Consider the following 50,825-nt stretch of genomic DNA (forward strand, 5'->3'; position numbering starts at 1 on the left):
GCTTGGGGCCGTCAAGGCGGCGCGCCGTCCGGGAGCCGCCCGGCGATAAAAAAACCGCGTCCGGCATGCCTGGGCATCCCGGACGCGGCCCTGCGCCGCGCGAACAGACGCTGGCGAGGCTGCCTACTTCTTGGCGGCGTCCTCGATCTTTTCTCCGCCGCGCTGTATATCCTTGCCCGCGCCCGCGACGGTATTGCAACCCGCCGAAAGCGCGGCGATCGAAAGCAGCATGACGAGAAAGACTTTGTTCTTCATGGAGTTCTCCTTTCTTGGCTTGGAAACCGAGCCCAGCATACCGCAAAGCCCACGTCTTGAGCATTGGCCATCCACTCGCGAAAGCGGGGCCGCCGCCGCCGGCCGAAGCGCGCCGGGCCGACGCTCGCTTGCCCTTGTCGCGCATTTCACGGCAATGCATTAGGATGCACGAATGACCAAAACATACGCATCGACGGCCGGCGCTACGGCCCCGAAAAGCTGGGGCTGGGAACAGCCTGGCTGCCGGGGTCCGGCGGCGCTGGCCCTTTTCATCGACGACCTGCATCGCATTCTGCAGGAACACGCGGCCGGCAAACTGGCTTCGTGCAGCACGCTGGCGGACGCCCAGTCCCAGGTGGACGCGCTGCTCGCGCGCTACAACGACATCGCCCGCGCGCCGGAAGTGTTCCAGGGCCAGTCCGTCGAACTGAAAGAAGGCGTGGACCGCAGCGGCGTGTCCCACACCGTGCCTATTTTTTCGCCGCGCCTGAAGCAATCGCTGGTGTCGATGCTGGGCGGCAAGCCCGGCTGACACCACCGCGCCCGCCAACCTGAACGGCTTGAGAGGGAGACCGCAAGATGAATACGGATAACGTCGTGGAATTTCTGCGCCAGCTGTCGCTGGACGTGTCGCTGGGCGCCGCCGCCCAGCAGGCCGCGAGCCAGCGCGACGCGCCGCTGGCGCTGGCACGCCTGGCCACGGCGCACGGGCTGCCTTGCAGCGCGGCCGACTGGTCCGCATTCACCCGTGGCTGCCTGGACGAATCCAACGCCAGCCTGACCGACATCGAGGCCGCGGACGCGGTGATCTGGCAGCTGGTTCAGGATCCGGGCCAGGGTTCCCGCGTGGAAGCCAGTTCGGTTACCCGGGTCATCGGCATCCTGGCCCAGGACGGCGCGCCGCCGGTGGTCGGCCAGGTGGTCAGCGACCTGGCCCCGCGCGCCGCGCCGGCGAGCCCGTCCATCCTCACCAGTTCCTGAAGCCTCAATCCCCGCGTGGCGCGCCCAGGTAGGCCGCCACGCCATCCGCCACCGCCAGCCCGCCCGCCATGCAGGCAGTCAGCAGATAGCCGCCGGTGGGCGCCTCCCAATCCAGCATTTCGCCAACGCAGAACACGCCGGGCATGGCGCGCAGCATCAGGCCCGGCGTCAGCGCATCGAAGCTCACGCCCCCCGCCGTGCTGATCGCCTCGTCGATCGGACGCGCGCGCTGCAACGGCACCGGCAGCGCCTTGATGCGCACGCCCAGCAGGGCGGGATCGCGCAGCGCCTGCTCGCCCGCGCATTCGCGCAGCAAGCCCGCCTTCACGCCGGTCAGGCCCAGCCGGCTCTGCAAATGGCTGGACAGCGAACGCGAGCCGCGCGGATGCGTCACCGCCGCCATCACTTTTTCCTGCGGCCAGTCGGGCAGCAGATCCAGCACCGCGGTCGCGCGGCCATCGGCCTGCAGGCGATCGCGCAACGCCGCCGACAGCGCATAGACCAGGCTGCCCTCGATGCCGCTGCGCGTGACCACGAACTCGCCCTGCCGCGCCTTCGCGTCATCGCCGCAGCGCATGGATACCGGCTTGACCGGCTGGCCCGCGTAGCGCTCGCGGAAATGTTCCGACCAGTCCACGTCGAAGCCGCAATTGGCCGGCCGCAACGGCGCCACGGCGACGCCGCGCGCGCGCAGGCCCGGCGCCCAGGCGCCATCCGAACCGAGGCGGGCCCAGCTGCCACCGCCCAGGGCCAGCACGACGGCATCGGCCGAGGCGCGACGCTCGCCCTCAGGCGTATCGAAACGCAGATCCGCGGCGCCGGCCGCGGCATCCTCGGGCCAGCCCAGCCAGCGGTGCCGCATGTGAAAGCGCAGGCCGGCCGCGCGCAGCCGCGCCAGCCAGGCGCGCAGCAGGGGCGCGGCCTTCATTTCCTCGGGGAACACGCGGCCGGACGTGCCGACGAAGGTGCGCACGCCCAGGCCATGCGCCCAGTCGCGCAAGGCGGCGGCATCCATCCGCGCCAGCCATGGCGCGACCTGCGCGGCGCGATCGCCATAGCGGGCCAGGAACGGCCCGGCCGGCTCGCTGTGCGTCAGATTCAATCCACCCCGGCCCGCCATCAGGAACTTCCGGCCGACCGACGGCATGGCGTCATACACATCCACGCTGTAGCCCCGGGCGGCCAGACCCTCGGCCGCCATCAGGCCGGCAGGACCGCCGCCGATCACGGCCACGCGCCCGGGCCTGGCGTCGCCCGTCACCACGCTCATCGTCCCGCCCCCGCGCGTCCGTCGCGAGCGACGAACGCCTGCGAGCAGTCATGGCGGAACAGGCACGGAAATGCGGAGCAACGTGGCGGAATCATGGCGTGGGAAAAACAAAAAAAAGCGCCGCGGGCGGCGCGGCGGCTGCGATTGTCGCATGGGGGTGGTGAACAGGGACCGGGCGCCGGATCGGACACTTATTGAGCGCCGGCGCCAAGCCCTTGTTATCACGTCACTATTTACACATGCACAGCGGCTATCCCAAGGCTTTTCCACAACCGCTGTGGGCAACTCGTCAGGCCCGCGCCGCCTGCATGGGGCCGCCCCAGGGCTCGGCGTCGAGTTCGAAACGGATCTCCTGGTAGTCGCCGTCCACCGCCACGGTGCGCAGCAGGCCCGCGCCCAGCGCCTGTCCGAGCGCCCGCCTGCACAGCGTCTCGGGATCGTCGGCCAGCGACTGGAACACGCCGTCCGGTATGCGCAGGCGCAGCAGCGCCAGGGGGTCGCCGCCATCGGCCGGCCTGCCGATATGGATATGGGCGGGATAGCCGTGCGGGCACCAGATGCCCACGTGATACTTGCCTGCATCGCCCGTGTCGGCGACATAACCGGGATGATCGTATTTTGCAGTACCCATGCACCCTCCTTGTTCGCGGCCAAGCCGCAGGCTGAGACCATGGTAGCTCAGCACCGCCCCGCCGTGCGCCCGCAAGGTATCGGGGAAACTCCGGACCACGCTTGCGCTTGACCTGGCGCAAGCGGCGAGGCAGCTGGGGACCCGCGACGCGCGTGCTAGGATGGCCCGCTACCCGCGCGCCCTGCGCGGCGCGCGCCGCCATGCCGGCGCGCGCCCATGACACGACTGGAGTTCCGCCTGATGGTGAAGATCGCCGACATCGGCAATTTCGAGACCGTGCCGCCGTTCGTGGCGGCGCTGCTGGCGGGCGACGTCGCCGCGCTGGACAGCGCCCTGGCCGAAGGCTGCGATATCGAGACCGCCATCGTGCTGGGCCCGCACACCAGGGAACCCCCGCTCATGCTGGCGCTGGCCGCCCATGCCACCGCGTCCGTGCACTGGCTGGTCGAGCGCGGCGCCGACCTGAACCGCGCGGACGCGCCCGCGTTTCCGCTGGCCGCCCGCTACGGCACGCCGGACCTGATGCGGTATCTGGCGGCCCACGGCGCCGACATCCACGCCCGGCGCAAGGTCGGCGGCGACGCCTACCAGCAGGCGCTGTACGGAAAGAAGCTCAAGCACCTGCCGGTCATCGAGGCGCTCGGGCACACCGTGGCCATGCATGGCGGGGAAGCCTTCCGCTCGGCGGTATTCAATCGCAACCGGCAGGCGGTGGATTTCTTTCTCGCGCATGGCGTGGACATCAATTTCGGCGCCCGCGACCAGGTGTTCTCCGATAGCGCGACGCCCCTGCTGGTGGCCGCCCGCAATCGCGACCTGAACCTGTGCCGCCTGCTGGTGGAGCATGGCGCGGACGTATCGCTGAGCAATCGCGACGGCGACCGCCCCTATACCGTCGCGGTCGAGCAGGACGACACGGCGTTGGCGGCGTACTTCAAATCGCTGGAACCCCCGGAATTGCACAGCCTGGCCAACCGGCTGCATGAACTCAAGCCCTACAAGCTGCCGCCGGACCTGCTCGATTTCCTGCAAGGCGCGCAGCGACGCATCGAACTGCCGGACTGCGATTTCGGTTTCGTGGAGTTCTTCGCGCTAACGGACACGGTGCCGATGCAGGCCGGCCGCAAGAAGGTGCTGCGCCTGAGCCGCTCGTCCGGCGATTATTCCGACACCCTACTGGTCTGGAATCCCAAGACCCGGCGCATCGGCTACTGGGATATCGAACACGAGGAGTACGGCGATATCGCCACGTTCCAGGATTTCCTGGCGGAGCCGGCCCTGCACATGAATCGCGTCGCCGACGGCGAGTACTCGGAATGACGGCAACGCAAGCGGCTCATCCAGGCGATGAGCCTAAGCCGAGCGCCTGCGCGCGGGCATTGCTTGATCATCGCCCGGCGGCATGAGCCTGCGCGGACCGGTTCCGCCCGGAACGACGCGAAGGACAAGCCGGCCCTGGCCGGAACGCGGATAGCAAAAAGCCCCGACGCTTGCGCATTCGGGGCTTTTTATCGCGCGGCCGTCAAATGGCGACGCTGCTGAAACTGGTTGCGGGGGCAGGATTTGAACCTACGACCTTCGGGTTATGAGCCCGACGAGCTGCCAGACTGCTCCACCCCGCGTCTGATGTGTGAATCATACATCATTTTGAAATGTTGTGCAGCGCATCGACTCCGCCCCCCGGTTTTTTGACGCGCCGCGACGCCCGTCAGCAGCGCCAGCCCACCCCGCAGCAGATGCCCCAGACGGGCCATCCAGCCCGGCGGATTCAGGCATACCAGCTGGGCGGCGCCGATGGCGGTGATGCGCAACACGCCGCCGTGCCCCACGCCCTGCGCCTCGCCCGCATTCAGGCGCAGCGGCGGGCACGGCGCGCCGTTTTCGGCCAGGCGCGGCGCATCGATGAGCAGGCTGCCGCTCAGGCAGACGATGTTGGCGCCGGCCCGCAGCAGGAATGTCCGCGAGGCGCCGCCGGCCAGATCCAGGCACGTCGTGTGCGGCCCGGGCGGGGAATTGGGGTTCATGATCATCTCCTGTCGATGCTGACAGGCTACGCCGGCCCTGCTATGCGCAACAGCCACACATCCCGGCTTTCTGTACCGATGCAGAAGCTCGATTTCCTTGCTGTTATGGTGTACTTTGGCTGCATCTGTGCCTAGCCGCCATCCACACACGGGGAGCATGATCGGCGCATGGAATCGCAACCGCTCTATCTCCGCCTGGCCAATCACTACCGGCGCGCCATCCAGAACGGCGTGCTTGCGCCGGACCAGCGCATGCCCTCGGTCCGCACCCTGGTCCGCACCCACCATGTCAGCCTGTCCACGGCGCTGCAGGCCTGCCGCCTGCTGGAAGACGACGGCCTGATCGAGGCGCGGCCGCGTTCCGGCTATTTCGTGCTCAAGCCCCGGCGCAACGGCATACCGCCGGTGGCCGAGCCGGACATCCGGCAGGCGCTGGGCGCCGCCCAGTACGTGGGCATCCACGACCGCGTCTCTGACTTCATCGCCAAATGCGAGGCCCATCCTGTCAGCGCCAACTTCGCGCTGGCGGCGGCCGTGCCCGAGGCCTACCCCATGGAAGAGCTGAAGCAGGCGATGATCCGCGCCCTGCGGCAATCGCCACAGATGCTGGTCAGTCCGGTGCCGCCGCAGGGGCATCCCGAACTGCGCGCGGTGCTGGCCCGCCGCGCGCTGGCCAACGGCATCAACGCCAGCGCCGATGATGTCATCGTCACGCATGGCTGCATCGAGGCGCTGAACCTGGCGCTGCGGGCCGTGGCGCGGCCGGGTGACACGATCGCGGTGGAATCGCCCTGCTACTTCGGCCTGCTGCAGATCCTGGAAAGCCTGGGCATGCGCGCGCTGGAAATCCCCACCAGCCCGCAACACGGCCTGTCGATCGAGGCGCTGGACCTGGCCTTCCAGACCCACGGCAACATCCGCGCCGTGGTGGTCGTGCCGAACTTCCAGAATCCGCTGGGCTGCGTGATGCCGGACGCGGAAAAAGCCCGGCTGGTGGCGCTGTGCGAACGCCAGCAGGTGCCGCTGATCGAGGATGACACCTATGGCGCGCTGACCGACGATGACGCGCCGCTGCCCGCGGCCAAGTCCTGGGACCCTACCGGCAACGTGATCTATTGCGCGTCCCTGCACAAGACGCTGGCGCCGGGCATGCGGCTGGGCTGGCTGCTGGGCGGGCGCTGGAAGGCGCGCATCGCCATGCTGAAATTCGCGCAAAGCCGTCCCAACGAACCGCTGGCGCAGATCGCCGTGGCCGACTACCTGGGATCGCGCGCCTATGACCGGCACCTGATCCGGCTGCGGCGCGAACTGAAAACGCAACGTGACCGCAGCGCCGAACTCATCGCCTCCCACTTTCCGCCTGGCACGCGCCTGAGCATGCCTCGCGGCGGCATGCTGCTGTGGGTCGAGATGCCCGGCGGCCGTTCCGGCATGCGCGTGTTCGAAGAGGCATTGCGTCAGGGCATACGCGTAGCGCCGGGAGCGATGTTCTCCAACAGCGGCCGCTACGAACACTTCCTGCGCATCAGCTGTGGCCAGCGCCACACGCCCGAGATCGACCGCGCCCTGCTCACGCTGGCGCGCATCGTCGAAGCGGGGCGGGCGTGACGCGCGCCCCTGGGAGGCCCTCGCCATGAGCCCGGCGCTGCACGAGTTCATCGCCAACTACGGCCTGTGGGCGGTCCTGGGCGGCACGCTGCTCGAAGGCGAGAGCGTAGTGGTGTTCGCCGGATTCCTGGCGCACCAGCACCTGCTGCGCCTGCCGGGCGTGATGCTGTGCGCCTTCGCCGGCTCGCTGATCGCCGACCAGGCGCTGTTCTACCTGGGCCGGCGCTGGCGCGATCACAGGCTGGTGCTGCGGCTGCGCGCCAAGCCGGCCTTCACCAAGGCGCTGGCGGCGGTGGACCGGCATCCCGACGGCTTCATCCTCAGCCTGCGCTTCCTGTACGGGCTGCGCACGGTGGGGCCGATCGCGCTGGGCGTGTCGAACGTGCCGGCGCCGCGCTTCCTGGTGCTCAACGTGGTGGCGGCGGCCATCTGGGCCGTGTGCTTCAGCCTGCTGGGCTATCTGTTCGGACAGACCATCGAGTCGCTGCTGGGGCGGCTGCATGGCGTCGAAACCAAGCTCGCGGCCGCGCTGGCCGTGGCGGCGGTGGTGTGGCTGGTCCATCGCTGGCTGGCGAAACGCCGCCGCTGATGAAGCGGAAGGCGCCGTGCCTTGACCGTCCAGGGCGACTCAGGCGCGCCCCCTCACACCAGCAACCTGCCGCCGACCCGCAGCACATGGCGGCGGCGGGCCTTGCGATACCAGCCGCCGATCAACGGCAGCAGCGCCAGGCGGCGCAGGATGGGATGGCGCTGGTCGAAGTCATGCCAGGCCTTGAAGTCATGCCCCAGGCGCTCCCAGCTCTGGCGCGCCTCGGGAGAGAGTTTGCCGGGGTCGAACGCCGCCAGCTTTGCCGCTTCCGAGATCCTGGCGTAGGACGCCCGGCCCGGTGTTTCCAATCGATACTGATTCCGCATGGGGGCGCATATTACCCGGCTTGAGGCCCGCATGGCGGCTCCCTCTGGCGCCCGGCCGACGCCATTGTTGAGCAGTGCGGTCAAGCGCTTGTAATGAAAGGGTTTTTCCAGGCTGTACCCGCACTATCCCAAGGCTTGTCCACAAAAGATGTGGGTAACTATGCCGCGTGGCTGCGGCAGGGCCGGGCCAGGGACAGCGGCCGTGGATCCGGCGCGCCGCGCCATCACTTGAGCGCGGCCACGATCTGGTCGCGCACGCTCTCGAACCCGGCCACGTACTGCGGGTTCTCGGAACGGGCCAGCAGACTGGAATAGTTCTGCTCCAGCTGCGCCTCGATGGCCTCGCGCAGACCGGGCGAGGACTTGGCCAGATGCAGCATCGACAGCAGCGTCGCGTTCAAGGCGTCGATGCGTCCGCCCTGGTGGGAAATGGTGTGGACGATGACGGCGATTTGTTCCTGGATATCCATGGCGCTTGCTCCTGGCGGTATTGGGGTCGGCGCAAATCCTAGCACGGCGCCCGGCGCCGGCCGGCCCCCTGGGCAAGGCCGCGATGCCGCGCTAGCATGAACACGGCGCGGCCGGGCCCGCAGCGGCCGCAAGGCTAGTGTGCTGTCCCGTACGTCCGCATGACGAGTCATCCTGCGGGACGGCACACCAGGCATGGAGGCCCGCATGAAGACGATCCAGAACTATCTTCCCCCGGATGCCCAGGCGCTGCGGCGCCTGCAGGACAGGCTGGGCCATGGCGACGCGCAAATGGCCGAACTGGCCGGACTGGACGCGGCCGTCCCCTGGCGCAGCTACATCGGCGGCCCCGAGCCGCGCGCCCTGGGTCGCCAGCGGCTGTTCTACATGATGGCGCGCCAGGTGCTGGACGAAGCCCAATGGCGGCGCGTGCTGGCGGCGATGCGCGAGGCCGGCGCGCGCTTCGACTACGACGATCCCGCGCCCGCCAGCGCCCCGGCATCCGGCGATCCCGCGCCGCCCGAGGCCGCCGAGGAGCACAAGTTCGGCATGCTGCTGGTCAGCGGCGGCGGCGCCTTCCATGAAATGGAGCAGCTGCGCGAGTTCGCGCACTTCGTCCACGAGGCCGGCGTCAGCGGCCTGGTGCGCCGGGCCTACTACGACAGCGACATCGACCTGTGCCGCTTCACGCTGGCCGACGATCCCACGACCGGCGAAGCGGCGCGCGATCGCATCTTCGATGCCGCGCGCAAGACCATCACCCGCTTCGAATTCGGCGGTCGCATCTACCAGGGCGGCATTCCGCCGGAGTCGGATGGCTGAACCGGGCGGGCCGAGGCAGCGTCGCGCGCCTGGGCCCGCCCGGACGCGCCCGGACGATCGGGATCGCAGCCGCGCCAGGCGCATTGACGCGCGCTGGCCCGCCCTGTAAGTTCGTCACTCCGCCCGGCACCGGCCGGCCGCCAGCGACGTTTCCGCGCATGAACGAACGACTCGACGCCATAGACCGGCAACTGCTCAGCCTGCTGCAGGCCAACGCGCGCGAACCCGCCGCGATCCTCGCGCGCAAGCTCGGGCTGGCCCGCACCACCGTGGTGGCACGCATCGCGCGGCTGGAACGCGAGCATGTGGTCGCGGGATACGGCGTGCGGCTGGGCCGCCTGCTCGAAGAAGCCGCGGTGCGCGCCTACTGCTTCATCAGCGTGCTGCCCAAGACGCCCGCCGCCGTGATCCGCGAGCTGGAGCGCATGCCCGAGGTCGAGGAAGTATCCTCGGTCAGCGGACCCTACGACTACCTGATCTTCCTGCGCTGCGAAACGCATGAGCAGCTCGACGCGCTGCTGGACCGCATCGGCCTGATCGACGGCGTCAAGCAGACGCAGACGTCCATCGTGCTGAGTCGCAAGGTCGACCGCCGCAGCGCCGTGGCCGCGCCCTGAGGCCGTCAACGCGGTCATTGGCCGCGCCGGACCCCGCGCGGCGCGACCCGCGCCGTGTTGTAATCTGGCAAACATTCCCAACCGGACATTTCATCCCCATGCTCGCACGCCTCGCCCCCGCCGCCGCCCTGCTCGTCCTGCTGTCCGCCTGCGCGGGCATGAGCGAAGTGACGCAGGTCGACAAGCACACCTACAGCGTCACCAACAGCGCGGGCGCGCGCTGGCTGACCTGGGTCGAGCTGAAGAACCAGACCCTGCAGCGCGCCGATGAATACTGCCAGTCGATCAACAGCAAGCTGGTCAAGCCCAAGATTACATCCAACAGCGCCACCGGCCTGACGCCCAAACGCGCGACCGTGACCTTCGAATGCGCCGCCGTCGAGCCCAAGGACAACGGCAACGGGAAGACGCAGCAGTAAGCCGCCGGCGCTCCCGGGTGTAGCATTTGCCCAAGCAAGCCTTTCCCTACGCATATCGTGAACACCAAGCTGCCCGTGGGCATCACCATGGGCGATGCCGCCGGCATCGGCCCTGAAATCGTCGTCCAAGCCTGTGCGCAGGGCCTGCGCGCGCCGCATGTGGTGTACGGCGACGCCGGCGCGCTGCGCCGCGCGGCCGCCGCGCTGGGCGCGCGCCTGGACGTGGTCGAGATCGCCACGCCCGCCCAGGCCAGCCTGCGCGCCGGCCTGATCGAGGTCATCGGCCGCGGTCCCGCCCTGCCCGCCGACCTGCCGCCGGGGCAACTCAGCGCCCTGGCCGGACGCGGCGCCTACGACTACGTCTGCGCCGCCATCGACGACGCCCAGGCGGGCGCCATCCGCGCCATCGTCACCGCGCCGCTGAACAAGCATTCCATGCACCTGGCCGGCATCGACTATCCCGGCCATACCGAGATCCTGGCCGAACGCTCCGGCACGACGGACTTCGCCATGATGCTCGCCAATGACGAGCTGCGCGTGCTGCTGGTGACCATCCACGTGGCGCTGGCCGACGTCATCGCGCGCATCACGCCGCAGGCCGAGCTGAGCGCGCTGCGCCTGGCCGACCGGGCCTGTCGCCAGATGGGCATCGCGCGGCCGCGCGTGGCGGTCGCGGGCCTGAATCCGCACGCCGGCGAAGGCGGCAAGTTCGGCCGCGAGGAAATCGAGGTCATCGAGCCGGCCATCGCCCAGGCCCGCGCCGAGGGCATCAACGCCAGCGGCCCCTGGCCGGGCGACACCATCTTCATGCGCGCACGGCGCGGCGAATTCGACATCGTGGTGGCGCAATACCACGACCAGGGCCTGATCCCCGTGAAGTACCTGGGCCTGGACCATGGCGTCAACGTCACGGTGGGTCTGCCCTTCGTGCGCACCAGCGTGGACCATGGCACGGCATTCGACATCGCCGGCAAGGGCGTGGCCGACCACGCCTCGCTGGTCGCCGCCTTCGACCTGGCGCTGGCGATGACGCCATAGCGGCGCGCCTCGCCCCGTGGACACCGGCGGGGTCGGCGCCGGCGACACCCCGCCTTGCGGGACTACAATACGGACCTCGCGGCGGCCCCTGTGGCCGCCGGCCTTTTTCCCCCGTCACGTCCCCATGCAACGCCTCGCACGCCTCCTGCCCGACCGCTTCACCCTCTACCTGATCTGCACCGTCATCATCGCCAGCATCGTGCCCGCGCACGGCAAGGGCGTGGCCGTGTTCGGCTGGATCACCAATATCGCGGTCGGCCTGCTGTTCTTCCTGCATGGCGCGCGCCTGTCGCGCGAGGCCGTCATCGCCGGGCTGACGCACTGGAAGCTGCACCTGACCATCTTCTCGGCCACGTTCCTGATGTTTCCGCTGCTGGGCCTGGCGCTCAAGCCGGTGTTGGAGCCGCTGGTCACGCCCGAGCTGTACCTGGGCATCCTGTTCCTGTGCTGCCTGCCCGCCACGGTGCAATCGGCGATCGCGTTCACATCCATGGCGCGCGGCAACGTGCCGGCGGCCGTGTGCAGCGCGTCGGCATCGAGCCTGCTCGGCATCTTCCTCACGCCGCTGCTGGTGGGCACGGTGGTGGCCAACGCCGGCAGCGCGCCGATCTCGTTCGACGCCGTGCTCAAGATCATGCTGCAACTGCTGCTGCCCTTCGTGCTGGGCCAGTTCGCGCGCCGCTGGATCGGCGCCTGGGTGCACCGGCGCAAGGCCATGCTGAAGTTCGTGGACCAGGGCTCGATCCTGCTGGTGGTGTACACCGCCTTCTCCGAAGCCATCAACGAAGGCCTGTGGAGCAGCACGCCGCTGCCGGCGCTGGCCGGGCTGGTGGCGGCCTGCGCGCTGATCCTGGCGCTGGCGCTGGGCCTGTCGGCGCTGGCCGGCAAGGCGCTGGGCTTCAACATCGAAGACCGCATCACCCTGCTCTTCTGCGGCTCCAAGAAAAGCCTGGCCAGCGGCATCCCGATGGCCCAGGTGCTGTTCGCGGGCCATGCGGTGGGCGCCATCGTGCTGCCGCTGATGCTGTTCCACCAGATCCAGCTGATGGTCTGCGGCGTGCTGGCCGCGCGCTACGGCAAGCGGCCTGACACCCCGGCCTGACCGGCGCGCGGTCCCTGGAATGAAAAAACCACGCCGCGGCGTGGTTTTTCGTTTCGACGCGCTGGATCTGACGCGAGGCGTTCAGTACATGTCCTTCGGCTGCGCGCCGGAGAAGTTCAGGAAGCGCGTGCTGGAGCCCTGGAAGGTCAGGCGCACGGTGCCGATGGGACCGTTACGCTGCTTGCCGATGATGATCTCGGCCGTGCCCTTGTCCGGCGAATCGGGGTTGTAGACCTCGTCGCGGTAGATGAACAGGATCACGTCGGCGTCCTGTTCGATGGCGCCCGATTCGCGCAGATCGCTCATCACGGGGCGCTTGTTGGGGCGTTGTTCCAGGCTGCGGTTCAGCTGCGACAGCGCGATCAGCGGGCAGTTCAGCTCCTTGGCCAGGCCCTTGAGCGAACGGCTGATTTCCGACACTTCGGTGGCCCGGTTCTCGCCCGAACCGTTGCCCGACATCAGCTGCAGGTAGTCGATGATGATCAGGCCGAGCTGGCCGCACTGGCGCGCCAGGCGCCGCGCGCGGGCGCGCACTTCCATGGGGCTGAGCGCGGGCGATTCGTCGATGTAGACCTGCGCGTCCTGCATCAGCTGCACCGCGTGGGTCACGCGCGGCCAGTCCTCGGCGATCAGCTTGCCGGTACGCATGCGGTGCTGGTCCAGCAGGCCGACCGAACCCAGCATACGCATGGCCAGCTGCACCGCGCCCATTTCCATGGAGAACACCGCCACGGGCAGGCCCTGCTCGATGGCGACGTGCTCGCCGATGTTCATCGAGAACGAGGTCTTGCCCATCGAGGGACGGCCCGCGACGATGATCAGGTCGCCGCCCTGCATGCCGGACGTCATCTTGTCCAGATCGGTGAAGCCCGTGGGCACGCCGGTCACGTCGGAACTGCCTTCGCGGTGATAGAGCTCGTCGATGCGCTCGACCACCTGCGTCAGCAGCGGCTGGATTTCCTGGAAGCCGGCCGCGCCGCGCGCCCCTTCCTGCGCGATCTGGAAGACCTTGGATTCGGCTTCGTCCAGCAGCTGGCGCGCTTCCTTGCCCTGCGGGTTCATGGCCGCCGACGAGATCTCGTCGGCGATCGACACCAGCTTGCGCAGCATGGCGCGCTCGCGCACGATCTCACCGTAGCGGCGGATGTTCGCGGCCGACGGCGTGTTGTGCGCCAGGGCGTTCAGGTAGGCCAGCCCGCCCGCGTCCTCGGCCTTGCCGGCGCTGACCAGCGACTCGTTCACCGTGATCACGTCGGCCGGACGGGCCAGGCCGATCAGGCGCGCGATGTGATGCCAGATGAGACGGTGGTCGTGGCGGTAGAAGTCTTCCTCGATCAGGACGTCGGCGATGCGGTCCCAGGCGCTGTTGTCCAGCAACAGGCCGCCCAGCACCGACTGCTCCGCCTCGATGGAATGGGGGGGAACGCGCAGGTATTCGAGCTGGGAATCGGCAGGATTGGTCATGGCTTCAAAAGTAAAGGCTGCAAGATATCCGCGACGCGGAAAAAGCCCTGCACGTCGCGCGACGGCAGCCGGCCCAGCAGCGGGCGCAGCGGCGCGGCGATGACGCGCAACACGCGCGCCAGCCGCCTCAGGCATTTTTTGACTTCGGCGTCGGGGTGATGCTCGAAATAGACGTCCAGCGCCAGTTTACCGAGCGAGCGGCCCACGTCATCGGGCAGCGTGCGCAGCGACGTGATCGAGGCCAGCATCTGGAACAGATCATAAGCCTGGGTCAGCGGACGCGACAGGGCCGAACCGATGTTCTCTTCGAAGTCGATGCGCCACAGCTCGCCTTCGCGCAGCGTAATGTTGCGGATCTGCGCGCCGCCGTGCCACAGCCCGCGCGCGTGAAAGGCCGCCAGATCCGCCGCGGCGGCGCGAGCCAGCCACAGGCGCGTGGTGGAATCCTCGTTGCGGATCAGGTCCGCCAGGTCTTCACCCACGTATTCCAGCACCAGCAGGCCCCGCTCCCGCCACCAGACTTCCGGCACGCGGCAGCCGGCCTGCAACAGCGCCGACAGCCGTTCGGCCTCGTGCTCCAGGCCGTTCCGAAGCACCACGCCGGGGCGGGGAAACTCGCCCAGGAACAGCTTGCAGCCCAGGCCCAGGAACAGGGCGCGCGCGTAGCGCAGCGCATATGACAGGCCGCCGCCCAGGCTGGGCCGACGCCGCTTGATGACACAGCGCACGCCATCTATGGTCACTTCCCGCACCGAGGGCTCGCGCGACGCGTCCACGCTGTCTAGCCAGGCGCGCAGGCCGGGCGGCGCGTTGTGGTGAACGGGCGGCTGTGTCAATGGATCCTCGAGATGGAACGGCGGGCGGGAACGCCGGAATGCGCGCGGTCTGCGGCCAAAGCCCGACAGGCTACACGCTTTGATGCAAATGCAAAAAGAAAAAAAGCCGGCGCGCGGGCCGGCTTTTTTTTCAGCGAAGCCGTCCTGGAATCAGGACAGGTCGCCCTCGACCAGAACGGTCACGTCGGACACGACGTCGGCGTGCAGAGCGACCTGGATCGGGTACTCGCCGATGGCCTTCAGGTGGCCGTTGGGCAGGCGAACCTGGGCCTTTTCGACCGCGAAGTCAGCCTTCTTCAGACCTTCGGCGATGTCGCCGTTGGTCACGGAACCGAACAGGCGGCCGTCGACGCCAGCCTTCTGGACGATCTTCAGCTGGTAGCCGTTCAGGCGCTCGCCCAGGGCTTGGGCAGCGGCCAGCTTCTCGGCTTGCAGCTTTTCCAGTTCAGCGCGGCGGGCTTCGAATTCCTTCAGGGCGGCGTCGGTGGCACGACGGGCCTTCTTCTGGGGGATCAGGAAGTTGCGGGCATAGCCGTCGCGCACGCGCACGACTTCGCCCAGGTTACCCAGGTTGACGACTTTTTCGAGCAGAATGACTTGCATTTTCAGTGCCCCGGATTAGTTGTGGTTGTCGGTGTAAGGCAACAGAGCCAGGAAGCGCGCGCGCTTGATGGCGGTGTCCAGCTGACGCTGGTAGATAGCCTTGGTGCCGGTCAGACGAGCCGGGATGATCTTGCCGTTTTCTTGCACGAAGTCGCGCAGGGTGTCCAGATCCTTGTAATCGATCTCTTCGACGCCGGCGGCGGTGAAGCGGCAGAACTTGCGACGCTTGAACAGCGGGTTCTGCTGCGTGAACTTGCGTTTTTCCTTGCGTTTTCCGAAGAAAGCCATGATGTGTACCTCTATGTTTGAGGGGCCTGGCCATGCCGTCGGCCCCATAACCTATCCGTTTGTCAGAAGGCGCTATGCGCCCCGTTCCTGTCCCGTCATGCCACCAGCGGATCGTGCCCTGCACTGCCGCCGGTCTTGCGCGCCTGCTGCAAATGCAGCTTGACCTTCACCGAATCCTTGCGGGTCGGGGCCAGAAAGCCCACTACCTGCAGTTCGGTGCCCAGCGCGATGCCCTTGAGCATCAGTGCCAGGTCGCCCAGCGCAACGGCCTGAAGCGTGAGTTCGACGCGGCGCGGAAGGCCAGCCTCGATCACTTCGGACTCGTGCGCCAGCAGCAATTCCAGCGCGGGCAATCCAGCGGGAGTGTGGCGCAAAGGCTCGCATTCGAGAACGCGGGCGCTGAGTTCCAGTCTATTCATCCTGCCGGTGCCAGTCGGACTTGCGCGGGTGCGGTCGCGCTAGCCCTGCTTACTCAGCCTGGGCGGCAGCGGCTTCAGCCGACGCCTTGCGGGCTTCCTCGCGCTCGACCGACTTCATCATGATCGAGGGGGTGGTCTGGGCCTTCTTGGTCTTGATGACCAGGTGGCGCAGCACGGCGTCGTTGTAGCGGAACGAGTGCTCCAGCTCATCCAGCGTGGCTTGGCCGCACTCGATGTTCAGGCAGACGTAGTGAGCCTTGACGAGCTTCTGGATCGGGTAGGCCAGTTGACGGCGGCCCCAGTCTTCCAGGCGATGGATCGAGCCGCCTTGGCCCGTGACCAGCGCTTGGTAACGCTCGACCATGGCGGGCACTTGCTCGCTTTGGTCGGGGTGAACGATAAACACCACTTCGTAGTGACGCATGAGTAAAACTCCTTGAGGATGTCCTGCTCGCCCGGCTTCGCCATTCAGCGCGCTTTTCAACGCGCTTGAAAGTGAAACGCCAAGCTTGCAAGGGGCAGCCCGCTGCTCAAAAACATGAGCGGTCGAGCAAGAAAGCTCTCGATTATCGCCTATTGGCCTGTCAGACGCAAGCCAGACCGGCTCAAGAAATAAGGGACGCGCCAGATCCGCCCGATTCCCCGCCCTCGCGCGGCATTTCGGCAACAGGGGCGGCCGAAATGTCCTCGGGGCGGTTCACCACGCTGACCATCACATAGCTGATGATCATCAGCAGGAACCAGGAGCCCAGCTTGGCGATGGACACCATTTCCCAGCCGCCGGACTGGTTGGGATAGCGCCAGGCGTTGGCGAAGGTGCCGATGTTCTCGGCGAACCAGATGAACAAGGCCACCAGCACGAAGCCCAGCAGCAGCGGCATGCGGCGGTACTCGCGCCAGATGCGGAAATAGACCCAGGCGCGGCCGAACAGGAGCGCCGTCATCGCGAACAGCAGCAGGCGGAAGTCGGCGATGAAATGGTGCGCGAAGAAATTCGCGTAGATCAGCGCCGACAGTGCCAGCGTGGCCGCCAGCGGCGGGTGGGCGCGGAAGCGGAAATCGAAGAGCCGCCAGACCCGCGCCAGGTAGCTGCCCACCGCCGCGTACATGAAGCCGGTGAACAGCGGCACGCCGCCGATGCGCAGCAGATTGGCCTCGGGATAGATCCAGGAGCCGGCCGAGGTCTTGAAGATCTCCATGACGGTGCCGACCGCATGGAACATCAGGATCACCTTGGCCTCGGCCCAGGTCTCCATGCGCAGCAGCAACAGCGCGGCCTGGATGCCCAGCGCGGCCAGCGTCAGGAAGTCGTAACGCGCCAGCAGCGCGTCCTTGGGATACCACCAGTGCGTGCCCAGCAGCAGCGCGCACATCAGGCCGCCGAACAGGCAGGCCCAGGCCTGCTTCGCGCCGAAGCGCAAGAATTCGTAGAGCGCGACGCCAAAACGGCCGCGGCCGGCCAGTTTCCCGGCCAGCCGCGCTTCCCATTGCTGCAATCCTGCGATGAGCGGCCAGTCGGAGGCCGCCGGATGCGTCATGGAGGAATCAGCCTTCGACCACGGCGTAGGCCGAGTGGTTGTGGATGGATTCGAAGTTCTCGGCCTCGACGCGGTAGCGGGCGATGCCGGGGTGCGCGTTCAGGCGGGCGGCCACGTCGCGCACCAGGTCCTCGACGAACTTGGGATTGTCGTAGGCGCGTTCGGTGACGTACTTCTCGTCCGGGCGCTTGAGCAGGCCCCACAGCTCGCAGGAGCCTTCATCCTCGATCAGGCGGATGACGCCGTCCATGCTGATGTCCGAACCCAGGATGGCCGAGACCGTGACGTGCGAGCGCTGGTTGTGCGCGCCGTACTCGGAGATGGCCTTCGAGCAGGGACAGAGGCTGGTGACCGGCACCTGCACGATCAGTTCGAATTCAACGCTGTCGCCCTGGGCGCGCGCGATCCACTGCACTTCGTAGTCCAGCAGGCTTTGCACGCCCGAGATGGGGGCGGACTTGTTGATGAAGTACGGGAAGGCCGCGGTGATGTCGCCGCGTTCGGCGTGCAGCAGCGGCAGCATGTCGGCCGCCATCTGGCGGAACAGCTTGGGCGTCATGGGCGTGCTGCGATACTTTTCCAGCAGGGCCACGAAGCGCGACATGTGGGTGCCCTTCTCCTCGGGCGGCAGGGCGACCGTGAGGGTCCAGTTGGCCACGGTGCCCTGGGGCGAACCGTCGGCGCTTTCGACCAGCATGGGATGGCGCACGCCGCGGATGCCGACGCGCTGGATCGGGATGTGACGCGTGTCCGTGGAACTCTGGACATCGGGCATCACGATGGCGGGATCAATCGGAGAATTCATTTCGGCTTACCTGTCTGGGAGGCGGGGCGGCGCTGCCGTGCCCGGCCCAGGAGTCTTTTGGAAGGGAGCCATTATCGCCCATACACCGGCAAGCGCCCGGGAAAACCCTTCTCTTTATAGGTTGGCGGGGCCGGAACAGACTGTTCCAGCCGACCGCACAACCTTGCCGGCCTCAGCCCAGCAGGCTGGAAAACCGGGTACGGATCGACTGCTCGATGCCGGAAGCGTCCAGGCCCACGCCGGCCAGCAGGGCGGATTGTTCGCCGTGGTCGATGAACTCGTCGGGCAGGCCCAGCTGCAACACCGGGATCTGCACGCCCGCCGCGCTCAGCACTTCCAGCACGGCGCTGCCGGCGCCGCCCATGATGCAGGCCTCTTCCAGCGTGACCAGGGCGTCGTGGCGGCTGGCCAGGTCCAGGATCAGTTCGCGGTCGATCGGCTTGACGAAGCGCATGTCGGCCACCGTGGCATCCAGCGCCTCGGCCGCGGCCTGCCCGGCCGGCAGCAGCGTGCCGAAGCCCAGGATGGCGATCTTGCGGCCCTCGCGGCGCACCACGCCGCGGCCCAGCTCGACCGTCTCCAGGCTGGGCGCCTCGGCCGCGCCACGGCCGGCGCCGCGCGGGTAGCGCACCGAGGCCGGGCCGGGATGCTGATAACAGGTGGACAGCAGCAACCGCGCCTCGGCCTCGTCGGACGGCGTGGCCACCACCATGTTGGGAATGCAGCGCAGGAAGGCGATGTCGTAGTTGCCCGCGTGCGTGGCGCCGTCCGCGCCCACCAGGCCGGCGCGGTCCAGCGCGAAGGTGACGTCCAGGTTCTGCAGCGCCACGTCGTGGATCAGCTGGTCGTAGCCGCGCTGCAGGAAGGTGGAATAGATGGCGACCACCGGCTTCTGTCCCTCGCAGGCGATGCCGGCGGCGAAGGTCACGGCGTGCTGCTCGGCGATGCCCACGTCGAAGTAGCGCTGCGGGAAACGCTGCTCGAACTCGACCAGGCCGCTGCCCTCGCGCATGGCGGGCGTGATCGCGACCAGGCGCGAATCTGCCTCGGCCGTGTCGCACAGCCACTGGCCGAAGACCTGGGTGAAGCTGCGCTTGCCCGGACCCTTGGCCTGCTGGATGCCGACGGCCGGATCGAACTTGCCGGGACCGTGGTACAGCACGGGATCGGCCTCGGCCAGCTTGTAGCCCTGTCCTTTCTTGGTGACGACGTGCAGGAACTGCAGGCCTTGCAGCGCCTTCAGGTTCTGCAGCGTGGGCACCAGCGCGTCCAGGTCGTGGCCGTCGATCGGGCCCACGTAGTTGAAGCCGAATTCCTCGAACAGCGTGGCCGGCGTGACCATGCCCTTGGCGTGTTCCTCGAAGCGGCGCGCCAGCTCCAGCACCGGCGGCACGTGCTGCAGCACGGCGCGGCCGACGTTCTTGGCCGCGGCGTAGAAGCGGCCCGACATCAGCCGCGCGAAATAGCGGTTCAACGCCCCCACCGGCGGCGAGATCGACATGTCGTTGTCGTTCAGGATCACCAGCAGGTTGATATTGGGCGTGACGCCGGCGTTGTTCATGGCCTCGAACGCCATGCCGGCGGACATCGCGCCGTCGCCGATCACGGCGATGTGCTGGCGCTGCACGCCGGCGTTGCGCGAGGCCACCGCCATGCCCAGGGCGGCCGAGATCGAGGTGGACGAGTGCGCGGTGCCGAAGGCGTCGTATTCCGATTCGCTGCGCTTGGGAAAGCCGGAGATGCCGCCCAGCTGGCGCAGCTTGGCCATGCCGGCGCGGCGGCCGGTCAGGATCTTGTGCGGATAGGACTGATGGCCCACGTCCCAGACGATGCGGTCATGCGGCGTGTCGAATACCTGATGCAGGGCCAGCGTCAGTTCCACCGTGCCCAGGTTGGACGACAGGTGCCCGCCGGTCTTGGAGACCGATTCCAGCACGAATCCGCGCAGCTCCTCGGCCAGCCGTTTCAGCTCGCGGCGGTCCAGGCGCCTGAGGTCGGCCGGGGATTGGATGCTGTCCAGAAGTTCTGTCGTCATGCCTGTCGTCATGCTGTTGTTGCGGTTCGTTGCCCCGGCCTGCAGCCAGGCCGGGCATGTCAGGGATCAGCGATCCCGAAGTACGATGAAATCGGCCAGCTGGGCCAGGCGCGAGCCCGCGTCGCCCAGCGGTTCCAGCGCCGCCAGCGCGGTCGAGCGCAGTTCCCCGGCGAAGGCGCGCGCCTCGTCCAGGCCCAGCAGGGACACGTAGGTGGGCTTGTTCTCGGCGGCGTCCTTGCCCGGCGTCTTGCCCAGGCTGGCGCTGTCCGCCGTCACGTCCAGGATATCGTCCACCACCTGGAAGGCCAGGCCCATGGCCTGCGCGTACACATCCAGCGCCTGGCGCGAGGCCGAGCTGGCGCCGGCCACGATGCCGCCCAGCGCCACGCTGCACGCCACCATCGCGCCGGTCTTCATGCTGTGCATGGTCTGCAGTTCGTCGCGCGACAGCGCACGGCCGACGCTGAACAGGTCGATGGCCTGGCCGCCGGCCATGCCCTGGCTGCCGGCGGCGCGCGCCAGCGACTGCGTGGCCTGCACGATCAGCGCGGGCGCGATCGGCATCGACGCCAGCAGGTCGAACGCCAGCGGCTGCAGGGCGTCGCCGGCCAGCATGGCGGTGGCTTCGTCGAACTGCACGTGGGCGGTGGGACGGCCGCGGCGCAGCGTGTCGTCGTCCATGCAGGGCAGGTCGTCGTGCACCAGCGAATAGGCGTGGATCAGTTCCACGGCCGCGGCCGCGCGGTCCAGCGAGGCCTCGATGGCGAGCACGCTGCCGCTGACGGGGCAGGCCTGGCCGGCCGCGTAGACCAGCGCCGCGCGCACGCGCTTGCCGCCGCCCAGCGTGGCGTAGCGCATGGCTTCGTGCAGGCGCGCGGGCAGCGCGTCGGCCGGGGGCAGCAGGTCGTCCAGGACGTCTTCGACGTGGCGGACACGGCCCTGCAGCCATTCCGGAAATGCGAGTTGAGTCTGCTTCATCCGAGTCTTATTCGTCGTCCAGCGCCGCCGGATCCAGCGGGCGCAGCAAGTCGCCCTCCAGCACTTTCACCTGCTGCTCGGCCTGCGCCAGGCGGTCCTGGCAGACGCGCGTGAGCTCGACGCCGCGGCGGTAGGCCGCCAGCGACTGCTCCAGCGGCAGCGAGCCGTCTTCCATGGCCGCGACCAGCGACTCCAGCTCGGCCAGCGCCGTTTCGAAATCCTGGGGCAAGGGGCGGTCGTCGACCTGCGGATCGGCTTGTGAAGGTTTGGCCAAAAGGGCCTCCGGGAACGCAATCGGGTGGATCAATCCGTGGATTGTACGAGATACCCACCGCCGGCCGCAGCGCTTGCGGGCCGGCCCCGCGCGGCGACGGCCGCGCGCGCCTCAGGCGCCGCCGGCCAGCCCTTCCACGGCATCGGCCAGCGATTGCGCGACGCGCCCGCGCAGCTCGGCCTCGCTGAGCAGGCTGGCGGGACCGCCACAGCTCATCACGAACACGCCCTCGCCCGTGAGCGAGGCGAACGGCACCGCCACCGCGTTGATGTCCGACTGCCATTCGCCGATGGCGAAACAGCAGCCGGTCTCGCGCAGCTCGGCGCGCGCGCGGCAGATGACGGCATCGTCGGGGGCGGCCTCGCCCATGCGCGCCGCGAGCGCGGCGCATTCGTCTTCCGGCAGGCTGGCGAGGTAGGCGCGCCCCATGGCGCTGTCCAGGCTGGCGCGGTAGCCCACCGGCAGGCGCAGATACAGCGCGGACGAGCCGTGGACGGCCTCGACGTAGGTCATGGCGTCGCCGTCGAAGGCGCCCAGGGCCACGGCGCCGCCAGTCTGACGGGCCAGCTCGGTCATCGAGGCCTTGGCCAGTTCGCGCACCTCGAGCCCGGCCAGCAGGCCGTAGCCCAGCGCCAGCACGCCGTAGCCCGGCGAGTACTTGCCGGTGTCCGGGTGATAGCGCAGATAGCCCAGCTCGGTCAGCGTGTAGGTGATGCGGCTGATGGTGGGCTTGGGCAGGCCGGTCAGGCGGGCCAGGTCCAGGTTGCCCAGCGCGTTCACGCCATGGCGGAAGCAGCGCAGCACGTCCAGCCCGCGCGCCAGCGCGGTGATGAAGTCCGGCGAGGCCCCGCCCTCGCCCGTCACGGCCGCGCGCTTGCGCCGCGCGGGCTGGCTGAGCGCGAGTTTCTCGTCGGGCTTGGACGCGGGATGGGGGATGCGCTTGCGGTCAGAAAAGGATTGCATTTTCGTGCGCTTCGTTTTTATAGTTTATTTCGAATAACAAAACATAATTCCGTTAATCGAAATTCAGTAAGCGAAATTTAGTACGGCGCGAAAGATCTGGCAAGCCATCCGCAACGCCCCGACCCACGGAGCGTCCGGCCGCCGCCCCGGTCTCGCGACCAGGATCCGTCCGACTGACTTCATGGGGAAAACATGATTCGCACTGGCATCAAACTGCTTGCCGCCGCCCTGCTCGGCGCGGCCGCGCTGAGCGCGCAGGCCGACACCTATCCGTCTCGTCCGATCAAGGTGGTCTCGCCGTTCCCGGCGGGCGGCGCCACCGATGTGTTGACCCGGGTGCTGGCTGAACGCATGGCCAAGGATCTGGGCCAGCCCATGATCGTCGAGAACAAGGCCGGCGCCGGCACCTCCATCGGCGCGGCCTTCGTGTCGCGCGAGGCGCCTGACGGCTACACCATATTGATGGCGACCAACTCGACGCTGGTCACCAACCGCTACCTGTACAAGGAACTGCCCTATGACCCGGACGGCTTCGCGCCGATCGGCATGGTGGGCGTCGGCCCGCTGGTGCTGCTGTCCAGCCCCAAGCGGCCCTTCGCCAGCACCAGGGATCTGGTCGACTACGCCAAGCAGAACCCGGGCAAGCTGACCTTCGCCACCTTCGGCCCCGGCACCTCGTCGCACCTGGCCGGCGAACTGTTCAAGCAGCGCGCCGGCATCGACATCCTGCATGTGCCGTTCAAGGGCGCGACCCAGGCGCTGCCCGCGTTGATCAGCGGCGACGTGGACCTGTTCTTCGACATGGTCGCCACCGGCATGCCGCAGGCCGCGGCCGGCAAGGTCAAGGTCTTCGCCATCACCAGCCCCGGACGGCTGGCGACCGAACCGGCGCTGCCCACGCTGGCCGAGCAGGGCTACCAGGGCTTCGACATGACGGCCTGGTTCAGCTTCGTGGCGCCGCGCGGCACGCCCGAGCCGGTGCTGGAACGGCTGCGCAAGGCGCTGGCGGACGCGCTGGCGGACGATGCCGTGAAGCAGCGCCTGCTCGGCATGGGCATCGATCCGCGCTCGGGCACGCCCGCCGAGCTGCAGGCCCAGATCCGCAACGAGCAGCCCATCGTCTCGCAGCTCATCAAGCAGGCCGGCGTCGCCCTGCAATAGGAACACCCTGACGCGCGGGCTAACGCCTCGATACAGCACGCGCGCGCCGCCGGCTGCTAGGGTGTAGGCAGGCTGCGGCCCGCGCCGCGGCCCCGCGAGCGGACGCCTTTCCCTGTCCGCGCAAGGAGCCCGATGCCCGAATCCGACGATCGATACGCCCGCCTGGACGCCGCCCGCTGGCTGGCCGCCGTGGCCGTGGTGATGCTGCATGGCGCCGCGACCGTGGTCAGCGACCCGGCAGCCTACGGCAGCGGCGCCTGGCTGGCGGCCAACCTGTACGACTCGGCGGCCCGCTGGTGCGTGCCGGTGTTCGTGATGATCAGCGGCGCCCTGCTGCTGGACCCCGAACGGCCGCAGGACGCGCGCCGCTTCTACAGCCGCCGCGTGGCGCGGATCTGCGCGCCGCTGCTGTTCTGGACGCTGTTCTACCTGCTCTGGCGCACGGCGCTGGACTGGATCGACGACGGCCGGCTGGACCTGTCCTTCTGGCCGCGCAAGCTGGCCCATGGCGAGCCCTACTATCACCTGTGGTACCTGTACATGATCGTGGGCCTGTACCTGTTCGCGCCGCTGGTGCGCGCGCTGGCGGCGCGCAGTTCGCGCCAGGCCCGCGCCCTGTGGGTCGTGGGCATCCTTGGCCTGGCGATCCTGGACGCGCTGTACCGCCGCGCCCTGGACGCCCCGCCCGGCTTCTTCCTGACCTGGTTCCTGCCCTATCTGGGGTATTTCGTCGCCGGACGCATGATCCACGCGGGCGAGCTGCGCATTCCCCGCCCCGGCCTGATGCTGGCGGCCAGCGTGGCCGCCACGGCCCTGGGCGTGTACCTGCTGTCCAGCTCACGGATGCTCAACACCTACTTCTATGACTACTTCAGCCTGACCGTGCCGTTCATGTCGCTGGCCGCGTTCCAGCTGATCGTGGACGCGCCGCGCCTGCCCCGGCTCGCGCGGCTGGCGCCGCTGACCTTCGGCGTCTACCTGATCCATCCGGTGTTCCTGGACCTGGCGCAGCGCGCGGGCCTGCTGCGCGGCGGCCACGGCACGGCCTGGACGCTGCCCTTGCTGACGGCGGCCGTGTTCGCCCTGTCGGCCGCGAGCAGCTGGCTGTTGCGACGTCATCCCGCGACCCGCAGGCTGGTCTGAAAGGCGTAGGCCGAATGGATCGACGCCCGCCGCCAGGCGCCCAGAACGAGCCCGTTTGCGCCAGGTCAAGCGCAACCCCGTCTCGCCCCGCCAAGCCCCTTGCGCCATCATGGGCGCGGGAAAAAGGGTTGGGGTACAATTCACGCCTTATTTGATCGGCCAGACACCGATTTTTCTTCGCGCCAGAACGGGCACATTGCGGACCCTGATAGCGGAAACATCGGCGGTAAGCGTCGGCAGCAACGACGGCATCCGCCGCTTCCCCGGCACCTTGGGGGAACCCGCGAGGCCCGGGGCGATCCCAAGGTGGGATACGGCCAGGGCTGCAGGCAAAGCTCAGCCCGCCTGGCTTTTTTACCCGAGCGGAGGGAATCATGACCGACATCGGTCGGATGGCACATGTCGTGCCAGCTCGCACCCAGCTACCCGTCAGCGCGTATTTTGACGAAGCCCTCTTTGCCCGCGAGCAAGAACTCATTTTCAAGCAATCCTCGCAGTACGTCGGCCACCAGAAGCTGGTGCCCGAAGTGGGGGATTGGCGTACCCTGGTCCAGGAAAACGGAGGGCGTGTGCTGGTTCGCAACCAGCAAGGCGTCGATCTCATCTCAAATGTCTGCCGCCACCGTCAGGCGCTGATGCTTGGCGGAGAAACCGGCAACGTGGCCGGCAACTGCAACACGCACGGCAGCCTGAAGGCCACCGGGGGCAACATCGTCTGCCCCCTGCACCGCTGGACCTACAACAACCAGGGCGAGCTGCTGGGCGCGCCTCAGTTCGACACCACGCCCTGCATGAACCTGCAGAAGTTCCGCCTGCGCGATTGCCACGGCCTGCTGTTCGAAGGCCCGCGCGATCCCGCCTCGGACATGGCGCCGCTGTTCGCGCGGCCGGAGTTCGACTTCGGCGACTACGTGCTGGACCATGTGGAAGTGCACCAGTGCAACTACAACTGGAAAACCTTCATCGAGGTCTACCTCGAGGACTACCACGTCGGCCCGTTCCATCCGGGCCTGGGCCGCTTCGTCACCTGCGACGACCTGACCTGGGAGTTCAACGATTGGTACAGCCTGCAGAAGGTCGGCGTGCACAATGCGCTGGCCCAGCCGGGTTCCGAGGTCTACAAGCAGTGGCATGACCGGCTGCTGTCGTTCCGCGAGGGCGACGCGCCCGATTTCGGCGCGGTCTGGGTCACGTATTTCCCGACCCACATGATCGAGCTGTATCCGCACGTGCTGGTGCTGTCCACGCTGTACCCGAAGAGCCCGCAGGAAACGGTGAACGTGGTCGAGTTCTACTACCCCGAGGAAATCGCCGCCTTCGAGCGCGAGTTCGTCGAGGCGCAGCGCGCGGCCTACATGGAAACGGCGATCGAGGACGACGAGATCGCCGAGCGCATGGACGCCGGCCGCAAGGCCCTGATGCTGCGCGGCGTGAACGAGACCGGCCCGTACCAGTCGCCCATGGAAGACGGCATGCAGCACTTCCATGAATGGTACCGGCGCACCATGGGAGAGCCCTGAAGCCCGCCCCCAAGCCTGCTTCCGAGCCGCCTCACGCACAAGGGCCTCGCGGATATCCGCGAGGCCCTTGTCTTTTCCCTGCGCGTTTGCGGCCCGTGGCCCGGCTTCAGCGTCCGGTGATGCCCGCCACCGTGCGCTCGCCGATCGCCAGGCCCACCGTCATGCCCACGCCCGAGTGCATCACGGCGACCGTGGTCGCATCGTCCACCGGCATGACCGAGAACGGCGCCGGGCCGTGCGCGCCATACACGCCCTGCCAGCGCTCGACCACGCGCAGCCGCGCGCCCAGCGCCTGCGAGGCCAGGTCCAGCATGGCGTTGTCGACCGCCTCGTCGTTGAACGGGGGCGCGTCCTGGCCGTACTGGTGCGAATCGCCGATGATCAGCTCGCCATAGGGCGTGGGGCTGACCAGCAGGTGGATGCCGTTATCCAGCAGCATGGGCGTGCGCGCCTGGATCACCTCGCGCAGCGCCAGCGCGGACGGCAGGTCCGAGAACGCGCCGTAGTGCACGCAGGACAGACCGGTCAACAGCGGCCGGTCCAGCGCGAACGGGGCCGACTCGAAGGCCGCGCGCAGCATCTGCAGGCGCGTGACTTCCAGGTTCAGCGGCGCGAAGCGTTCCGGCAGCAGCGTCAGGTAATCATGGCCGGGGCAGACGAACACATGATCGCCACGGAACTCGCCGGCAGTGGTCGCCACCCGGCCCTGCTCCACCGCGCGCGCCAGCGTGCCGGTGATGAAGGTCACGCCCAGCGATTCCGCCAGATAGCGGGTGATGGCGGGCAGCGCCTCGCGCGAATAGATCTGCAGATCGTCCAGGCCGCGCAGCGCGGCGCAGTGGTGCGCCAGGCGGCCGTCGTACAGCGCGGCGACCTCGCGGCCCGACAGCAGCTCGGCGCGATAGCCTTCCTGCCGCAGACGCGTGTCGGCGAACTCCTGCAGCACGTCGGCCTCGTCGGCGTTGCGCGCCAGCACCAGCGCGCCGTTGGCGCGCACATGAAAGCCCGCCTTGGCGGCCAGGTCCAGCCACAGCTCGCGCGCCTGCTGCGCATGCGACAGCATCATGCCGGGCGCCTGGCCGGTCACGATCACCTGGCCAAAGTTGCGGATCGTGGCGCCGTGCGCCTGGCGGCTGCGCTCGATCACGGCCACCGATAGCCCGCGCTTGGCGGCCGCCCAGGCATGCGCGATGCCGAGCATGCCCGCGCCCACCACGATTACGTCAAAATTCTTCATGTGTAGAGAACCCACCTCCGAAGCGCTGGCGCGCTTCCCCCTCAAGGGGGCGCCGCGACGGACCGGCAAAGCCGGTTCCGTGCGGCCCCGCCCGGCTTCGGCGGGAAGCGTTTCAACGCGACGAAGAACGGAAAGGTGAAACTGAAAGGTGAACCGGGATGAAGCGGGCAGCGCCCTCGCGGCGCTGCCCTGCCGCCTGCCTGCTTACTTCTTCTTCGGCTCGGACTTGCCGTCGTAGCGCTTGGTCCACTCGGCGATGATGCGGTCGCGGTTGGTGGCGGCCCAGGTGAAGTCGTTCTTGATCATGCGCTTGGTCAGATCGGCCGGCAGGTTCGGGTTGGACGTGGCGATCGACGGGATGGCCAGCACGGCGAAGTTGGCCTTGTACAGCTCGTTGGCCTCGCGGCTGGCGGAGAAGTCGGCCAGCTTGCGGGCGGCTTCCAGATTCTTGGTGCCCTTGACGATGGCGGTGGCTTCGACTTCCCAGCCCAGGCCTTCCGACGGGAACACGGCTTCGACCGGCGCGCCGTCGGCCTTCAGCTTGGCGGCGCGGTAGTCGAACGAGACGCCGATCGGGAACTCGCCCGAGGCGGCCAGGTTGCAAGGCTTGGAGCCCGAGTGCGTGTACGAGCCGATGTTCTTGTGCAGGGCGTCCATGTAGGCCCAGCCCTTCTCTTCGCCGAAGATCTGCAGCCAGGCGCTGACGTCCAGGAAGCCGGTGCCCGACGAGGCCGGGTTCGGCATGACGATCTTGCCGGCGTACACGGGCTTGGTCAGGTCCTGCCACGACGTGGGCTTGGGCAGCTTCTGCTTTTCGGCCTCGACGGTGTTGAAGCAGATGGCGGCGGCGAAGCCGTCCATGCCGACCCAGGAGGGCTCGGCCTTGGCGTCACGCATGTTGGCGGCGATCTGGTCCAGGCCCTTGGGGGCGTAGGGCTGCAGCATGCCTTCCTTGTCCATCAGGCCCAGCGAGGTGCCGGCCAGGCCCCAGATGGCGTCGGCCTTGGGGTTGTTCTTCTCGGCCAGCAGCTTGGCGGTGATGATGCCGGTGGAATCGCGCACCCACTGGATCTTGATGTCGGGATTGGCCTTCTCGAACGCGGCCTGATAGGCCTTGATCTGGTCGGCTTCCAGCGCGGTGTAGACCGTCAGCGTGGTCTCGGCGGAGGCGGCGCCCATCACGCCCGACAGGGCGGCGGCCAGGGCAAGCAGCTTGTAGCGATTCATGTGTGTACTCCGTGGATGAGCGGAAAAAAGACTGATGAAGGTCACGCGGCTGGCCGGATGGCCGCCGCGCAGGTCGTGCGAAAACGTCGCAGGGAAAAAAAAGTGGCGGGCAGCTCAGGGACGCTGGCCCGCCGCCAGCCGGCGTTCGATGTCGGAGATCACGGCCGGCAGGTCGGCCACCGTGTCGATCAGGTAATGCGGCGCGGCGCCGGACAGCTCGGCGTCGGCCCGGGCGCGGGCGGCGTCGCGGCCAGCCTCGTCCAGGCTCAGGTATTCCTCCAGCGTCAGGCCGGCGGCGTTGCCGGACAGCAGCAGGCCCACCGTCCACATACCGGCGCGGCGGCCTTCCTCGATGCCGGGGGCGGTGTCGTCGACCTTGACGCAGGCGGCCACGTCGGACAGGCCCAGCTCGATCACGTTCTTCAGCGCCATGGCCGGCGCGGGACGCGCGCGCGGCACCTCGTCGCTGGCGACGATGCATTCGGGCTCCAGCCCCTCGGTGGCGGCGCGCTCGATCACGCGGCGCATCACGCTGGCCGGGTAGCCCGAGCACGAACCGATCTTCAGGCCGCGCTGGCGCAATGCGCGCAGCTGCTCGGCGGCGCCGGGAATCGCGGCCGAGTACTGCGCCACTTTTTCCAGCTGCATGGGCAGGAAGCGCTCGTAGATGGCGGTGACGTCGTCATCGGTCGGCAGGCGGCCGAAACGCGCCTCGTACTGGGACGCGATGGCGGGCAGGTCGCACAGCGTGCGGATGTGGTCCCACTTGCCCATGCCCATGGGGCCGCGGGCCACTTCCAGCGACATCTCCACGCCGAACTGCGCGAAAGCGTCGACGAACACCTTGGTGGGCGCGAAGGAGCCGAAGTCGACCAGCGTGCCGGCCCAGTCGAAGATCACCGCCTCCAGGCGGACGGGCAGGGTTTTGGCAGTCATGTAGTCATCCTTGTCTTGAATCGTTGCGGTCAGGCGGCGGCCGGGCGGCGCCAGGCCTGGGTGCGGGCCAGCATGGCGCGGCTGGCCAAATGCAGCGCCAGCGAGGCGACCGCCGAGCTGGCCATGATCACGGCGCACATGGCGGCGGCCGGGCCGATGAAGCCGGCGTCATCCATGTTCAGCACCGCCACCGCAGCCAGCACGGTCTTGGGGCTGTACAGGAACACCACGGCGGACACCGTCGTCATGGCGGACACGAACAGGTAGCGGGCCACGTCCAGCGCCGCGGGCAGGCACATCGGCAGCGTGACGCGCAGGAACGTGGTCAGGCGCGGCACCTTGAGCGAGGCCGAGGCGGCCTCGAACTCCGGATCCAGCGCGTTGAGCGCCGTGGTCGCGGTCAGGTGGGCGCTGGTGTAGAAGTGCACGATGGTGCACAGGACCAGCAGCGGCATGGTGCCGTACAGCAGGTTCAGCGGATTGGACGGGCTGTTGAAGAAGAAGATGTAGCCCAGGCCCAGCACCAGCCCCGGCACCGCCATGGGCATCAGCGCCAGCATGCCGGCCAGGCCGCGCAGGCCGCGGGCGGCGGCGCCGCGCGCCGGCACCTTTTCCATCATCCAGGCGCCGCTGAACACCGCCGCCGTGCCCAGCAGGGCCGTGCAGAACGCCAGCTCCAGGCTGTTGCGCCAGGCCAGCCAGCCGCCGCCGTCCATGTTGTCGAAGTCATAGGAACGCAGCGACATGGACAGGTTGTACGGCCACATCTTCACGAACGAGGCCCACACCGCCACGCCCACTATCAGCAGGATCAGCGCCGCCATGACGCAGGCCAGCGCCAGGAAGGCCGCGTCGCGCCGGCGGTTCGGGCCCGCCGCGTAGGGCTGGGCGCGACCGCTCATCTGGGCGCCCTGGCGGGCGCGCAGGCGGCGGTCCAGCACGAAGGTCAGCACGGCGGGCAGCAGCAGCATCAGGCCGATGGCCGCGCCCTTGGAGAAGTTCTGCTGGCCGACCACCGCCTTGTAGGCTTCCATCGCCAGCACGTTGTAATCGCCGCCCACCACCTTGGGCACGCCGAAGTCGGTGACGGTCAGCGTGAACACCACGCAGCAGGCCGAGAACACCGCATAGCGCGTGCCCGGCAGGGTCACGGTCATGAAGGTGCGCCAGTGTCCGGCGCCCATGGCGCGGGCGGCGTCGTAGAGCCGGCCATCGGCCAGGGCCAGGCCGGTCAGGAGGATCATCAGCGCATGCGGGAAGGTATAGAACGCCTCGCCGACCACGATGCCCCAGAAACCATAGATGGTGGCGCCGCCGGTCAAGCCCTTGAGCAGGCCCTGGTTGCCCAGCAGGTACACCAGCGCGATGCCGGGCAGCAGCGACGGCGCCAGCAGCGGCAGCAGCGCCGTGATGCGCAACAGGCCCTTGCCGGGCAGGCGGGTGCGCGTCAGGCCGTAGGCGAAGGCGTAGGCGGCGGGCACCACCAGCAGCGTGGTGACCATGCCCACGGCGAGGCTGCGCCCGACCATGGCGAGAAAACCGTCGCCGGCGATGATGCCGGTCATCACGGACAGCCCGACCCAGGCGCCGTCGCCGTCGGTCACGGACTTGATCAGGATGGCGAGCAGCGGCAGCGCCAGGAACAGCGCCAGCCCCAGCACCAGCGCGCCCTGCCCCAGGCCCAGGCCGGCGGAGCCGACCCAGCGCGGCAGCGGGCGGCGGCCCAGCGCGGGGAACGAGGCGGCGGGCGTCACCGGGGGCGCCGGCGTCAGGGGCGGCTGGCTCACGGCGGCGGGCGCGGCGTCGGCGGCGGGCGCGGAACCCGCGTCAAGCGTAGGCGCGAATCGCATGGCGCGGCAGCTCCACCCAGCAGCGGCTGGCGGCGTGAGGGCCCAGCAGGGCGTCTCCGGTTTCGGGGGACACGATGGAATGCACGGTGGCGCCGGGCACGCCTTCCAGGCGCAAGGCCAGGCGGTAGCCTCGGCCCAGGAACACGCCGTCGAGCACGTCGGCCAGCATGGCGTTGGGCTGTTCCGGCCGCACGGCGCTGACGCGCACGGCCTCGGGGCGCACGAACAGGCGGCCGGACGCGGCGCCCAGCGCCTCGTCCACGGCCAGTTCCTGACGGCCCACGCGGGCGCGGTGCGCGTCGATGCGCTCGAACGGCAGCCAGTTGGCCTCGCCCACGAAGTCGGCGATGAAGGCCGAGCCGGGCTGGCGGTAGAGTTCGCGCGGCGTGCCGAACTGCTCGATGACGCCGCCGTTCATGACGGCGATGCGGTCGGCCATGACCATGGCCTCTTCCTGATCGTGCGTGACCATCAGCGTGGTGATGGACAGGCGCTTCTGCAGCGCGCGCAATTCGATGCGCAGGTGCTCGCGCACGCGGGCGTCCAGCGCCGACATGGGCTCGTCCAGCAGCAGCAGGGACGGCGACGGCGCCAGCGCGCGGGCCAGGGCCACGCGCTGCTGCTGGCCGCCGGAAATCTGTCCCGGATATTTATTGGCGGCGCCGGCCAGGCCCACCAGCGTCAGCATTTCCTCGACCCTGCCCGCCACGTGCTTGCGATGCGCGCGCTTGCCGCTCAGGCCGTAGGCGACGTTCTGCGCCACGGTCAGATTGGGAAACAGGGCATAGGACTGAAACAGGATGCCGTAGTCGCGTTCCTGCGGCTCGGCATGGGAGATGTCGCGGCCGGACAGCGTGATGACGCCGCTGTCCTGGCGTTCCAGCCCGGCGATGGCGCGCAGCAGCGTGGTCTTGCCGCAGCCCGAGGGGCCCAGCAGGCAGACCAGCTCGCCGGCGCGGATATCCAGCGACACATCGGCCAATGCGGTGTGGGCGCCGAAGCGCTTGACCAGGTTGCGTACCGTCAGGAAGCCGCCGCGCGCGCCGGGCTGGCCGCTGCGCGCCGAGGGCGGCGTTTCCGGGGACGCTGCCGCCGAAATAGAGTCGCTGTCGTGTTGGGGCATGACGCCTCCGGTAGGGGAACAGCGGCAGTATGGGAGCGGCTTATTGTGCGTTTATGACACTTCGCACAAAGGTAGTAATAAAAACATCAAATTATTTTGGTGTACTGGCGATCCTGCGAAATCCGCGCTCCCCTCGCCTGTACCGTGCTCGTCGCCGAACTCAAATCCTTCTATGCCGTGGCCCGCTGCGGAACCGTCACCAAGGCCGCCGCCCAGCTGGGCGTCAGCCAGCCCACGGTGACGGGCCAGCTGCGCCAGCTCGAATCGCGCTACGGCGTCGAGCTGTTCCACCGGCAAGGGCGCGGCATGCGGCTGTCGGACGCCGGCCACAGCCTGATGCCGATGGTCGAGAAGCTGGTGCAGCAGGAAACCGAGATCGATTTCCGGCTGCGCGACGCCAGCGACCTGCGCGAAGGCAACCTGCGGGTCGGCGCCACCGGACCGTTCTACATCATGGACACGGTGCGGCGGTACAACCAGCGCTATCCGGGCATCGACCTGACGCTGGTCATCGGCAATTCGCAGAGCATGCTGCAGGCGCTGCACGACTATCAGATCGAGATTGCCACGTCCTCGTTTCTGATGGATGACAAGCATTTGTACCGGCGCCTGATCGCCGCCGACCCCATTCGCGTGGTCACGCACCGCGACCACCCGCTGGCGCGGCGCGGCCGTGTGTCGCTGGCCGACCTGTCCGAACACGCCCTGCTGTTGCGCGAGCCCGGCTCGATGACGCGCCAGCTCACCGAGGAAGCGCTGCGACAGGCCGGCGTCAGCGTGCGCCGCACGCTGGAGATCGGCAGCCGCGAGTCGATCCGGCAGGCCATCCTGAGCGACCTGGGGATCAGCCTGATCCCCTCGCGCGAAATCCCTTCCCATCCGGACCTGGCCGCCCTCGACATCGAGGGCGCCGAGATCGTGATGCACGAATACCTGTACTGCCTGCGCGAGCGCCAACCGGTGCAGCTGATCGCGCGCTTTCTGGAGATGGCGCCTGCCGCCGGCTGAGCCCGGCCGTCGAGCGCTTCCCCCTTGCGGCCACTCAGGAGACAACCATGGCCTTGACCTTGCAAGACATTGAGCAGCTGTTCCTTGAACGCGGACATCGCTCCTATGACGGCGAGTCCGTCAGCCACCTGCGCCACGCGCTGCAGACCGCCGCGCTGGCCGAGCGCCACCACGCCGGCCCCGAACTGATCACCGCCTGCCTGCTGCACGACCTGGGGCACCTGATCGCCGACCGGCCCGGCACGCCCACGCTGCGCGGCCTGGACGACAAGCACCAGTACTTCGTGCTGCCATTCCTGCGCGGCCTGTTCGGCCCGGGCGTGCTGGAGCCGATCCGGCTGCACGTCGAGGCCAAGCGCTACCTCTGCTATCTGGAGCCCCACTATGAAGCGTCGCTCTCGGAGGACTCGAAGCGCAGCCTGGCGCTGCAGGGGGGCAGCTTCGATGCGGGCCAGGCGCTGGATTTCGCCAGCCTGCCGGGCGCGCCGGATGCGATTCGGCTGAGACGCTGGGACGACATGGCCAAGGTGCCGGGGCTGATCACGCCCTCGCTGGAGCATTACCTGGAGATCGCCGAGAGCGTGTCGACGCGGGCGAAGCTGGCGGCGATCCACTAGAAAACCGCGCCTGCCTCGCGCCCGGGTCGGCGTCGGCGCTCTGCAAGACCGGCCGGACGCAGCAAAAAAAAAGCCAGGGCATCGCCCTGGCTTTTCTCTTTCATGCCGGCCGGCAAGGACCGGCGCCCCGCCCTCAGGCCACGGCGCCCGTGGCCACCGGACGCGACGGGTCGCTGCACCACTCGCTCCACGAGCCCGGATACAGGCGCGAACCGGACAGGCCGGCGATTTCCATGGACAGCAGATTGTGGCAGGCGGTGATGCCCGAGCCGCACTGATGCACGATGGCGGCCGGATCGCGGCCCGCCAGCAGCGCCGTGAACTCGGCGCGCAACTGCTCCGGCGCCTTGAAGCGGCCGTCGGTCCGCAGGTTCTCGCCGTTGGGGCGGTTCAGCGCGCCCGGGATGTGGCCGGCCACCGGGTCCATGGGTTCGACCTCGCCGCGATAGCGGTTGGCGGCGCGCGCGTCGATCACGGTAAAGGCGGGCTGGGCGATATTGGCCAGCACCGTGGCGGCATCCACCGTCGCGGCCAGCGACGCGCCCGGCTCGACGGGCTGGCCCGGCCGCGCCGCCACGCCCGGCTCGGTCGAAACGGGCAGGCCGGCCGCGGTCCAGGCCTGCCAGCCGCCGTCCAGCACCGCCACGCGCTCATGGCCCAGCCAGCGCAGCATCCACCACAGATGGGCGGCGTACATGCCGCCGCTGGCGTCATAGGCCACCACCAGGGTCTGCGGCGTGACGCCGTGAGCGGCCATCAGCGCGCCGAATTCCGCGCGCGACGGCAGCGGGTGGCGGCCGTTCTTGCCCGTGCGGGGGGCGGCCAGCTCGGTCTCGTGATCGAGGTAGCGGGCGCCGGCGATATGGCCGGCCTCATAGGCCTGGCGGCCGGCGGCATGGTTCATCAGGTCGTGGCGCACGTCGAACACGCGCAGGTCGGCGCCGCCCAGGCGCTCGGCCAGTTCGGCGGCGGAAATCAGGGTCATCGTCATCGGTCGGACTCCTCTTGCTGAATTCGGATGGACGGCCGGGACTCAGGCCGGTTTGGGATCGCGCATGGTGCGCCAGACCGACAGCAGTCCGGCGAAGATGATCAGCGCCATGCCGGCCCAGGCCAGGCCGTCCAGGCGGTCGCCCCACAGGCCCATGCCCAGCAGCGCCGCGAAAATGATGGTGGAGTACTGCAGGGCGGCGGTCAGCAGCGCCGAGCCCAGGCCGAAGGCCCGCGTCATCGCCAGCTGGCCGAACAGGCCGGCCACGCCCACGCCCACCAGTGCGGCATAGCCGGGCCAGTCGGCCTGGCCCCAGCCGTCGAAGCCCAGGCCGGCGGCGCTGGACAGACAGACCGCCACGGAAAAGAACAGCACCGTGCGCCATTCGGGCTCGCCGATGCGGCCGAGCTGACGGATCTGCATCATGGCGACGGCCGACATCGCGCCGGCCGTCAGCCCCAGCAGCGCCGCCAGCCATTGGTCGTCGTTGATGCTGGGACGCAGCACGGCGATCACGCCCAGGAAGCCCAGCGCCACGGCGGTGATGCGCACGGCGTCGCGCTGCGCGCCGCCCCAGCCCAGCATCCAGCAGGCGATGAACAGCGGCGCGGTGTAGTTCAGGCTGGTGGCGGTGGCCAGCGGCAGGTGGGCGATGGCATAGAAGCCCAGCCACATCGAGGTGACGCCGGACAGGTTGCGCCACAGGTGCAGCTTCCAGCTGGTGGGCACGATGGACTGGCGTCCGGCGCGCGCCCAGATCAGCAGCAGGATGACCGAAGGCAGGCCGCGGAACAGCACCACCAGCGGCAGCGACGCGCCGTGCTCGGTGCCGAGCTTCACGAACGACCCCATGATGGCGAACATGGCTGACGCCACCAACATCCAGAGAGCCTGCATGGGGACCTGCGCTAGGTAAAAAGTGAAGGGAACCGAGGGAAAGCGATACTATACTCCCCGTCACCGGAGGCGGCGCCGGCGGTCGGGGAACTGGCGGCCCGCCTTGCAGTCCAAGCCGAACTATCCTGCTCGCAGAGGAACATAAAAAGCATGAAACGCATCGTCTTGTTCGTCATCACCAACCTGGCTGTGATGCTGGTCCTGTCGGCCACGCTGCGCATCCTCGGGGTGGACAGATACATCACCGCGCAGGGCCTGAACCTGCAGGCGCTGTTGGTGTTCTCGGTCGTCGTTGGCTTCACCGGCGCGATCATCTCGCTGCTCATCAGCAAGCCCATGGCCAAATGGAGCACCGGCGCGCAAGTGCTGGATCCGAACGCCCCGCGCAATCAGCGCGAGGCCTGGCTGCTCGATACCGTGCACCAACTGGCCGATCGCGCCGGCATCGGCCGTCCCGAAGTCGCCATCTACGAAGGCGCGCCGAACGCCTTCGCCACCGGCGCGTTCAAGAACGACTCGCTGGTCGCGGTATCCACCGGTCTGCTGGAAAGCATGACCGAAGAGGAAGTCGCCGCCGTGCTGGCCCACGAAGTGGCCCACATCGCCAACGGCGACATGGTCACGCTGACCCTGATCCAGGGCGTGGTCAACACCTTCGTGGTGTTCCTGGCGCGCGTGGTCGGCTACTTCATCGACCGCGTCGTGCTCAAGAACGAGCGCGGCATGGGCATCGGCTACTACGTCACCGTGCTGGTCTGTGAGATCATTTTCGGCATCCTGGCGTCGATCATCGTCGCCTGGTTCTCGCGCCAGCGCGAATACCGCGCCGATGCCGGCTCGGCCCACCTGATGGGCGCCCGCGAACCCATGATCCGCGCCCTGGCCCGCCTGGGCGGCGTCGAAGCCGGCGAACTGCCCAAGTCCTTCGAGGCCTCGGGCATCACCGGCAAGGGCGGCCTGGCCGCGATGTTCGCCTCGCACCCGCCGATCCCGGCCCGCATCGCGGCGCTGCAGCAAGCCCGTCCGGCCTGATTCCGGCGCCCGCGAGGGCGCTGATGGTCCACAGAAAAAAAGCCCGCGCAAGCGGGCTTTTTCCTGCCCGCAAGCCACGGCGCGCCTGCGATACGCACGCATCCAGCCCTTGCGGCGCCGAAGGTCCCCTGCCCCGTTCCTAGCGAAATCCCTAGGTACCAAGTGAATTGACAGCGCTGTCAATTGCACTGAAACTAGCTTCGCCGACAAGCCGTCGGCCAACGACATACAAGCCGACCCGCCCACCCGCGGCACGCGGCGACAGGAGACAAGTCATGGCAACACCTCCCTGCCCCCCGGCAGCGGACGGCGCTGGCGCGCGCCTCCGGCATCGCTCCCCCATGCGCCTGCCCTTCCTCCGGCCGCTGCTCATGGCCGGCCTGTTGACCGCCGCCGGCGCGGCCCAGGCGTATGACATCACCACCAGCCCGCACCTGTTCGGCGACTGGGGCGGCCTGCGCACCAGCCTGTCCGAGCGCGGCATCGACCTCAACCTCGGCTATACCGGCGAAGCCGCGCACAACTTCAGCGGCGGCAAGGACAAGCTGACCCGCTACACCGACCAGTGGGTCTTCGGCGCCACGCTGAACCTGGACAAGCTCTGGGGCTGGCGCGGCGGCACCTTCCAGATGACCATCACCGACCGCAACGGCCGCAATCTGGGCGCCGACGCCGGCATCGGCAACAACATGCTGATCCAGGAGGTCTACGGCCGTGGCCAAACCTGGCACATGACGCAGTTCTGGCTCAACCAGTCCTTCCTGGACAACCGGGTGCAATGGAAATTCGGCCGCATGACGGTAGGCGAGGATTTCGCAAGCTTCTCCTGCGACTTCCAGAACCTGACCTTCTGCGGCTCGCAGCCCGGCAATCTGGTGGGCAGCTACTGGGTCAACTGGCCAACCAGCCAGTGGGCCACGCGCCTGAAGGTCAGCACGTCGGAACAGACCTATCTGCAGGCCGGCGTCTATCAGGTCAACCCGAAGTACGTGGACGACGGCTACGCCCGCCGCCACGGGCTGTCGCTGGACAATCCCGGCGGCACCACCGGCGCGCTGATCCCGCTGGAATTCGGCGTGCTGCCGTCCTGGAACGGACTGCCCGGCTCCTACAAGTTCGGCGCCTGGTACAACACCTCGCGGGGCAAGGATCTGTACCAGGACGTGAACGGCGACGCGCGCGGCCTCACCGGGCTGGCGCCGCGCGAACGCAACGGCCAGTATGGCTTCTACCTGAACTTCGAGCAGCAGGTCAGCGGCGCCGCCGGCGCGCGCGGCGCCTCGGTGTTCCTGAACTTCTCGCAGGCCGACCGCGCCACCGCGGCGCAGGATCACCAGCTCGCGCTGGGCCTGCAGTACAAAGGGCCTTTCGGGCAGCCGCGCGACGTGGTCGGCGTGGCCATCGGCGCAACCCACAACAATGGCCGCTACGCGCGCTACGTGAGGCAGCAGGACCAGCGGCTGGACACGCGAACCACGGTGGGCGACGGCTATGAGTACGTGGCCGAGGCCTACTACAGCTGGTCGCCGGTTCCGTCCATCTACCTGCGGCCCAACCTGCAGTACATCCGACATCCGGGTGGCACGTCCAGCAACCACGACGCCTTCATCATCGGGCTGAAGACCGGCATCACCTTCTGAGCGCAACGAGGAGACAGACATGACCCTATCTTTCCGCCGCCTGCTGGCCTGCGCCCTGGCGCTGCCCGCCGCCCTGTACGCCGGCGCCGCCGCCCACGCCAGCAAGGAAGCGCCCGTGATCGGCTTTTCCATCGACGACCTGCGCGTCGAGCGCTGGACCCGCGACCGCGATTACTTCGTGCAGGCCGCGACCGCCCTGGGCGCCAAGGTCAGCGTGCAATCCGCCAACGCCAACGAGGCGCGCCAGATCGCACAGCTGGAGAACCTGATCGCCGAGGGCGTGGACGCGCTGGTGATCGTGCCCTTCAATTCCAAGGTGCTGAGCAACGTGATCGCCAAGGCACGCAAGAGCGGCATCAAGGTCATCGCCTACGACCGCCTGATCCTGGGCGCGCCGCTGGACGCCTATGTCTCGTTCGACAACGTCAAGGTCGGCGAAATGCAGGCGCAGGGCGTGATCGACGTGGTGCCCAAGGGCAATTACTACCTGCTGGGCGGCGCCTCCACCGACAACAACGCTCGCCTGTTCCGCGAAGGACAGATGAACGTGCTCAAGCCACTGGCGGACAAGGGCGACATCAAGATCGTGGGCGAGCAATGGACGCCGGAATGGGATCCGTCCAAGGCCCAGGCCATCATCGAGAACGCGCTGAACGCCAATAGCAACAACATCCAGGCCATCGTCGCCTCGAACGACGGCACGGCCGGCGGCGCGATCCAGGCGCTGACCAGCCAGAAGCTGGCCGGCAAGGTCGCGGTGTCGGGCCAGGACGCCGACCTGGCGGGCGTGCGCCGCGTGGCGGCGGGCACGCAGACCATGACCATCTACAAACCGCTCAAGAGCATCGCCAGTACCGCCGCGCAGGTGGCCGTGGAACTGGTGCAGGGCAAGCAGCCCGCGTTCAACGCCAAGCTCGACAACGGCAAGGGCCAGGTGGACAGCATCCTGCTCAAGCCCACGCTGCTGACGCGCGACAACCTGGACATCCTGGTCAAGGACGGGTTCTATACGGCGGAACAGATCGCGGGCAAGTAGCCGCGACAGGAGATGGGTGATGGAACAGCAGCCCCTGTTTGAAATGTGCGGCATCGTCAAGGAATTCTCGGGCGTGCGCGCGCTGTCCGGCGTCAGCCTGGCCGTGCGGCCGGGCGAATGCCTGGGCCTGTGCGGCGAGAACGGCGCCGGCAAGTCCACGCTGATGAAAGTGCTGTCGGGCGTCTATCCGCACGGCAGCTACGAAGGCCAGATCCTCTGGGAAGGCCGCGAGCTGCGCTCGCGTTCCACCCGCGACAGCGAGCGCGCCGGCATCGTCATCCTGCACCAGGAGCTGATGCTGGTGCAGGAGCTGAGCGTGACCGAGAACATCTTCCTCGGCAATGAGCTGAAGCTGCCTGGCGGGCGCATGGACTACCCGGCCATGCACCGCCGCGCGGCCGAGCTGCTGGCGCGGCTCAAGCTGGACGACGTCAACGTGGGCGCGCCAGTGATGCACTATGGCAACGGCCATCAGCAGCTGTTCGAGATCGCCCGCGCCCTGGCCAAGCAGGCGCGCCTGCTGATCTTCGACGAGCCCACGTCCTCCCTCAGCGCCAAGGAGATCGAGGTGCTGCTGGCGATCATCGAGGACCTGAAGCGCGCCGGCGTGGCCTGCATCTACATCTCGCACAAGCTCGACGAGGTCAAGCGGGTCTGCGACACCATCACCGTGATCCGCGACGGCGAGCATGTCGCCACCCGGCCGGCGGCGGCGCTGGACGAGAACGGCATCATCGGCCTGATGGTAGGCCGGGAACTGACCTCGCGCTTTCCCCGCACCGAGCGCCAGCCCGGCGAGGTGGTGCTGGAAGCGCGCGGCGTGACCTGCTGGGACGTCACCAACCCGCGCCGCAAGCGGGTGGACGATGCCGGCCTGCAGGTGCGCGCCGGCGAGATCCTGGGCATCGCCGGCCTGGTGGGCGCGGGCCGCACCGAACTCGTGTCCGCGATCTACGGCGCCTATGCCGGCCGCAGCGAGGCGCAGGTCTGGGTGCAGGGCCGCCCCGTGCGCATCGGCTCGCCGGCCGACGCCATCGCGCAGGGCATCTGCCTGGTGCCGGAGGACCGTAAGCGCCATGGCATCGTGCCGCAGATGAGCGTGGCCGAGAACATCACGCTGGCGACCCTGGCCGACCACGCGCGCGCGACCCGCGTCGACGCGCAGTCGGAACTGGCCGCGGTCGAGCGCGAGATCGCGCGCCTGCGCATCAAGACCGCGAGCCCCGGCCTGCCCGTGGCCAGCCTGTCCGGCGGCAACCAGCAGAAGGTGGTGCTGGCGAAGATGGCGCTGAAGAACCCCCGGGTGCTGATCCTGGACGAGCCGACGCGCGGCGTGGACATCGGCGCCAAGTACGACATCTACAAGCTGATCTTCGATCTGGCCGACCGCGGCGTGGCCATCGTCATGGTGTCCTCCGAGCTGCCCGAGATCCTGGGCATGAGCGACCGCGTGCTGGTCATGAACGCCGGCCGCGTCGCCGCCGAATTCCCCATCCAGGGCCTGACGCAGGAACGCGTGCTGGCCGCCGCCCTGAACACCGAACCGCTGCGGCACGCCGCCTGAACGCCATGAAGCAGACCCTCGCCTCTTCCTATGCCGAACCCCGCCCCAAGGCCGCGCGCCAGCCCCTGCGCCAGCTCTTCGCCCGCCACAAGCTGCTGGCGATGGTGCTGGCCCTGGCGCTGATCTGGCTGTTCTTCTGGCACCAGACCGGCGGCACCTTCCTGCGCCCCAACAGCATCTCCAACCTGTTCCTGCAGATGTCGGTCACCGGCATGCTGGCCTGCGGCATGGTGCTGGTCATCATCGCCGGCGAGATCGACCTGTCGGTGGGATCGCTGCTGGGCCTGCTGGGCGGCCTGGCCGCCATCCTGACGGTGAACCTGGGCTGGAACACCTGGCTGGCGGTGGCCGCCGTGCTGGCCGCCGGCGCCGCGCTGGGCCTGGTCAACGGCTGCCTCACGACGCGGCTGCGCGTGCCGTCCTTCATCGTCGGCCTGGGCGGCATGCTGGCCTATCGCGGACTGCTGCAGCTGAGCACGGACAGCGTCACCATCGCCCCCGTGCCCGACGATCTGGGCGCCATCGCCCAGGCCTTCGTGCCGCCGGCGCTGTCCTGGTTGATGGTGGCGCTGATCATCGCGCTGGCCTGCGGCCTGGCCCTGTCGCGCCGGCGCCAGCGTCGCCGGCTGGGACTGGCGCTGGCGCCGGCCTGGGCCGACGGACTCAAGGTCGGCGCGATCGCCGCCACGGCCGCGGGCTTCGTGCTGGTGCTGAACCAGGCCCACGGCGTGCCGTTGCCGGTGCTCATCCTGCTGGCGCTGCTTGGCGTATTCTCATGGATCACCAGCCAGACGGTGTTCGGCCGCCACGTCTACGCGGTGGGCGGCAACGTCGAGGCCAGCCGGCTGTCCGGCGTGAACGTCAAGCGCGTGAAACTGATGGTGTTCATGCTGATGGGCCTGATGTGCGCCTTCGCCGGCATAGTCACCACGGCGCGCGCGGCGGCGGGCTCGCCGTCGGCCGGCGTGGGCGGCGAGCTGGACGCCATCGCCGCCTGCTTCATCGGCGGCACGTCCATGCGCGGCGGCTCGGGCACCGTGTACGGCGCGCTGATCGGCGCGCTGGTCATGGCCAGCCTGGACAACGGCATGCAGCAGATGAACGTGGATACTTCCTGGCAAATGATCGTCAAGGGCGCCGTGCTGGTGCTGGCGGTCTGGATAGACGTAGCGACGAGGTCCGAACGTGCATAAATCCCAACATTCCTCCGCGCCGGGCAGCTGCCTGCTGGCGGTAGGCACCTATACGGAAATCCTGCCCCATGTGCAGGGACGCGGCCTGGGCATACACCTGCTGGAATTCGACGGCGAATCCGCCACGTTCCGCGAACGCCAGATCCTGGCCGGCCCGGTCAATCCTTCCTACCTGTGCGCATGGGGCGACCGGCTCTACAGCGTCAGCGAACGCAGCCGCGACGCGGCGCTGGACATCAGCGCCATCGAGGACGGCGGCGCGCGCCTGCGACCCATCGGCCGCGCCGCCGTGCCGGGCGCCGACCCCTGCCACGTCAGCGTGAATCCGGTGGCGCGCCAGTTGTACGTCTCGAACTACAGCTCGGGCGAACTGCTTTGCTACGCGCTGGACGACAAGGGCCTGCCCGCCGGCGAGCCGCAGGCCCTCAGGCGCCAGGGCTCGGGGCCGCGCGCCGACCGCCAGGACGGCCCGCACGCGCATTTCGCGATGCCCGATGCCGCCGGCGCGCATGTGTACCTGTGCGACCTGGGCACCGACGCGATCGTCCGCCATCGCGTGCAGGCCGACGGCCTGGCGCCGGAGCCCGACTGGACGCTGCGTGCGCGGCCCGGCTCGGGACCGCGCCATCTGGTCCTGGCCGGCGCGCTGATCGTCGCGGTCAATGAGCTGTCCAATACGCTCAGCGTCTACGGGCAGGCCGAGGATGCGCGAACCCCGCCCCGCGAACTGGCGCACGCCAGCACGCTGCCGCCCGGCTGGACCGGCGCCAGTTGGGCCGCGGCGCTCCGGCTGCACCCGAACGGCAGGCTGCTGATGGTCTCCAACCGCGGCCACGACAGCATCGCCGCCTTCCGCCTGCGACGCGACGCGCCCTGGCTGGAGCCGCTGGGCCACTTCCCCGCCGGCGGGCGCACGCCGCGCGACATCGCCTTCACGCCCGACGGCGCCTTCCTGCTGATCGCATCGCAGGACGACCATCTCATCCGCGCATTGCGCATCGACCCCGCCACCGGCATGCCCGAACGCGCCGGCGCGTCCTTCGCGCTGCGCTCGCCCGTCAGCCTGTGCCCCCTGCTGCCCTGAACCGGAAACCCTCAACGTGACTGCATCCCTTCCTCCCGCCCGCATCGTCGTCACCGGCGCCACCGGCCAGATCGGCCGCAAGGCCCTGGCCATCCTGGCGCGCCAGGCCTGGTGCGAACACCTGGTCGGCATCGACCTGCACGCGGACGACACCCTGTTCGGGCCCGAGCTGCGCGAACGCCTGACGCTGGTCGCCGCCGATCTCGAGGATCCCGATGGCGCATGGACCCGCCATTTCGAGGGCGTCGACGCCGTGCTGCACCTGGCCGCCCGCCATTCCACGCCCGACGCCAGCTGGGAAGAGGCGCTGGGCTCCTACAACATGACGCTGAACGTGCTGACGGCGGCGGCCACGCATGGCGCGCGCCGGCTGGTGTTCTCATCGTCGAACCATGCCATGGGTGGCTACAAGGACCAGCCGCTGGCCGCGCGCATGGGCCCCGGCAAGCTCACCGCGCAGACCGAGCCGGCGCCCGGCACGCGCTGGTTCGATGGCCAGCGCGATGTGCATTCGCTGGCCTACGGCACCTCCAAGGTGATGGGAGAGCGCCTGTGCCGCGCCTATTCGGCCGTGACCGAAGGCCGCCTGTCGACGGTGGCGGCGCGCATCGGCTGGATCCTGCCCGACGGCAACGACCCGCGCGACATCACCTATTCCGGCGTGGCGCACCAGCGCGCGCCCGCGGACGGCGCGCTGGATGAACCCAGCCGCCGCGCCCTGACCTGGTTCCGCGACATGTGGCTGTCCAACGGCGACCTGGAACGGCTGCTGATCGCCGCGCTGACGGCCGACTCGTCCAACTGGGAAGGCGGCAGCGTCATCGTCAACGGAGTCTCCGCCAACCGGGGCAGCGCCTGGGATGTCGCTGGCGGACGCGCCAGCATCGGCTACGACCCGCAAGACGACGTGCAGGAACGGCTGCGCGTCGCGCCCTGACAGCTCGCGCTGCGTCGAGGTCCGCGTCGGGCGCGGCGCGCCGGCGGACTCAGCCCAGCGCCCGCGTCGAATCGCGCACCACGATCTCGTAGCCCAGCGTGCGCACCCGCGCCTGCGGTTCGCGCGAGACCAGCTGTTCCACGGCCGCGTACGCCATGTCGCGGATCGGCTGGCGCAAGGTGGTCAGCTTGGGCCAGGTCTGGCGGGACAAGGGCGTGTCGTCGTAGCCGGCCACCGACAATTCGTCGGGCACCTTGATGCCGCGCGCATGCGCCGCGTACAGCACACCCGCCGCCATGTCGTCGTTGCCGGCGAAAATGGCGCTGGGCCGGTCGGCGCGATCCAGCAGCCGATCGCCGCAATGCACGCCGGAATCAAAGGAATGCAGGCCCTGCTCGACCAGGCTGTCGTCGACTTGCAATCCCCCCTCGGCCAGCGCATCGCAATAGCCGCGCAGGCGCTCGTGGGCGGCGCCGTGGTCCGGATGGCCGGCGACGAAGCCGATGCGTCGATGCCCCAGGCCGATCAGATAACGGGTCATGTCGCGCGCGGCGGAACGGTCGTCGGTGCTGACTTCCAACCCTTTCACGCTCGGATAGCTGGGCGCCAGCCGCACATAGGGCATGTCGCCTCGGTCCAGCGCGTCGATCAGCGCCGGCACGTCGGACACCGGCGGCGTCAGCACCACGCCGGCGCAGGCGCGCTGGCGCGCCGCCTGCGCGATCTGCTCGGCCAGGCCCTCGGCGCGGTAATCGCAGGGTTGCAGCAGCAGGCTGTAGAAATAGCGCCGGCACGCGTCCAGCGCCCCCTGCTGGATGTTGATCAGGTAGTTGTCGCTGGGATTGTCGTACACCAGCATGATGAGGTCGGAGCGCTTGCTGGCCAGCCGGCGCGCGGATGGATTGGGCTGGTACTTCAGCAGCTCGATCGCGGCCATGACCTTGGCGCGCGTCTTCTCGCTGGTGTTCGGCTCGTTGTTGAGCACGCGCGACACGGTCTTGATGGACACGCCCGCCTGGGCGGCCACATCATCGACCGTGACGGAACCCGTTCCCTTGCCGCTCGCCATGCCTCAGCACTCGACGATGTTGACCGCCAGCCCCCCGCGCGCGGTTTCCTTGTACTTGGTCTTCATGTCGGCTCCGGTCTCGCGCATGGTCTTGATGACCGAGTCCAGCGACACGTAGTGCTGACCGTCGCCACGCAGCGCCATGCGGGCGGCGTTGACCGCCTTGACCGAGGCCATGGCGTTGCGTTCGATACAGGGAATCTGCACCAGCCCGCCGACGGGATCGCAGGTCAGGCCCAGGTTGTGCTCCATGCCGATCTCGGCCGCGTTCTCGACCTGCTCGACCGTGCCGCCCAGCGCCGCGGCCAAACCGCCCGCCGCCATGGAACAGGCCACGCCGACCTCGCCCTGGCAGCCGACTTCGGCGCCGGACAGCGAGGCGTTGTACTTGTACAGCAGGCCCACCGCCGCGGCGGTCAGCAGGAAGGCGCGCACGCCCTCGCGGTTCGAGCCGGGAATGAAGCGGTCGTAATAGTGCAGCACGGCCGGGATGATGCCGGCCGCGCCGTTGGTCGGCGCCGTGACCACGCGGCCGCCGGCGGCGTTTTCCTCGTTGACGGCCATGGCGTACAGGTTGACCCAGTCCATCACCGACAGCGGATCCGACAGCGTGCGCTCGGCGCGCTGGGTCAGGTTGCGGTACAGCTCGGGGGCGCGGCGACGCACCCGCAGCGGGCCGGGCAGCTCGCCATCGGCCTCGGGGTAATTGATGCCGCAGCCGCGCGCCACGCAGTCCTGCATGACCTGCCAGATACGATCCAGGCCGCCGTTGACCTCGGCCTCGTCACGCCAGGTCAGTTCGTTCTTCATCATCAGCTGGGCCACCGTCAGCCCGCTTTCCTTGCACATGGTCAGCAGCTCGCGGCCGGTGCGGAACGGAAACGGCAGCTGGTCATGGGCAGCGATGACCTGGCTGTTGGACGCGCCGGCCGTGACCACGAAACCGCCGCCCACGGACAGGTAGCGCGACTCGCGCAGCGACTCGCCCTCGGCGTCGTAGGCGTGGAACTTCATGCCGTTGGGATGCTCGGCCAGCGCTTCGCGCCGGTAGAACATCATGTGTTCCTTCTCGATGAAGGGTACGGTGTGGCGTCCGAGCAACGACAGCTGGCGGCTGCTGCGCACCGAGGCCAGCAGGCCGGCGATGGCGGCCGGGTCCACGGTGTCGGGCGCTTCGCCCATCAGGCCCAGCAGCACGCCCTTGTCGGTGCCGTGCCCCTTGCCAGTGGCGCCCAGCGAACCGTACAGCTCGGCCCGCACCGAAGCCACGCGCGCCATCAGGCCGTCGCGTTCCAGGCCCTGGGCGAACAGCAGCGCCGCCCGCATCGGCCCCACGGTATGGGAGCTGGACGGGCCTATGCCTATCTTGAACAGATCGAATACGGAAACTGCCACCCCACACCCCAATGCAATCTAGAAGATGCGGCAATGATACGCGCAAGCCCCGCCGGCGGGCAGCATGGCCCTGGCGGGCGTATGCTCTATCAGGGACGGTTTGCCCCGGCAGGCGCCGGGCATGCGATCATTACAAAATTATTACTTGTCATAGAAAGAACACGCCAGGATGTCCGCACTCATCACCTTGCTCGACTTCGCCGGCTACGTCGCCCTGCTGCTCTGGGGCGTGCACATGGTCCAGACCGGTGTGCAGCGCGCCTTCGGCGCGGCCCTGGGCGCTGCCCTGGGGCGTGCGCTGGGCACCCGCCTGCGGGCCTTCGCCGCCGGCCTGGGCATCACCGCGGCGCTGCAGAGCAGCACCGCCACCGGCCTGATGATCACCGGCTTCGCCGCCGGCGGCGTGGTCGGCCTGGTGCCGGCCCTGGCCGCCATGCTGGGCGCCAACGTCGGCACCACCCTGATCGTCCAGCTGCTGTCCTTCGACCTGACCTCGCTGGCGCCCATCCTGATCCTGGCCGGCGTCTGGATGTTCCGTCGCTACCCGCCCGGCCGCACCCGCGACCTGGGCCGCGTCTTCATCGGTCTGGGCCTGCTGCTGCTGTCGCTGCACCAGCTGGTGCAGCTGTTCGAGCCGTTCCAGAGCGCGCCCATGCTGGGCATGGTGCTGGAAGCCTTGTCCACCCAGCCGGTGGTGGCCGTGCTGCTGTCGGCGATCTTCACCTGGGCCGCGCACTCCAGCGTGGCCGTGGTGGTGCTGGTCATGTCGCTGGCCAGCCATCACATGGTGGCGCCGCACGTGGCCTTCGCGCTGGTGCTGGGCGCCAACCTGGGCACCGCCATCAATCCCATGATCGAGGGCGTCACCGGCGATGATCCGGCCGCCCGCCGGCTGCCGCTGGGCAATCTGCTGACGCGCGCGCTGGGCGTGCTGGCCGGGCTGGTCGCGCTGCCGCTGGTGCAGCCGCTGATGAACCTGCTGGAAGCCGATCCGGCCCGCGCCGTGGCCAACTTCCACACGCTGTTCAACGCCGTGATCGCGCTGGTGTTCCTGCCCGTGCTCGCGCCTTACGCCGCCCTGCTCACGCGCTGGCTGCCCAAGCGCGCCGACCCGAACGATCCGTCGCGACCGCAGTACCTGGACGAATGGGCCCACGACGTGCCGGCCGTGGCCCTGGGCAACGCGGCGCGCGAGGCGCTGCGCATGGCCGACATGCTGCAGACCCTGCTGCTGTATGCGCGCGCCGGCTTCAAGCGCGACAACCGCCACCGCATGGTGCAGGCGCGCCAGCTGGACGGCGCGCTGGACAAGCTGGAGAACGCCATCACCACCTACCTGGCCACGCTAGACCAGGAGAACATGACGCGCGAAGACCTGCAGCGCATGGACGACATCCTGGCCTTCATCAGCAACGTCGGCCATGCCGGCGACATCGCCCACCACGGCCTGCTCGGCCATGTCGCCAAGCTGCGCAAGCAAGGCTGGGTCTTCTCGGCCGAACAGCGCGCCAGCCTGGAAGACACGCTGGGCCAGCTCATCGCCAACCAGCGCCAGGCCGCCGCCCTGTTCGTCAACGACGACCTGCGGCAAGCGCGCGCGCTGGCGGGCGAGAAGGCGCGCTTTCGCGGCATCGAGACCCAGGCCTCGGACGCGCATTTGCAACGGATCAAGGCCGGCGAAGTCGACGCCGCCGAAGTGGGCGCGCTGTACCTGGACATCCTGCGCGACATGAAGGGCATCAACTCCCACCTGGTGGGCGCGGCGGCCTACCCGCTGCTGGCCCGCCACGGCGAGCTGCTGCCGAGCCGCCTGCGAGAGTCTGAAGGGTAGACCCAGCCCCGAGCGCTGCGCGCTCCCCTCAAGGGGCGCCGCTGCGGACCGGAAGGATAAGCCCCACCCCCGAGCGCTACGCGCTCCCCCTCAAGGGGGCGCCGCTGCGGACCGGCGAAGCCGGCTCCGCGCGGCCCCGCTGAGGGCGTTCTTGCCTGCGGGCTATTAGAGGTGGTTCTGGAACCAGTCCAGCATACGGCGCCAGCCGTCCTGGGCGGCCTGGGCGTTGTAGTTGGGGCGATAGTCGGCCAGGAAGCCGTGGTCGGCCTCGGGGTAGACCACGATCTCGGAGCGGCGCGCCGCTACGCTGCCGGCGGCCAGACCGGCCTTCATCCTGTCGACGTCGGCCAGCGGAATGCTGGCGTCGCGGCCGCCGTACAGGCCCAGGACCGGGGCGCGCAGGTCTTGCGCCACGTCCAGCGCGTAGCGCTTGATGAGCGGGCCGTGGCCGACGCTAAGCTTGCCGTACCAGGCCACGCCGGCCTTCACGGCCGGGTTGTGCGCGGCATACATCCAGGTCAGGCGACCGCCCCAGCAGAAGCCGGTGACCGCCACGCGGGCCGGATCGCCGCCGTTGCGGGCGGCCCAGGCCAGGCTGGCGTCCAGATCGGCGTAGACCTGTTCGTCGGACACCTTGCTGACCAGCTCGGCGACCAGCTTGGGAATGTCGGTGTAGGTGGATGCATCGCCCTGACGCTCGTACAGGTTGGCGGCCACCGCCAGGTAGCCGGCGTGCGCCAGGCGACGGCACAGATCCTTGATGTGCTCGTGCACGCCAAAGATCTCCTGCACCACCAGCACGATGGGCAGGTTCTGCCTGCCGGCGGGCGCGGCATAGTAGGCGGCGATGGCGCCGTCATCCACGGGCAGCTGGAAATCGCCGTGGGCCAGCCCGGCGGCGTCGGTGTGAATGACGGTGGGGGCGATCTTGCCGGCGGCGGCGGAAAAGCTCATGGCGTACTCCTGTAAGGGCGCCGCCGGACGGTCGCGGGCTGCCTCAATGGCGGTGGCCGTGCTCCACAACTGGCGCGCCCTGGGGCGCGGCATCGTGCTCATGGCCATGATGCATCAAGGTGGTGACGCTGTAGATCAGCGCCACGCCCACGCCGACCAGCAGCAGTTGCGGGATGGCATCGGCGAGCGACACGCGCTCGTGCATCTGCGGCATCAGGTCGGCCACCGAGATGTACAGGAAGCTGCTCGCGGCGACCACCAGCACATACGGCACCAGGCCTTGGGCCTGTTGCAGCAGGAAGAACCCTATTATGCCGCCCACGGCTGAACACAGGCTGGTGAACAGGATCAGGGAGAAGGCGCGCCGCCGCGCCAGCCCGGCGTTCAGCAGCACCACGAAGTCGCCCAGCTTGTGCGGCACCTCGTGCACGATGATGGAAGCCGCCGTCAGCACGCCCAGCAGCGGATCGGTCAGGAAGGCCGCCGCCACCAGCACGCCGTCGCACAGGTTGTGCAGCGAGCTGCCGATCAGGATCATCACGCCGCCCCGGCCCGCCTCGTGGCGGTCATGGCCCTTGTGGTGATGATGGCCATCGCCTTCATGATGATGGCTGTGGCGCAGCAACGCGATCTTCTCCAGCACGAAGAAGCCGATCAGCGCGGCCAGCATCAGCCCGAACAGGACGTGTGCGTCGGCCACGCCGGACTCGAAGGCCTCGGGCAGCAGGTGCAGCAGCGCCACCGACAACAGCACGCCGACCGACAGACTGACCATGTGGTGCAGATACTGCGAAAAGACCTTGTAGGCCAGCCAGCTGGCGACCACGACGGCGAGCAGTCCGCCGGTGACGGTGGCAAGCAGGATCCAGAGCAGCAACATGGGAACGGGGATCGAAGGAGAGGAAGCGCAACATTATATTGTTGCACTCCAAAAAGCGGAAATGGGCGGCCCACCCGGCCCTTTACCCAGCGCGCGATTACGGCAATGCCGCGCGCGCGACTGGGCCGGGGCGCCCCGAATTTGCCA

52 protein-coding genes and 1 tRNA gene are annotated in these 50,825 nt (G+C 68.6%); 24 read left to right on the forward strand and 29 right to left on the reverse strand.

Annotated features, from left to right (window positions below):
• Positions 1-123 precede the first annotated feature (123 nt).
• Entirely contained in the window at positions 124-255 is a 132-nt protein-coding gene (locus ACEU5R_RS06940) for an entericidin A/B family lipoprotein (RefSeq protein WP_103273452.1), read from the reverse strand.
• 172 nt (positions 256-427) lie between these two features.
• Here ACEU5R_RS06940 and ACEU5R_RS06945 point away from each other — a divergent pair, with 172 nt between their 5' ends.
• Positions 428-787, forward strand: a complete 360-nt coding sequence (locus ACEU5R_RS06945) for a hypothetical protein (RefSeq protein WP_392409602.1) — start codon at positions 428-430, stop codon at positions 785-787.
• 47 nt (positions 788-834) lie between these two features.
• Positions 835-1,236, forward strand: coding sequence for a hypothetical protein (locus ACEU5R_RS06950; RefSeq protein WP_103273450.1), 402 nt, complete (start codon positions 835-837; stop codon positions 1,234-1,236).
• A gap of 4 nt (positions 1,237-1,240) precedes the next feature.
• On the opposite strand, the gene ACEU5R_RS06955 is transcribed toward ACEU5R_RS06950, so the two are convergent.
• Positions 1,241-2,506 (reverse strand): TIGR03862 family flavoprotein, encoded by a 1,266-nt coding sequence (locus ACEU5R_RS06955; protein WP_392409603.1) that lies wholly within the window; start codon positions 2,504-2,506, stop codon positions 1,241-1,243.
• A gap of 289 nt (positions 2,507-2,795) precedes the next feature.
• Positions 2,796-3,137, reverse strand: a complete 342-nt coding sequence (locus tag ACEU5R_RS06960) for a hypothetical protein (RefSeq protein ID WP_103273448.1) — start codon at positions 3,135-3,137, stop codon at positions 2,796-2,798.
• Positions 3,138-3,353: 216 nt separating this feature from the next.
• On the opposite strand from ACEU5R_RS06960, the gene ACEU5R_RS06965 reads away from it, so the two are divergent.
• Positions 3,354-4,457: an ankyrin repeat domain-containing protein gene (locus tag ACEU5R_RS06965; RefSeq protein ID WP_392409604.1), complete on the forward strand. Its 1,104-nt coding sequence runs from the start codon at positions 3,354-3,356 to the stop codon at positions 4,455-4,457.
• A gap of 225 nt (positions 4,458-4,682) precedes the next feature.
• Here ACEU5R_RS06965 and ACEU5R_RS06970 read toward each other — a convergent pair.
• Positions 4,683-4,759 (reverse strand) — tRNA-Met (locus ACEU5R_RS06970).
• A gap of 114 nt (positions 4,760-4,873) precedes the next feature.
• Between ACEU5R_RS06970 and ACEU5R_RS06975 the strand changes: the two genes are divergently transcribed.
• Genes ACEU5R_RS06975 through ACEU5R_RS06985 form a run of 3 tightly spaced genes read left to right on the forward strand, consistent with a single transcriptional unit; the run spans position 4,874 to position 7,358 of the window.
• On the forward strand, positions 4,874-5,296 hold the full coding sequence (locus tag ACEU5R_RS06975; protein ID WP_392409605.1) for a hypothetical protein: 423 nt from the start codon (positions 4,874-4,876) through the stop codon (positions 5,294-5,296).
• A gap of 33 nt (positions 5,297-5,329) precedes the next feature.
• Positions 5,330-6,769, forward strand: a complete 1,440-nt coding sequence (locus ACEU5R_RS06980) for a PLP-dependent aminotransferase family protein (RefSeq protein WP_103273445.1) — start codon at positions 5,330-5,332, stop codon at positions 6,767-6,769.
• A 25-nt stretch (positions 6,770-6,794) separates the two neighbouring features.
• Positions 6,795-7,358, forward strand: coding sequence for a DedA family protein (locus ACEU5R_RS06985; protein WP_392409607.1), 564 nt, complete (start codon positions 6,795-6,797; stop codon positions 7,356-7,358).
• A 53-nt stretch (positions 7,359-7,411) separates the two neighbouring features.
• On the opposite strand, the gene ACEU5R_RS06990 is transcribed toward ACEU5R_RS06985, so the two are convergent.
• Complete coding sequence (locus ACEU5R_RS06990) at positions 7,412-7,684, reverse strand: hypothetical protein (RefSeq protein ID WP_103273443.1); 273 nt, start codon at positions 7,682-7,684, stop codon at positions 7,412-7,414.
• Positions 7,685-7,908: 224 nt separating this feature from the next.
• On the reverse strand, positions 7,909-8,154 hold the full coding sequence (locus tag ACEU5R_RS06995; RefSeq protein WP_103273442.1) for a hypothetical protein: 246 nt from the start codon (positions 8,152-8,154) through the stop codon (positions 7,909-7,911).
• Positions 8,155-8,359: 205 nt separating this feature from the next.
• On the opposite strand from ACEU5R_RS06995, the gene ACEU5R_RS07000 reads away from it, so the two are divergent.
• The 5 genes from ACEU5R_RS07000 to ACEU5R_RS07020 all read left to right on the forward strand — a co-directional run bounded on the left by ACEU5R_RS07000 (position 8,360) and on the right by ACEU5R_RS07020 (position 12,150).
• A complete protein-coding gene (locus ACEU5R_RS07000; protein WP_392409608.1) occupies positions 8,360-8,974 on the forward strand; it encodes a hypothetical protein in 615 nt (204 codons plus the stop codon).
• A 158-nt stretch (positions 8,975-9,132) separates the two neighbouring features.
• Positions 9,133-9,591, forward strand: a complete 459-nt coding sequence (locus ACEU5R_RS07005) for an Lrp/AsnC family transcriptional regulator (RefSeq protein WP_103273441.1) — start codon at positions 9,133-9,135, stop codon at positions 9,589-9,591.
• A gap of 98 nt (positions 9,592-9,689) precedes the next feature.
• Positions 9,690-10,010: a hypothetical protein gene (locus ACEU5R_RS07010; protein WP_392409609.1), complete on the forward strand. Its 321-nt coding sequence runs from the start codon at positions 9,690-9,692 to the stop codon at positions 10,008-10,010.
• Positions 10,011-10,067: 57 nt separating this feature from the next.
• Entirely contained in the window at positions 10,068-11,048 is a 981-nt protein-coding gene (gene pdxA, locus ACEU5R_RS07015) for a 4-hydroxythreonine-4-phosphate dehydrogenase PdxA (protein ID WP_392409610.1), read from the forward strand.
• A gap of 124 nt (positions 11,049-11,172) precedes the next feature.
• On the forward strand, positions 11,173-12,150 hold the full coding sequence (locus ACEU5R_RS07020) for a bile acid:sodium symporter family protein (RefSeq protein ID WP_392409611.1): 978 nt from the start codon (positions 11,173-11,175) through the stop codon (positions 12,148-12,150).
• Positions 12,151-12,231: 81 nt separating this feature from the next.
• On the opposite strand, the gene ACEU5R_RS07025 is transcribed toward ACEU5R_RS07020, so the two are convergent.
• From ACEU5R_RS07025 to ACEU5R_RS07080, 12 genes are all read right to left on the reverse strand, one after another.
• On the reverse strand, positions 12,232-13,614 hold the full coding sequence (locus ACEU5R_RS07025; RefSeq protein WP_103273437.1) for a replicative DNA helicase: 1,383 nt from the start codon (positions 13,612-13,614) through the stop codon (positions 12,232-12,234).
• Entirely contained in the window at positions 13,611-14,450 is an 840-nt protein-coding gene (locus tag ACEU5R_RS07030) for an RIO1 family regulatory kinase/ATPase (protein ID WP_103273436.1), read from the reverse strand. Before ACEU5R_RS07030 ends, ACEU5R_RS07025 begins: the two co-directional genes overlap by 4 nt.
• A 150-nt stretch (positions 14,451-14,600) precedes the next feature.
• Positions 14,601-15,053 carry a 50S ribosomal protein L9 gene (rplI, locus tag ACEU5R_RS07035; RefSeq protein WP_103273435.1) on the reverse strand — a complete coding sequence of 151 codons (453 nt, stop codon included), beginning with the start codon at positions 15,051-15,053 and terminating at the stop codon, positions 14,601-14,603.
• A gap of 15 nt (positions 15,054-15,068) precedes the next feature.
• Positions 15,069-15,341 carry a 30S ribosomal protein S18 gene (rpsR, locus tag ACEU5R_RS07040; RefSeq protein ID WP_006218308.1) on the reverse strand — a complete coding sequence of 91 codons (273 nt, stop codon included), beginning with the start codon at positions 15,339-15,341 and terminating at the stop codon, positions 15,069-15,071.
• A 95-nt stretch (positions 15,342-15,436) separates the two neighbouring features.
• Positions 15,437-15,760 (reverse strand): primosomal replication protein N, encoded by a 324-nt coding sequence (gene priB, locus ACEU5R_RS07045; RefSeq protein ID WP_103273434.1) that lies wholly within the window; start codon positions 15,758-15,760, stop codon positions 15,437-15,439.
• Positions 15,761-15,809: 49 nt separating this feature from the next.
• Positions 15,810-16,184, reverse strand: a complete 375-nt coding sequence (rpsF, locus tag ACEU5R_RS07050) for a 30S ribosomal protein S6 (RefSeq protein ID WP_063952835.1) — start codon at positions 16,182-16,184, stop codon at positions 15,810-15,812.
• Between the two features lie 181 nt (positions 16,185-16,365).
• Positions 16,366-17,298 carry a DUF817 domain-containing protein gene (locus ACEU5R_RS07055; protein ID WP_392409617.1) on the reverse strand — a complete coding sequence of 311 codons (933 nt, stop codon included), beginning with the start codon at positions 17,296-17,298 and terminating at the stop codon, positions 16,366-16,368.
• Between the two features lie 7 nt (positions 17,299-17,305).
• The gene (gene folE2, locus ACEU5R_RS07060) at positions 17,306-18,103 is read right to left on the reverse strand and encodes a GTP cyclohydrolase FolE2 (RefSeq protein WP_103273432.1); all 798 of its coding nucleotides are present in this window, start codon (positions 18,101-18,103) and stop codon (positions 17,306-17,308) included.
• Positions 18,104-18,275: 172 nt separating this feature from the next.
• Complete coding sequence (dxs, locus tag ACEU5R_RS07065) at positions 18,276-20,138, reverse strand: 1-deoxy-D-xylulose-5-phosphate synthase (RefSeq protein WP_392409619.1); 1,863 nt, start codon at positions 20,136-20,138, stop codon at positions 18,276-18,278.
• 66 nt (positions 20,139-20,204) lie between these two features.
• Positions 20,205-21,116, reverse strand: a complete 912-nt coding sequence (locus ACEU5R_RS07070; protein WP_392409621.1) for a polyprenyl synthetase family protein — start codon at positions 21,114-21,116, stop codon at positions 20,205-20,207.
• Between the two features lie 7 nt (positions 21,117-21,123).
• Positions 21,124-21,390, reverse strand: coding sequence for an exodeoxyribonuclease VII small subunit (locus tag ACEU5R_RS07075; RefSeq protein ID WP_103273429.1), 267 nt, complete (start codon positions 21,388-21,390; stop codon positions 21,124-21,126).
• 111 nt (positions 21,391-21,501) lie between these two features.
• Entirely contained in the window at positions 21,502-22,353 is an 852-nt protein-coding gene (locus tag ACEU5R_RS07080) for an IclR family transcriptional regulator (RefSeq protein ID WP_392409624.1), read from the reverse strand.
• Positions 22,354-22,545: 192 nt separating this feature from the next.
• On the opposite strand from ACEU5R_RS07080, the gene ACEU5R_RS07085 reads away from it, so the two are divergent.
• The 3 genes from ACEU5R_RS07085 to ACEU5R_RS07095 all read left to right on the forward strand — a co-directional run bounded on the left by ACEU5R_RS07085 (position 22,546) and on the right by ACEU5R_RS07095 (position 26,177).
• Positions 22,546-23,514: a Bug family tripartite tricarboxylate transporter substrate binding protein gene (locus ACEU5R_RS07085; protein WP_392409625.1), complete on the forward strand. Its 969-nt coding sequence runs from the start codon at positions 22,546-22,548 to the stop codon at positions 23,512-23,514.
• Between the two features lie 132 nt (positions 23,515-23,646).
• Positions 23,647-24,657, forward strand: a complete 1,011-nt coding sequence (locus ACEU5R_RS07090; RefSeq protein WP_103273426.1) for an acyltransferase — start codon at positions 23,647-23,649, stop codon at positions 24,655-24,657.
• Between the two features lie 374 nt (positions 24,658-25,031).
• Positions 25,032-26,177 carry an aromatic ring-hydroxylating dioxygenase subunit alpha gene (locus ACEU5R_RS07095; protein WP_103273425.1) on the forward strand — a complete coding sequence of 382 codons (1,146 nt, stop codon included), beginning with the start codon at positions 25,032-25,034 and terminating at the stop codon, positions 26,175-26,177.
• A gap of 106 nt (positions 26,178-26,283) precedes the next feature.
• Here ACEU5R_RS07095 and ACEU5R_RS07100 read toward each other — a convergent pair whose 3' ends face one another.
• The 5 genes from ACEU5R_RS07100 to ACEU5R_RS07120 all read right to left on the reverse strand — a co-directional run bounded on the left by ACEU5R_RS07100 (position 26,284) and on the right by ACEU5R_RS07120 (position 32,550).
• Positions 26,284-27,414, reverse strand: coding sequence for a TIGR03364 family FAD-dependent oxidoreductase (locus tag ACEU5R_RS07100; RefSeq protein ID WP_392409628.1), 1,131 nt, complete (start codon positions 27,412-27,414; stop codon positions 26,284-26,286).
• A 204-nt stretch (positions 27,415-27,618) separates the two neighbouring features.
• A complete protein-coding gene (locus ACEU5R_RS07105) occupies positions 27,619-28,641 on the reverse strand; it encodes a putative 2-aminoethylphosphonate ABC transporter substrate-binding protein (protein WP_392409629.1) in 1,023 nt (340 codons plus the stop codon).
• A 114-nt stretch (positions 28,642-28,755) separates the two neighbouring features.
• On the reverse strand, positions 28,756-29,577 hold the full coding sequence (phnX, locus tag ACEU5R_RS07110) for a phosphonoacetaldehyde hydrolase (RefSeq protein ID WP_103273422.1): 822 nt from the start codon (positions 29,575-29,577) through the stop codon (positions 28,756-28,758).
• Positions 29,578-29,606: 29 nt separating this feature from the next.
• Positions 29,607-31,427, reverse strand: a complete 1,821-nt coding sequence (locus ACEU5R_RS07115) for a putative 2-aminoethylphosphonate ABC transporter permease subunit (RefSeq protein ID WP_103273421.1) — start codon at positions 31,425-31,427, stop codon at positions 29,607-29,609.
• On the reverse strand, positions 31,405-32,550 hold the full coding sequence (locus tag ACEU5R_RS07120) for a putative 2-aminoethylphosphonate ABC transporter ATP-binding protein (protein WP_392409632.1): 1,146 nt from the start codon (positions 32,548-32,550) through the stop codon (positions 31,405-31,407). Before ACEU5R_RS07120 ends, ACEU5R_RS07115 begins: the two co-directional genes overlap by 23 nt.
• Before the next feature lie 144 nt (positions 32,551-32,694).
• On the opposite strand from ACEU5R_RS07120, the gene ACEU5R_RS07125 reads away from it, so the two are divergent.
• Positions 32,695-33,558 carry a LysR family transcriptional regulator gene (locus tag ACEU5R_RS07125; RefSeq protein ID WP_103276376.1) on the forward strand — a complete coding sequence of 288 codons (864 nt, stop codon included), beginning with the start codon at positions 32,695-32,697 and terminating at the stop codon, positions 33,556-33,558.
• Between the two features lie 47 nt (positions 33,559-33,605).
• Complete coding sequence (locus tag ACEU5R_RS07130) at positions 33,606-34,175, forward strand: phosphonate degradation HD-domain oxygenase (RefSeq protein ID WP_103273420.1); 570 nt, start codon at positions 33,606-33,608, stop codon at positions 34,173-34,175.
• Between the two features lie 133 nt (positions 34,176-34,308).
• Here the strand turns inward: ACEU5R_RS07130 and ACEU5R_RS07135 are convergent, their stop codons facing one another.
• Both ACEU5R_RS07135 and ACEU5R_RS07140 read right to left on the reverse strand, forming a co-directional pair.
• Positions 34,309-35,166: a sulfurtransferase gene (locus ACEU5R_RS07135; RefSeq protein WP_392409633.1), complete on the reverse strand. Its 858-nt coding sequence runs from the start codon at positions 35,164-35,166 to the stop codon at positions 34,309-34,311.
• A gap of 42 nt (positions 35,167-35,208) precedes the next feature.
• Positions 35,209-36,063, reverse strand: a complete 855-nt coding sequence (locus tag ACEU5R_RS07140; RefSeq protein WP_103273418.1) for a DMT family transporter — start codon at positions 36,061-36,063, stop codon at positions 35,209-35,211.
• A gap of 150 nt (positions 36,064-36,213) precedes the next feature.
• Here ACEU5R_RS07140 and htpX point away from each other — a divergent pair, with 150 nt between their 5' ends.
• The 7 genes from htpX (at position 36,214) to ACEU5R_RS07175 (ending at position 44,549) form a co-directional block, all read left to right on the forward strand.
• Complete coding sequence (htpX, locus tag ACEU5R_RS07145; protein ID WP_103273417.1) at positions 36,214-37,095, forward strand: protease HtpX; 882 nt, start codon at positions 36,214-36,216, stop codon at positions 37,093-37,095.
• 371 nt (positions 37,096-37,466) lie between these two features.
• Complete coding sequence (locus ACEU5R_RS07150) at positions 37,467-38,735, forward strand: carbohydrate porin (RefSeq protein ID WP_392409654.1); 1,269 nt, start codon at positions 37,467-37,469, stop codon at positions 38,733-38,735.
• Positions 38,736-38,754: 19 nt separating this feature from the next.
• On the forward strand, positions 38,755-39,771 hold the full coding sequence (gene xylF, locus ACEU5R_RS07155) for a D-xylose ABC transporter substrate-binding protein (protein ID WP_103273415.1): 1,017 nt from the start codon (positions 38,755-38,757) through the stop codon (positions 39,769-39,771).
• 19 nt (positions 39,772-39,790) lie between these two features.
• Positions 39,791-41,335 (forward strand): xylose ABC transporter ATP-binding protein, encoded by a 1,545-nt coding sequence (locus ACEU5R_RS07160; RefSeq protein WP_392409636.1) that lies wholly within the window; start codon positions 39,791-39,793, stop codon positions 41,333-41,335.
• A 5-nt stretch (positions 41,336-41,340) separates the two neighbouring features.
• A complete protein-coding gene (locus ACEU5R_RS07165) occupies positions 41,341-42,528 on the forward strand; it encodes a sugar ABC transporter permease (protein WP_103273413.1) in 1,188 nt (395 codons plus the stop codon).
• Positions 42,521-43,612, forward strand: a complete 1,092-nt coding sequence (locus tag ACEU5R_RS07170) for a lactonase family protein (RefSeq protein WP_392409638.1) — start codon at positions 42,521-42,523, stop codon at positions 43,610-43,612. Before ACEU5R_RS07165 ends, ACEU5R_RS07170 begins: the two co-directional genes overlap by 8 nt.
• A gap of 16 nt (positions 43,613-43,628) precedes the next feature.
• Entirely contained in the window at positions 43,629-44,549 is a 921-nt protein-coding gene (locus ACEU5R_RS07175) for an NAD-dependent epimerase/dehydratase family protein (protein WP_392409640.1), read from the forward strand.
• Positions 44,550-44,598: 49 nt separating this feature from the next.
• On the opposite strand, the gene ACEU5R_RS07180 is transcribed toward ACEU5R_RS07175, so the two are convergent.
• Both ACEU5R_RS07180 and ACEU5R_RS07185 read right to left on the reverse strand, forming a co-directional pair.
• Positions 44,599-45,618: a LacI family DNA-binding transcriptional regulator gene (locus tag ACEU5R_RS07180; RefSeq protein WP_392409642.1), complete on the reverse strand. Its 1,020-nt coding sequence runs from the start codon at positions 45,616-45,618 to the stop codon at positions 44,599-44,601.
• Between the two features lie 3 nt (positions 45,619-45,621).
• Positions 45,622-47,013 carry an L-serine ammonia-lyase gene (locus ACEU5R_RS07185; protein ID WP_392409644.1) on the reverse strand — a complete coding sequence of 464 codons (1,392 nt, stop codon included), beginning with the start codon at positions 47,011-47,013 and terminating at the stop codon, positions 45,622-45,624.
• Between the two features lie 169 nt (positions 47,014-47,182).
• Between ACEU5R_RS07185 and ACEU5R_RS07190 the strand changes: the two genes are divergently transcribed.
• Positions 47,183-48,844, forward strand: coding sequence for a Na/Pi cotransporter family protein (locus ACEU5R_RS07190; RefSeq protein WP_103273408.1), 1,662 nt, complete (start codon positions 47,183-47,185; stop codon positions 48,842-48,844).
• 165 nt (positions 48,845-49,009) lie between these two features.
• Here ACEU5R_RS07190 and ACEU5R_RS07195 read toward each other — a convergent pair whose 3' ends face one another.
• Both ACEU5R_RS07195 and ACEU5R_RS07200 read right to left on the reverse strand, forming a co-directional pair.
• The gene (locus tag ACEU5R_RS07195; RefSeq protein WP_392409646.1) at positions 49,010-49,798 is read right to left on the reverse strand and encodes a dienelactone hydrolase family protein; all 789 of its coding nucleotides are present in this window, start codon (positions 49,796-49,798) and stop codon (positions 49,010-49,012) included.
• 43 nt (positions 49,799-49,841) lie between these two features.
• The gene (locus ACEU5R_RS07200) at positions 49,842-50,678 is read right to left on the reverse strand and encodes a ZIP family metal transporter (RefSeq protein ID WP_103273406.1); all 837 of its coding nucleotides are present in this window, start codon (positions 50,676-50,678) and stop codon (positions 49,842-49,844) included.
• Positions 50,679-50,825: the final 147 nt, after the last annotated feature.

Origin of the sequence: Achromobacter sp. 413638 (assembly GCF_043119405.1) — a bacterium.
GTDB lineage: Bacteria > Pseudomonadota > Gammaproteobacteria > Burkholderiales > Burkholderiaceae_B > Achromobacter.

Coding starts and splice junctions, on each gene's coding strand:
- ACEU5R_RS07150 (WP_392409654.1), top strand. CDS start 37,467: ATGGCCGGCCTGTTGACCGCCGCCGGCGCGGCCCAGGCGTATGACATC.
- ACEU5R_RS07115 (WP_103273421.1), bottom strand. CDS start 31,427: ATGCGATTCGCGCCTACGCTTGACGCGGGTTCCGCGCCCGCCGCCGAC.
- xylF (WP_103273415.1), top strand. CDS start 38,755: ATGACCCTATCTTTCCGCCGCCTGCTGGCCTGCGCCCTGGCGCTGCCC.
- rpsF (WP_063952835.1), bottom strand. CDS start 16,184: ATGCGTCACTACGAAGTGGTGTTTATCGTTCACCCCGACCAAAGCGAG.
- ACEU5R_RS06965 (WP_392409604.1), top strand. CDS start 3,354: ATGACACGACTGGAGTTCCGCCTGATGGTGAAGATCGCCGACATCGGC.
- ACEU5R_RS07195 (WP_392409646.1), bottom strand. CDS start 49,798: ATGAGCTTTTCCGCCGCCGCCGGCAAGATCGCCCCCACCGTCATTCAC.
- ACEU5R_RS06995 (WP_103273442.1), bottom strand. CDS start 8,154: ATGGATATCCAGGAACAAATCGCCGTCATCGTCCACACCATTTCCCAC.
- ACEU5R_RS07070 (WP_392409621.1), bottom strand. CDS start 21,116: ATGAAGCAGACTCAACTCGCATTTCCGGAATGGCTGCAGGGCCGTGTC.
- ACEU5R_RS07180 (WP_392409642.1), bottom strand. CDS start 45,618: ATGGCGAGCGGCAAGGGAACGGGTTCCGTCACGGTCGATGATGTGGCC.
- ACEU5R_RS07105 (WP_392409629.1), bottom strand. CDS start 28,641: ATGAATCGCTACAAGCTGCTTGCCCTGGCCGCCGCCCTGTCGGGCGTG.
- ACEU5R_RS07190 (WP_103273408.1), top strand. CDS start 47,183: ATGTCCGCACTCATCACCTTGCTCGACTTCGCCGGCTACGTCGCCCTG.
- ACEU5R_RS07165 (WP_103273413.1), top strand. CDS start 41,341: ATGAAGCAGACCCTCGCCTCTTCCTATGCCGAACCCCGCCCCAAGGCC.
- ACEU5R_RS07000 (WP_392409608.1), top strand. CDS start 8,360: ATGAAGACGATCCAGAACTATCTTCCCCCGGATGCCCAGGCGCTGCGG.
- ACEU5R_RS06975 (WP_392409605.1), top strand. CDS start 4,874: ATGCCCCAGACGGGCCATCCAGCCCGGCGGATTCAGGCATACCAGCTG.
- ACEU5R_RS07100 (WP_392409628.1), bottom strand. CDS start 27,414: ATGAAGAATTTTGACGTAATCGTGGTGGGCGCGGGCATGCTCGGCATC.
- ACEU5R_RS07200 (WP_103273406.1), bottom strand. CDS start 50,678: ATGTTGCTGCTCTGGATCCTGCTTGCCACCGTCACCGGCGGACTGCTC.
- ACEU5R_RS07135 (WP_392409633.1), bottom strand. CDS start 35,166: ATGACGATGACCCTGATTTCCGCCGCCGAACTGGCCGAGCGCCTGGGC.
- ACEU5R_RS06980 (WP_103273445.1), top strand. CDS start 5,330: ATGGAATCGCAACCGCTCTATCTCCGCCTGGCCAATCACTACCGGCGC.
- ACEU5R_RS06955 (WP_392409603.1), bottom strand. CDS start 2,506: ATGAGCGTGGTGACGGGCGACGCCAGGCCCGGGCGCGTGGCCGTGATC.
- ACEU5R_RS07080 (WP_392409624.1), bottom strand. CDS start 22,353: ATGCAATCCTTTTCTGACCGCAAGCGCATCCCCCATCCCGCGTCCAAG.
- ACEU5R_RS07160 (WP_392409636.1), top strand. CDS start 39,791: ATGGAACAGCAGCCCCTGTTTGAAATGTGCGGCATCGTCAAGGAATTC.
- ACEU5R_RS07085 (WP_392409625.1), top strand. CDS start 22,546: ATGATTCGCACTGGCATCAAACTGCTTGCCGCCGCCCTGCTCGGCGCG.
- priB (WP_103273434.1), bottom strand. CDS start 15,760: ATGAATAGACTGGAACTCAGCGCCCGCGTTCTCGAATGCGAGCCTTTG.
- ACEU5R_RS06960 (WP_103273448.1), bottom strand. CDS start 3,137: ATGGGTACTGCAAAATACGATCATCCCGGTTATGTCGCCGACACGGGC.
- phnX (WP_103273422.1), bottom strand. CDS start 29,577: ATGACTGCCAAAACCCTGCCCGTCCGCCTGGAGGCGGTGATCTTCGAC.
- folE2 (WP_103273432.1), bottom strand. CDS start 18,103: ATGAATTCTCCGATTGATCCCGCCATCGTGATGCCCGATGTCCAGAGT.
- ACEU5R_RS07025 (WP_103273437.1), bottom strand. CDS start 13,614: ATGACCAATCCTGCCGATTCCCAGCTCGAATACCTGCGCGTTCCCCCC.
- ACEU5R_RS07090 (WP_103273426.1), top strand. CDS start 23,647: ATGCCCGAATCCGACGATCGATACGCCCGCCTGGACGCCGCCCGCTGG.
- ACEU5R_RS07120 (WP_392409632.1), bottom strand. CDS start 32,550: ATGCCCCAACACGACAGCGACTCTATTTCGGCGGCAGCGTCCCCGGAA.
- ACEU5R_RS06940 (WP_103273452.1), bottom strand. CDS start 255: ATGAAGAACAAAGTCTTTCTCGTCATGCTGCTTTCGATCGCCGCGCTT.
- ACEU5R_RS06990 (WP_103273443.1), bottom strand. CDS start 7,684: ATGCGGAATCAGTATCGATTGGAAACACCGGGCCGGGCGTCCTACGCC.
- ACEU5R_RS07130 (WP_103273420.1), top strand. CDS start 33,606: ATGGCCTTGACCTTGCAAGACATTGAGCAGCTGTTCCTTGAACGCGGA.
- htpX (WP_103273417.1), top strand. CDS start 36,214: ATGAAACGCATCGTCTTGTTCGTCATCACCAACCTGGCTGTGATGCTG.
- ACEU5R_RS07055 (WP_392409617.1), bottom strand. CDS start 17,298: ATGACGCATCCGGCGGCCTCCGACTGGCCGCTCATCGCAGGATTGCAG.
- ACEU5R_RS06985 (WP_392409607.1), top strand. CDS start 6,795: ATGAGCCCGGCGCTGCACGAGTTCATCGCCAACTACGGCCTGTGGGCG.
- ACEU5R_RS07010 (WP_392409609.1), top strand. CDS start 9,690: ATGCTCGCACGCCTCGCCCCCGCCGCCGCCCTGCTCGTCCTGCTGTCC.
- ACEU5R_RS06950 (WP_103273450.1), top strand. CDS start 835: ATGAATACGGATAACGTCGTGGAATTTCTGCGCCAGCTGTCGCTGGAC.
- ACEU5R_RS07005 (WP_103273441.1), top strand. CDS start 9,133: ATGAACGAACGACTCGACGCCATAGACCGGCAACTGCTCAGCCTGCTG.
- ACEU5R_RS06945 (WP_392409602.1), top strand. CDS start 428: ATGACCAAAACATACGCATCGACGGCCGGCGCTACGGCCCCGAAAAGC.
- ACEU5R_RS07140 (WP_103273418.1), bottom strand. CDS start 36,063: ATGCAGGCTCTCTGGATGTTGGTGGCGTCAGCCATGTTCGCCATCATG.
- dxs (WP_392409619.1), bottom strand. CDS start 20,138: ATGACGACAGAACTTCTGGACAGCATCCAATCCCCGGCCGACCTCAGG.
- rplI (WP_103273435.1), bottom strand. CDS start 15,053: ATGCAAGTCATTCTGCTCGAAAAAGTCGTCAACCTGGGTAACCTGGGC.
- ACEU5R_RS07020 (WP_392409611.1), top strand. CDS start 11,173: ATGCAACGCCTCGCACGCCTCCTGCCCGACCGCTTCACCCTCTACCTG.
- ACEU5R_RS07095 (WP_103273425.1), top strand. CDS start 25,032: ATGACCGACATCGGTCGGATGGCACATGTCGTGCCAGCTCGCACCCAG.
- rpsR (WP_006218308.1), bottom strand. CDS start 15,341: ATGGCTTTCTTCGGAAAACGCAAGGAAAAACGCAAGTTCACGCAGCAG.